The organism is Rathayibacter sp. AY2B3 (assembly GCF_002931755.1).
GTDB lineage: Bacteria > Actinomycetota > Actinomycetes > Actinomycetales > Microbacteriaceae > Rathayibacter.
This window is the reverse complement of record NZ_PSUG01000026.1, coordinates 1-52,379: the sequence shown is the minus strand read 5'-3', so window position 1 is coordinate 52,379 and position 52,379 is coordinate 1. Positions and strand designations below refer to the sequence as shown.

Here is a 52,379-nt window from a genome sequence, read left to right as displayed (position 1 = left end):
CGTGAGCTTGTCACCCGCCTTCGACAGGTCCTGAGTTGTCTGGTTCTCGGTGAAGATCGATGAGTCGTAGCGACCATCGAGCGGATCATAGGCGAGGTGCTCGACAATCACGGTCGCCTTTTGCTCGTTGATGTGCCTGGCCACCTCGCCTATGAACTGCTCGGGGTTCTGCTTGAACTTTGCAAAGGTGCTGGGGTTGATTCCGGTGAGGATCTCCGTGCAAGTGCGGCGAGTTAGTTGGGTCTTTTCCGCAATTTCGCCAAGGAGATCGTATTTCACCGTGGAGCTTGCAGAAACGGCTGAGTGCTCGACCTTAGTTTCGGAAACCTTGAAGCCCGTGCCCGACTCTAGCTGATCAACCTCGAGGCCCACGACCTGTCGGCCGCTTTCAACAAGGTACTGCATCGCTGTGACATTGAGGGACCTATCGAGCACTCGAATGCAGTTAGTAATGAGCTCGCCAGAGTCAAACTCGACCTGATAGACAGCCTTGTGATTGATGCGGCGCCACAACTCCTGAAACTCGCGCTTTCTAAAGTTCACCTCGTTCAACGGGATCCTCTTCGGCTTGCGGCCGTCTATTGGACTGGGCACGTCGAGGTAGAGCGCATCTAGTAACGGCCAGACGAAGTCGATGACCGGTTTCAACACATCCGCGGCCGGTGGGGCCAGCGTGCCCCCCGCGCGGGCTTCCTTGTAAGTCTGCGTGACGAGACCGTCGTCGTCGATATAATCATGTCGGATGAGGTGGTTGTAGAATGCTTGCGCGACCGTCTTCTCCAGCGCTCTCGTTGAGCCGTCCGCAAGCTTGATGTGTTTCCCAGCAAAGTAATCGACACTTGCCTTGCGTGGCCGAGTCGACAGCGATTGGAGGATCTCTTTCTGAAGCGCGCCGACGAAGTCGGTGTAAGACTCGTCCGTGACGACCGTGAGCTCATTGATATCGTGCACAGTACTTGGATTGTCCATTCTTTCACCGTGCTGGTCGACGCACAGGCGCAAACCACGACCAATCTCCTGCCGTCTCGTCGTGGTGTTGTCACTCTTTTTCAACATGCCCATTACGAATACGTTTGGGTTATCCCAGCCCTCGCGCAGCGCCGAGTGCGACCAGATAAACCGCACCGGCTCTTGGAACGACAGCAGTCGTTCCTTGTCTCTCAGGATCAGGTTGTACGCGTCCACGTCATCTGACTGGCCCGCGTTGTCGCCGCTCTTTTTCACTCGCCCGTCAACCTGGTGGCCGGACTTTTTGTCGATTGAGAAGTAGCCCGCGTGGGTTTTACGAACGTCGATCGCCCCGACATACGCACGGTACCGCTCGGCAGCCTCGTCGAGATCTAGATGAGCGAGGTAGTCGGCCAATAGCGTCTCGTACTCCTCCTCGAAAACGCGCGCATACTCCCCAAGGGTGTTCTCTTGGTTGTAGACACGGTACTTGGCAACTTCGTCGATAAAGAACAGCGACAACACCTTGATGCCCTGCGCGAATAGCTCGCGTTCCTTGTCGAGGTGGGCTCGAATGACTTCCCTGATTTGGATACGTCGTTTCGCATCGTCGGTCACGTCTTGGGTAACCTCACCAGCGGCAACAAACGAGCCGTTGCTCAGCTCGATAATGTCGCGATTGGCGTCGATGTCACGAACGAATAAGCCATTATACGCTTCGATTCCCCCGGATATGGCGTGTAAATTCATGCCCTGGCTCAGCCGCTTCACCTGCCGCTTGATGCCCAGAGCGGTCTGCACTTCGAGCTCGACCCTCGCCTTTGGAAAGTCCGGCCCCTTACCCACCTCCAGCCCGTCCACGTATAGGTAAGCCATGCTGCCGGCGAGGTGCTTCACGGTGATGCCGCGCACTGCAATTTTCTTCACGAGCTTCTGGTTGTAGGCGTCGACTGCGTCGAGGCGATGCACCTTGGTACGCTCGATCTTGTGAGTCGCTGAGTAACGCACCGCGAACAACGCGTTGAATCGTGCGAGCGCTTCCAACGACTTCGACGGCTTACTTGCGTCACCCTCTATTTTCTGCGGCTCGTCGATGATGAGGATCGGCCTGTTCGCCGCTATCACGTCAATCGGTCTGCGAGACTGGAAGTCATCGAGCATCTCGTAAATACGCCGAGCGTCTTTACCGGCAGCGTTGAACGCCTGGACGTTGATAATCATCACCTGAACGCCAGCGTCGGACGAGAACCGCTCCAGCTCGTGCAACCGCGATGAGTTATAGACGAACGTGCGCGGCTTAGTCCCGTAGGACTGCTGGAAGTGCTTGGCGGTGATGTCAAACGATTTTTTCACGCCCTCGCGTATCGCGACCGATGGCACGATCACGATGTACTTCGACCATCCATAGCGCTTGTGCAACTCCATGATCGTCTTCGTGTAGACGTAGGTCTTGCCTGTGCCGGTCTCCATCTCGACGTCGAGATTCAACGCCGCCGCCGATACCCGAGCCGGGTCCTTCAGGTCCTTCGATAAGGACAATCCGCTTCCCCGCTGGACCCCTTGCACGTTCGTCAACAGCTGCGAAGGGGTCAGCGCCAGCTCCGTGTTACGCAGACCGGCGTCCTCAAGCAGCGTCAGCGCTGCATCCTTGCCGGGGTCGACGCGATACCTCACGCCATCGACGAACGGCTGCCCAGCAAATACTTCGACGACTGCATTCACGGCATCGGTCTGGTACTGCTGGACCTTGAACTGGAGCTTCATGAGGTTAAATCGCCCTTACCTCTGTCTCGGGGGAACTCTGGCGGAAAATCTGCTCTGCGTTGATTCGCGCCGAATCGGTGGCGAATCCCGTATCGCGGAAAACTGCCCGCAATGGACGCCTTTCCGCAAGTGAGCGGACAACTTCCACTGGAACCTCTTCTGCAAAGCAGGCGACTAGGGCATCGTCATCGACTGAGTGCACCTGTATTCCGTCGATGGTTTGCTGAACGATTTTAGAAGACATATCTAGGCCCCAGCTCAATAATACCTCGAACAGGAGGTCCTCCGGAGTCCTTTCAGCCTTGATGCTCGTGCTCAAATCGACGAGTGACGACTGTTCGAGTTGATCCGGGGCGCGCGACGTATCCGTGAAGCCGGTGCTGTCAATGCGGAGCATACGGAATCCGGCATCAACGTCGCTAAGCTCCTGCCTGAGTGCCACACCTACCCGGCGGATGCGATCGCGGGTCACTTCAGAGATTGTTTTATAACCGGCAATTGCTGCATCCGATCTAGGTTTGCACTGTTCATCAAGCTGCACCAGAATAAACTTCCGGTTGCCGCCGTCGTCCGCATTCGCTCGGAGAACCGCGTCTCCCATGGACCCTGAACCTGCGAAAAAGTCTAGGACAACGTCGCCATCCGAGCGTGATGTTCCAATTTCGAGCAGGCGCCGCATCAGCCTTACTGGCTTCGGTGTGTCGAAAGCCCGGACGCCCTCAAACAAGGCGGCCAGTTCATCTGTGGCCTCTTCGTTACTGCCGACTTCCGAGAAATCCCAGTACGAGGGGATTGTCTGTCCCTCCGTCTCCTTCAGAAACCGCTTGATGCGGGGGACGTTGTCACCGTCTTTGCCAAACCAAATGCGGCCATCAGCACGGAGCTCGACGAAAGTGCGTTCAACCAACCCCCACGAGCGCCCTGCTGGAGGCTGAATGATTCGACCACTCGGCAACGTCACCGAAAAATATTGGTCCTTGGTGGCCCTTCCTGTCATGCCGGTCATGTCGACCGACGCCCACGGGCCTCGTGGATCCCTATCTGGGTTCTTGAATGATGCTAGACGCTTCTCGCTCAGCGCGATCTTCCCAATGGCGTTCTTTGGCTTCTCAGGATTTCTGACGTAGCAGAGGAGGTAGTCGTGAACTGCTCCGATGGTCGACCGGGCATCCGGCGAGGCTTTTTTCCGCCAAATTATGGAGGCCACGAAGCTCTGTTCCCCAAAAATCTCATCCATGATTCGCTTAAGATTGTCACGCTCATGGTCGTCAATGGAAACGAAAATCGCACCATTCTCTGAGAGCAAGGCCCTAGCCAATCTAAGGCGCGGGTAAAGCATGCTCAGCCAATCGGAATGAAAGCGCCCGTTCGATTCCAGGTTCGCGACGAGTCGCTCACCATTACTGTCGATTTGCGCTGAGCGACGAAGGTATGTCTGAGTGTCCTCGGATCGGTCATCTTCATATATAAATTCCGATCCAGTGTTGTAGGGTGGGTCAATGTATATCAGCTTAACTTTACCAAGATACGACTCTTGCAGCAATTTTAGCGCCTCAAGGTTGTCACCCTCGATGAAAACGTTCTTCGTGGTATCGAAGTCGACAGACTCCTCTCGCACAGGACGTAGCGTCTTAGCGACTGGCGCGTTGGCGGCGAATGCGGCCGCACGCTTACCTGGCCAGTCGAGTTGGTACCGCTCTTGAGGTCCTTCAATGACGTGGCCGGAGAGCTCCTGGCGGAGTGCATCGAAATCGACGGCACGCACTAAGTTACCGTTCACGTCAAATGCTTCAGTGATGACCGTCGGGAAGAGTTTGGCAACCTTGTCGATGTTCCGTTCGGTCAGGTCCGGTGAGTTCATCCTTAGTTTTTCCACGGTTATCCCTTTTTGCTCGGCGCAGGGTCGGACAGCTCCGCAAACACAGCTTCGCATTCCTTGAGTTGCCTGCGCAGGTCTATCTTTCGATTGAGTTGTGGTTCGGTGCGAAGCTTCTTCTCCAGCGAGGTGATTTCACGCTGAACCTTTCGGATGCGTTCTAGCCTGCCCGTTGCGTCTGACACTGTCTCGCTGACGCGGGTGGGCAGAGGAAGCAGCGACGCGAGAATTGCCTCGTACAGGCTCGGCAGGTCGAGCGCCGTCGGGAGTGGCCGGCGGGGGGCGTCGACGGACTGCCAATCGGTCGAAAAGTAGGTTGCTATGTGAGGTGCGTTGCCGTCGAGCGATTTCTGCGCGGCAACCATGCGAATTCCCTCGGTGCTCGCAACTTCGAAGATGATTGGGAAGTGGATCGTTTTGTCGATGGCGGTGAGGACTTCGTTGGCGACGTCCGCGCCCTTGGTCTGGACCGCGAACACTTGGATCTCGGGAACCGCTGTCGTACCGCGCAACTTGATAGTGCCGTCGGCGAGCTTGTAGGCCCACGTGATGCGCTGGATGTCGTTGACAAACTTCTCACGCAACGCGGTGTGGATATTGCCGTGCTCGTAAAATTTGGTCTTGGGTATCGAACGGCCGAAGGCAGAGCCTGCGGGCCAACGCAGGAGTACGGCTTCAGTCATCGGCGGCTTCTGTGACGACAGCGAGGAAGGCAATCAGCTCGAAGTCGTCGAGTCCAGCGATGGATTGCACCAGGGCGGTGGTGTGGCCGGGGCTGAAGAGACTGTCGACGTCGCGGTCCTCGGTGACGTTGATCATGGAACGGATCGCGTCGGTGAGCAACGCCGAGTAGCGTCCCATCTCAGCCCCGTCGCGGGTCTCAGCGTTGAACGCCGCGACGACGCGCGCGACGGGCTCGTTGAGGCCGCGGCAGCCAGCGCGCAGAAGATCAAGCAGCCGTTTGGCTTCGGTGTGATCGGCGACCACGCGCCCGTCCTCGCTGAGATAGATGAGGTAGTACGGGTGCAGGCGGTTTCCTCGATTCGCGTCGTCCGGTGCGTTGACATTGCGGAGGGCGAAGATCACTCCCGGCGGCAGTCCCTGTGCCTCGTCAGCTGGGATTACGGCGTGTAATCCCATTTGGTGCCGGCGCAAATTGCCGTGCTGCTTGATGAATCCGAGCAAATCCATGCGGAAGTCGTTGAGCCCCAGGTCAGTGATCGAGACCCCTGCGCGGACGTCCTCAAGATCAACGACGTCATCCTGCAGACGCCGCAGCTGCTCCCGCCGATACGCGGCTTCGGCGCCGCCCGGGTCGAGTACGTTGTCCTCTCCGGTGCCAGCGATATCCGCGATAACCATGCGGCCCTCGACTCGCTCCTTGAGGTTGATGTAAGCGTCGAGAGAGATGTCGGGCCAGAAGTTTACGAGCTGAATGACGTCGTTCGTCGATCCGATGCGGTCCACGCGTCCGAAGCGCTGGATGATGCGCACGGGGTTCCAGTGGATGTCGTAGTTTATGAGGTAGTCGCAGTCCTGCAGGTTCTGCCCCTCGCTGATGACGTCGGTGCCGATGAGTACGTCGATCTCGCGTGTTTCTTGTGGCATCGTCATGTCGCGTTGCTTCGAGCGTGGCGAGAACATGGTCATCACTTGCTGCGCATCGAACCCCTTACCGAGCGTCGTGCGTGCGCCGCTCGTTCCTCCGGTGATCAGCGCCGTTTCGAGACCGTGACCTGCGAGCACTGGGGCCAGCTCACGGTACAGATACTCGGCGGTGTCAGCGAACGCCGAGAAAATTAGCACTTTGCGGTTTCCCGGATTGAGAGGCCGCTCGACTTTACTCTCGATAACGTTCAGCAAACGGCTGAGTTTGAGGTCGCGGTCCGCCACCACGCGTGTCATGTCCGCGAGAAGGACGCGCAGGATCTCTAGATCCGAGTTCAGGTCGTACCGCCAGGACTCGACATCGATATCCGCCAGAGCGATGCGCACGTCACCGCCCACGAGGAGGGAGGCGAGCTGGGCGTCGTCTGGTTCATCCGTGTCCAGGTCCAGTCCGTTCGTGCCTGCGCCTGCAATTTCATTGCCCGCATCCAACTGGCCGAGCATGCGACCGGTGATCTGCTCGAGTCGACCGAGCGTCAGACGAAATGCCTCGACCGAGCTCTCAAGCCGCTTGAGCAGGTTGACCGTCATGAGCTTCTGGATGCCCTTTTCACGGCCCTGTTGACCAAGGTTCCCTCGGGCCGTCCCCCCCGTCACGCGGGAGGCATCCACGTACTTGGCGCGACGTGACGGCAACACATAATTCAGCGGCGTGTAGACGCCAAGATTGAGGGCTTGCAGCCGGTCGAAGATCTCGTCGAACGCGGGAATCGCGGCCAGATCTGTGAGCGGTTCGCGGATCGACACGGGGGGGAGCCGCTTCGGGAAGGCGACGACGTCACTCGTGCTGTAGAACGCCTGGATGTGCTTGCGTGATCGCGCGATTGTCACCGCGTCGAGGAGTTCGAAAAAATCGAAGTCGAGCATCTGCAGGATGCGAGCGGCGGTGCGGTCTGCGGGGTCAAGTTTGGACCAGTCGTTGAACGCCCTCTGCGCATCACGGAACACGTTTTCCACCGACGTCGAGAGCGTCAGTTGCTGGGCGAGGGCGTCGCTCTCGCCTTCGTAGGCGAGTTGCAGCTGATTCTTGAGGTCGTTGAAGCGGTTGTTGACCGGCGTCGCCGACAGCATCAATACCTTGGTTTTGACGCCCTCGCGGATCACCTGCCGCATCAGCCGCTGGTACCGCGACTCTTTCTCCTCGGAGTAGTCGGCGTTGCGGAAGTTGTGCGACTCGTCGATCACGACCAGGTCGTAGTTGCCCCAATTGATTCGATCCAGGCGGAGGCCGAGCGACTCACCGCGGGTCCGAGACAGGTCGGTATGGGCGAGCACGTCGTAGTTGAATCGATCGCTCGCGAAGAGGTTGGTCGTGAGGTTCGCGTTGTAGTTCGTCCAGTTCTCGGCAAGCTTTTTCGGCGCCAGGACCAGCACGCTCTTGTTGCGCAGCTCGTAGTACTTGATCACCGCTAGCGCGGTGAACGTCTTACCGAGACCGACGCTATCGGCAAGGATGCAGCCGTTGTACGTCTCGAGCTTGTTGATGATGCCGGTCGCCGCGTCACGCTGAAAGTTGTAGAGGCTCTGCCAGATCTTCGTGTCCTGGTAGCCTGTGCGGTCGTTCGGCAGGACGTCTTCGCTGATGTCGTCGAGGAACTCGGAGAACAGGTTGTAGAGGATCAGGAAGTAGATCCGCTCGGGGCTGTTCTCTGCGTACACGCTTGCGATGTGCTCTGCGACCGCCTCGGTCACGTCGTCGACCTGGTTCGCGTTGTTCCAGATCTGGTCGAACAGTTGCACATACTGGTTGGCCATCGGCGTCTCGTCGACCCGGTGAACCATGTTCGATACCGCTGCTCCTGACTCGTACCCGAGATCGGCCGTGGTGAATCCCTGCACCGGCATGTACGCCGCCCGGTCGTCGACGACGACGAACTGCTGCATCGGTTTGCCGGTGGAGTTTGAACGGAAGGTCACCTTGCGCCGCACCCAGTCAGCACACTCTCTCGCGATCGCGCGCTGAGTGAGCCTGTTGCGAAGGCGCACCTCGAACTCGCTACCGGCGATGGAATATTCCGCGGGGCCGCCGGGGATGAAGAACTCGCGGCGCTCCTTGCGGAGCTTGTCGGTCGCCTTCTCGGTGATGAACGACGGCGACGTGAAGATGAACTCGAGCTCGGAGACCTTCTCGAGCTCGTCGCGCAACGCTTCGAACGCGAACATCGAAAATGTCGACGCTGCAATCCGCACCTTCGATCCGGGCGTGATCTCACTTCTAAGGTCATCCCCGAGCAAATCTGAGACGTTGTCGATGATGCGCAAGGTCAGGCCCCTACCTCAGCGGCACCGTTGCGGTGCATCCGCTGATCGACCTCGCTCATCTGGAACGTTCGAAGACGGCACTCCTTGTGTGCGGGTATGCCCTGTTCGGCTCGCCGGGCGTCAACGGTGTCCTTCGTCCTGTCGGCGGACGACCAGGGTTCTACCACGGGACCTCCGAGCGGATGAAGCCGGATTTTCCGGATGTCACCGATCGTACCCGTGGTTAGAAGAGGTCGGTGCGGGCTGTGCCACTCGCTCCCGTTGCTCACCGGAAGTAGGACGTGACCTGGCATTCGTATGCCGCGCGGACACACCGGTAGCGGTAGCGGCAGCTTTGTTGCTTGGCTTAAGACGCGTGCCAGAGGAGTTGCAGAACCTCTCCGTAGACGGGTCACGCGAGAACCGGTTCGAGCTGGAGCGACCAGCCGGCGGGCTTGTCGACGGCGTGGCTGTCTTGGTCGGTGAAGACGTAGAAGTAGAAGGTGGAGAGCCGTTTGTCGTTGCTGCCCGACAGCGCGCCGGCTGCGTAGAGGCGGGTCGCCCACTGCTCCCCCACGACGGCTTGCGCCCAGGCGGTGTACTCGTCGGGTTCGAGGATCTCCGAGTTGCCGACGAGGAGGTTGAGGCCCTTCACGGACACGCTCACCAGAGAGAGCGTCGGGTCGGCGCCGGATTCGGGTTCGAGTTCCGCGGCGGCCCCGCGGTCCATGAGGACGGACACCTCGGCGCGCCGTTTGGTCAAAGATCGTCCCCGCAGGCGTAGGAGTTGCCGTGCCCGAGCGTGAGCGAGCTCGTGCAGCTGGGCCCCGGTCAGGCCTGGCTGTGAAGTGATCCGCTCCCCTGCGTCCGTTAAGAGAGCGCGTTGCATCAGGCGAATGTCGCGCTCGTGCTTGTTGACGATCTTGCGGACGCGTGGCGAGACCATGCCCGGAGTTTAGAGGGAGGGAAGACAGCCCTCCGCCGGTCGTGGGACGCTGACGGTGTGACCGCTCCCCGCACTCCTCTGGCGCGAACCGCGTTGTTCGCGAACGGCATGGTGTGGTTCGGGGCGTCGGTGATGTTCTTCGCGATCGCCGGCGAGCAGACGTACGCGGCGTTCACCGGTGAGTGGTTCAACGTCCTCGGCTGGGCACTGATCCTGGCCGTTGCTGTCGGCCTAGCGGTCGTGGGTGTGGTCGAGAACCGGAACATTCGCGCGGGAAAGACGTACAAACGACGTCCCCGCCGCTGACCACCGCTCGAGCGCAGGTGACCGTTCCACGCGCGTGACCGGGGGGGTCGAGGGGGCTCTCCCCCTCGTGCGGGCCGGCCCGTTTCGGGTCGGCCCGAACGCACGTTCAGAGCGCGAGCGTGTGCAGCATGAGCACGGTGGAGCCGATGGGCTGTCCGAAGTCGGTGTAGTCCTGGGTCGCTCGTTGGTTGCTGATGAGGTCGAGGGCGACCAGCTCCTCCTCGGACTCGTCCGTCATCGGGTCGGGGTCGTCGTCCCACGCTCGGAGCACGGTCCCGGCCGCGTCGAGGACTCGCCAGAGTCCCCAGACTCCAGCGACGGGGCCGGTCGTCTCGTACTTGAACACGAGGGCGGTCGCGGTGGGTCAGCCGTGCGCGGCCGCGGCGACGATCAGCGCACGCGCGGCCGCGGCGATCGCGTCGGGGTCGCGGGAGGCGGTGGCGTCGTCGACGGCGGCTTGCGCGTCGCGCAGCGCCGGGGTGTGTCCCCACACGTCGACGTCGACGGCGGAAGTCGTGGTGGTGGTCATGGTGGGCCTTTCCGCAGAGTCGAAGCGGAGGGGGCGGGGACCGGCGGCTGCCGGTCCCCGCGGAGCGGGCTAGCTAAGGCCCGCGGCGTCCGCGGCGGTGGTGTCACCGGTGACGACCTGCTCGACCGGGGAGAGCGCGTAGCCCCAGGCCGCGAGCTGGCGGAAGTGAGCGGCGGCGCGCTCATCTCCGCGGCGCCACGACTCCTTGCTCGTGCTCGCCTCCTCGCCTCCGAGAACGACGGCCAGCGCGACGAGGCGGGCCCTCGCGGGGTTCGCCTCGACCAGCGCGCCGAGAGCGTCGGCGTGGTAACCGGAGGGCTGCGCGATCCCGAGGAGGGTGTGCGCGAGAGCGTTGCCGCCCGTCATCCCGGAGGATACCGAGAAGCGGTGCACACTGAGGCCCAGGGCGATCACCCGGTCCGCGTCCTTCGGGAGGGTCTTGCGGGAGAGGAACGACCCGATCCACTCGCGGCGCACCGTCTCGGCCGCACCCCACCCCTCGTTGTTGGCGACGAGGATGCGACGCTCGGCCTTCTGCTCGTCGGTCATCGGGCCTGCGGTGGTGCCGCCCTCCTTGCGGAAGCCCGCAGCTCGCGGGTCGGAGAGGTAGTAGCTGAGATCGGCGCTCTTGCCGGTGAACACGACCCGCACATATGAGGCGCGTCCCTCGACGTTCTCGATATCGGCGGCGTCCACGCGGGAGCCGTCCTCCATGCGGAGGTCGCGGATGCTGGTGTGGCTGGTGTAGCCGTAGTAGACCTCGCTGTCGAGGATCGCGAATCCACGGGCGGTCAGCTCGGCCTCCGCAGGGGCCTTGGCCTGTGCGCAAGCTCGCTCGTCGAGGGCGCGCTGCGCGGAGCAGTGTGGTTCGCGGACGCTAGATCGGGGAACTGATCGTTCTCGCTGGTCCGCTGGACGATCCGGACCGCAGTCGTCTCGTCGCCCTCCGCGATCTGGACAGGGATGGTGGCGGGTCCGGCCTCGCGGGTCGCTAGCGAACGGCGCTGGCGGGCGGTACTTTCGACGCCACGAGCGTTGACCGTATCCAGCCGAACCGCCTCCGCATAGGCGGCAGGAATGATTCCGCGACTAGGCGAAGAGACGCAGGGCGACTCGATCCGATGACTCTGCTGATCCCGCTGACCGAGGTCGGCGTCGCGGTCGGAGACTGGTTGACCTCAGGGCCGAGCTTCGCTCCGATCGTCCTGGCGGTGGGAGCCGTCGCCTCGGTCGTCACTCTGCGCCGGCACGACGCGACGTCGTACCTCTCCGCTGCGGTGGCGAAGAACCTGATCGAGGCGCCGGAGAGCCGCGCGGTGACGGTCGGCCTGCGGGACTGACCGACGACGCGACGCGCTCGACCGCAGCGCAGAGGCGCGAGACGGAAACTCGGTTGAACTGCGCCGAGGGTCGGGCTCGCGGAACCGCGACTCTCTCGACGGCGTCCGAGGCCGTCGCCGCTGAACGCTCCGACGTGGTCGCCGCTCGCAGCACGCCCGCGGTGCCACGCGCAGCGGGGAGGGTCGGCGAGTGCCGCAGCCGAACTCATGAATCGCGCAGCCCTGCACCGGTCCGATCGTCGAGGGGAAGGGCGCCGGCGGCGGCCGGCCTGCGGAGGGCAGGGGCGACGAAGATCGCGATGGCGACGAGGAACATGGGCATGATCAGTGCTGCGCGGAGGGTGAAGTGCTCTCCGAGGAAACCGAGGGCGGGCGGCCCGACGAGGAACGCGACGTAGCCGAGGGTCGCGACGAAGGAGACGCGTGCGGCCGGGCGAGGCCCGGAGTCGCCGGCGGCGGAGAGGGCGACAGGAAAGCCGAGCGAGGCGCCCAGCCCCCACAGAAGGACTCCGGCGCCGGCGAGGATCCGGCTGTCGGGGAAGCTGACGAGGGCGAGCCCTGCGGTGGCGGCGGCAGCGCTGACGGTGAGGACGGCGGCGCGGCCGTAGCGGTGCACGAAGTAGCCGCCGGCGAAGCGTCCGATGGTCATCGCGGCTGCGAAGACGGCGTAGACCGCGGAGCCGAAGGCGGCGGTGAAGCCGTGTCCGTCGACCATGACGAGGGGCAGCCAGTCGTTCGCGGTGCCCTCGGCGAGCGCCATCGCGAGCACGATCACGCCGATGAGAAGCAGCGTGCGGTCGGCCCAGACGGGGGCGGTCTTCACCGTCGTCTCGGCGTCCGTTCGCGGGTCGGCTCGCGTGCTCTGCCCGACACCGCCGGGGATGTGGCGGATCGCGAGGGGGACGACGGCGCCGACGGCGACTCCGACGAGGACGAGATGCCAGACGACGGAGAAGGAGGTGGCGGTGAAGGCGATGCCGGCGACGGCACCGATGACAGTGCCGAGGCTGAAGCAGCCGTGCAAGGCGGGGAGGACGGGCTTGGCGATGGCTCGTTCGAGGTCGGCGCCGTCGATGTTCAGCGCGACTTCCGTGCTGCCCATGCCGAGGCCGAACAGGGCGAGACCCACGGTCGTGAGAGCGGCGCTCGACACGGCGGCCCCGAGGCCCACGGTGGGCATGCTCACGACGACGAGCGCTACTCCGAACAGGATCACGGGGCGGGTGCTGAAACGGGCGACGAGGGGGCCGGAGCCGAGGATGCCGATCATGGCGCCGACGGACAGGCCGAAGAGGACGAGTCCCATCTGAGCAGTGGAGGCGCCGAGGAGGTCCCTGATCGCGGGAGTCCGGGTGACCCACGAGGCGATGGAGAAACCGGGGACGAAGAACAGCGCGAACAGAGCCAGGCGGCGCCGGAACAGTGCGGGAGACATGGATTCCCTTCAGGGGGTCGGACGGCCCGGGGACGTCTCGGACAGAGGGGCGCGGAGTGGACGCCCGGGCGGGAACGACGTTCCACGACCCCGATCCGCTCCCCTCACAGCGAGCGACGGCCTCAGCGCGAGCGGAACGTGAACACGGCCGTCCTACTGCGCTCGAAGCACGGCCGCGAGGTTCTCGAGCGCGCGAAGGCTGTCGGATCCGATGGGTGTGAGCACGACGCATGTCGCTCCGGCCGCGTGCCGGGCGGCGATGCCGGCGCGGACACGTTCTGCCGTGCCGGCAAGGGCGAGAGTGTCGATCCACTCGTCCGGGAGCGCGGCGGCGAAGGCTTCAGCGGTGCCCGCACGTTCGCGCAGCGCTGCGAACTCGGACGCGAACGGCAAGGGCGCGATGTGCGGGAACCAGTCGCTCTCGCCGATGACTCCGAGCGGTGATCGCACCACGTCACGCGCGTCGGCGTCCGTGGCCTCGACGGCGGCGATGTCATAGGTGACGAGACGGGGAGCACGACCCGCGCGAGCGGCGTCCACTCCGGCGGTCTCGGACGACGCACGGATGTACTCCGGGGTTGCAGGCTCTGCGAGCACGATGCCGTCGGCGACGTCGCCGGCCGCGGCCAGTGACTTGGGACCTCTCACGCCCCAGACGATCGGAGGCGGCGTGTCGGGAACCGTCGCGAGGCGCACGTCCGATACGTCGACATAGCGGCCGGCGGCCGGCCCCGGTTCTCCTCGCAGCAGCGTCGTCAGAGCGATGGTGTACTCGCGGAGCAGAGTGAGAGGGCTGCCGGGCCAGGCACCGACGGAGCGCATCCAGTCGGGCATGCCGTGGCCGATGCCGATCACTACTCGACCGGGGAAGAGCTCCTCCAGAGTCGCGATCTCCATGGCCGCGAAGGCCACGTTGCGCGAGCCGGCAGGCAGGATGCCGACACCGACAGTGATACGCGTCGTGCTCGCGAGGACAGCGGCGGCCTGAGCGATTCCGCCGCGGAAGCCGAGGTCCTCGACGACCCAGAGTTCGTCGAAGCCGAGGTCCTCGGCACGCTGGGCGAAGACGATGACGTCGTTCGCCGGAAGATCGCGAGGGAGCATCACTCCGACATCGCCTGAGCTGTTCATCATCGGCCTTTCGAGTAGGTGTCTTCGCGCTGTTGCATTCGAGGGAGCGGTCGGCTTTGTCGTGGCAGCCAGCGAGAGGGATTCAAGGTCGCGAGCGCGCCGGGCAGGAGTACCACTCGCTGGGCTGCCGGAAATCGTCAGGTGCTCACGCCTGCGGGTCGCGCCTGCTCTGCGGCGGCGGTCCCGAGCTGCCCCGGAGCACCGTCGGCGGGATCGTCATCGACAGGGTCGGCGTCCTGTCGCCCGCGATCCGTCGCTCGAGCAGTGAGAAGGCGCGCTGTCCGAGATCGTCGAAGTCCTGCGACACCGTCGTGATCGACGGGCGCCAGATCGACGACAGCGGGTGGTCGTCGAACCCCGCCACGCTGACATCGTCCGGCACAGTGCGGCCGGCGTCCGTGAGGCCGGCGATGACCCCCATCGCGAGCTCGTCGTTGCCGCAGAAGATCGCCGTGATGTCGGGGTCCTGCGCGAGCTCGGCGCCGATCGCGACGCCGGACGCGGCTTCCCAGGTGCCGGCGACGACGGCCGGCACGACGGCGCCCGACTCCCGCAGCGCGTCGCGCCACCCGGTCGTCCTGCCGTCCTCGGTCCCCGATCGGGAGGGCGGCACCGTCACGTGGTGCACGGTGCGATGGCCGAGCTGCAGGAGGTGCTCCGTGATCGCCCGCCCTCCCGCGACCTCGTCCAGCGCGGCTTGCGGATGGAGGCCGTCGAGCTCCCCCGAGGCGACGACCACGGGAAGGTGCTCCGGGAGGTGCGGGAGGGCGGCGACTCCTGCGGGATCGAATTTGAGCACGATGACGCCCGCGAGCGGCAGCCTCAGAGCCGCATCGATGGCGGCGCGGGCCGAGCTCGACCCCTCGTCGTCGATGACGGCGATGGTCACCGAGTACCCCGCCGTCCTCGCGGCCTGCTCGATGCCGCGGATCGTGGACGAGTACCCGTAGATGGTGGTGTCGGAGCTGAGGACGGCGATCGTGGTGGCGCCGCCGCGCACCAGTGCGCGGGCGGTCGCGCTCGGCCGGTAGTCGAGAGCCTGGATCGCGTCGGTCACCCGCCGGGTCAGCTCCGGGCTGACGCGAGCCGCTCCGGTGAGCACCCGCGACACGGTGGGCACGGACACCCGGGCGTACTCGGCGACGTCCGAGATCGTCGCCGGGCGGTCGCTCGCGGCCGGGACGTCATCGCCGACGGACAGCTGCTTCACGAGACCGGACCTCCCTCCTCGACCCTATCGAGGGCGGCCCCGGCCAGGAGCGGGCCCGCCCCCGTGGTCGAGGTCAGGTGGAGGACGTCGGCGCCCCGGGGGACGTCGATCGCGACGGACACCGTCGCGAAGTTCGCCCAGTCGTGCGTGAAGGGGAACGTCACCGGGACCGCCGGGCCGTCCCCGGCTCGGACCTGGAGGCGACGGTCGATGACGTCGGTGTTGTAGAGATGTCCCGTCCTCCGGTCGGCGTTGCTGTACCGCAAGGTGAGCAGGTAGCGCCCGGCGGGAGGCGCGACGAGCTCCGCCGCTCCGTCGGGCCGCCCGTCCGACGATCCGAGACCGTCGACGATCGGGACGGCCGCATCGCTGCTCAGCCGCGCCCCGCCCGTCAGCCGCCACCTCTCGTCGGACACCGGGATCTCGGACGTCCCCCGGGTCGACGGCTCGACGGTCAGCGCCCTGATCGCGGTCACCCGGTCGGCGGTGATCCGGACCTCGCTGATGCCGGCGGGCAGCACCACGCTGTCCAGCCGGGTCAGCACGGTGCCGTCGAGCTCGACCGTCGCTCCGTCGTCGCTGTCCAGGCTCAGGCGGTACCGGGCACGGTCGGGCACTCCGATGTGGAAGGAGAGGCTGTCGCCGGGTCCGACGATCACCGCGGTCCTGGCGCCGTCGGCTCCGTGCCGCACCTCGCCTCCCACGCGCAGCGCCCTGCTCGCCGGATAGTGCCGCACCGGCACGAGCGTATGGAGCTCGATGCGGTCGATCGCCAGATCGGCACCGTCGAGAGGCCGGACGGCGACGACGTGCGGCCCCGCGTCGAGCGCGACGGGCGTCTCGACCCGTCCGGTGAATCCGCGGGCGAGAGTCGCCGGCAGCTCGATCCGGACGGCGTCGCGTCCGTCGATCCGGACCTCGGCCGTCGCCGGGACGGAGTCCGTTCCGTAGTGCAGCGCGAGGACGTGCTCGCCCTCCTGCTCCACCACGACCGGGAACTCGGCCCGGCTGCCGGCGTCCGGAGTCCCCGAGATGCCGGATCGCCCCGTTCCCGCGTACTGCTGCATGTCGTCGTCGTGCCGAGTCCACGTCAGGCCTTCGCCCGTGGCGGCGTCCGCGGGCACCACGACGGGGGCCGGGACAGCAGTCGACGGAGCGCCGTCGTCCGGCGCGATCGTCACGCGGTACGCCGCCAGGGGGTCGTCGTTCGCGATCCCGAAGCGGAGGACGCCGTCGCTCGTGCCGACGGGCTCGTCGACGACGGTCGTGGTGCTGCTGAGCGGACCTTCGTACCCGCTCCACTCGACACGCTCCACGGCGACCCGCCAGTGCCCGTCGGCCGCGAGCCCGCGGACCTCCACCTCCACGGGGTGACGGCCTCCGCCGATCAGCGCGGTCACGATGTCCCCGTCCCGCGCCGCGAGGGAGTGGAGGGAGTCGCGGACGCTCGAGGCGGCCGTCTCGGAGCGCACGGTCTCGCCGCGCAGGGCGGCGTACCAGTGGAGGAGCCACCAGCCGCCGTTCGCCTGATGCCGACCGACCGCGTGGTCGTCGAGGTTCCCCGCCATCGTCCAGTAGGCGAGGTCGCCGTCGATCTTCCCGGTCTCGAGGATGTCGATCCACTGGAGGAGCCGTCCGGGCACCGAGGTGTCCCGCCGGTTCGCGTACTCGTCGATGTTCACGGGAAGCGGCGGGATCGAGAGCTGCTCCTCCAGAGCGCGGTAGTGCTCCAGATGACGGGGCAGCAGCTCGAGCGAGGAGGGCTGCAGTTCGTGCCACGCCATGATGTCGGGGAGGACGCCGTTGGCCGTGCCGTACTCGAGGAGGTCCCGGACGCGGTTCGGGTAGTAGTGGGACTCGTTCGGCCCGACGATCCTCGCGTCGGGGTCGACGGCGCGGATGGCGCGGTGCAGCGTCGTCCAGTCGGCGAGGAACCTGTCCCGGCCGGCCGCGTCCCACGCGGCGTACCAGATCCAGTCCCCCTCGTTGAAGGGCACGTACACGAACCGTCCCCGGTCCTCACGCCGGGAGATCGTGTGGACAGCGTCCTGCACCAGCTCCGCGTAGCGGTCGACCCCGATCTCCTCGTACGGCCACTGCTCGAGGAGGTCCTGCAGGTAGACGACCATCTCCTCGCCTCCGGCGGCGAAGAAGTCGTCCGCGACCTCGAGGGCGTCGCCTCCCGGATGCTGGAGCCCCCCGGGGGCCTTCTGCGCCAGGGTGCGCGGACGGATGCCGGAGAGCAGCGCGGACGAGGGCGCGTCGGGACTCCCGAGCCCGTACAGCATCCCCGTCGCACCGCCGTGCACCTCACCGGTGGTGGCCGACGCGTCGATGACCACGTGCTCGACGAACGGCGAGCGCCCGATCCGGAAGGTCCGCGCGGAGGGCTCGTCGTCCCCCTCGGGGAGCGAGACGGTGAGCACCCCTCGCTCCTGGTCCCACTCGGTGACCCACGGCGTGAGGCGGCGCGGGAAGACGGTCTCGACGACGAGCGGCCCGCCGCGGAAGGCGGGCAGCGGCACGTCGATCGATCGATCCCCCTCGCGGCGCCAGAGGGTGAGGTGCGTCTCGTCCTCGTCTCCGAGAGCGAGCGCGACCCAGGGCGCGGTCCACAGATCGATGCCGAGCGGCCAGGCCGCGTGCGCACGGGCGAGCCCCGGCCGGAGCCGCTTGTGCGCGGCGACCCCTTCGGCCACGAGCATCCGCTGGGCGGGACTCATGCCGTCGAGGCGCCCCGACAGGTAGAACCGTCCCAGCATCGCCGTGCAGAGGGTGAACGCGATCGCCTCGTCGCTCATGTCGGGCTGAGGGTAGGCCCAGTTGGCCGCCTGCTCGGGGACCATGGCGAGCGGAGCCGCGGCGGCGATCGGGGGGTAGGCGATCGGGTCCTGCTGGTCGCTGGTCGACTGCAGCTGGAGACGCGAGAGCATCGCCCCGTCCATCCGCATGGCGCCGGAGGCGCAGTTCTCTAGGACGAGGTCGGGGTGCCGGTCGAGGACCGCCTCCAGCCAGGCCAGATGCGCCCTGTTGTGCTCGAGGAGCCCGGCGCCGACGGAGGGCGCGCCCACGTCCGTGCCGGCCCCCGCGTCGATGTTGTAGTCGAGCTTGAAGTAGCCGACACCCAGCTCGCCGACCAGACGGTCGATGACGCCGTCGAGGTGGGCGATCGCGGCGGGATGGCGGAGGTCGAGCGTGTAGCGGCCGTGCTCCACCAGGCGCTCACCGAGCCTTTGGAGGAAGGCGTCGTCGGGAAGGCGCTCGGCGGCGGGGCTGCTGACGCCGATTACCTCCGGCTCGAGCCACAGCCCCGGCACCATGTCCCGCTCCCGGATGCGGTTCAGGACGGCGGTCAGCCCTCCGTCCGGGAACCGGACGGTGGAGGGCTGCCAGTCGCCGACGCTGTACCACCAGTCGCCGGAGTCGTCGTACCAGCCCGCGTCGATGCAGAAGATCTCGGCGCCCGCCTCGGCGGCCTGGTCGATGAGGGGCAGCAGCCGCTCCGTCGTCGGATCGCCCATCAGGGTGTTCATGTAGTCGTTGAAGACGACGGGACGGGTGGCGGAATCGGGATGCGGACGCCGCAGCGCCCGGCGACCGTCGGTCAGGGCGGCGAGAGCTCTGTCGAAGCCTCGTCCCGCGGAGAGCAGGACCGGGACGGTCGTGAAGGATCCGCCGGGCTCGAGCGGCTGCAGCCACTGGTGGTCCTGATCGGTGGGGCCGGACAGCGCGACGTAGGTCCCGTCCGGGTCCTCCCCCACTTCCCAGCGCCAGCCTCCGTTGTGCTCGACCTGCCAGGCGAGGGCGGCCTCCTCGGCCGGGTCCGACAGCGCGAGCACGCCGACGGGCAGCGAGCCGGCCGTCGACCAGGTCCCGGTGGAGGTGACGGCGTAGCCGTTCCGAGCACCTCCGCCGTGCGCGTCCTTCCGCAGGTCCACCAGGAACGTGTCCAGCGGAGCGGTGGACCATCGCGATTCGCCGACCCAGTCGCTGCGGCCCGAGGTGAGGGAGAGACGGGTCGGCCTGGTCTCGGCCTGGGATCCGACACCGACCCGGAGCGCCATCGACGTCACCGACCGCAGGACGCGGCGCTGGGTTCCGGTGTTGCGCACGACCGTCGTGCAGCGGACCGCTGCGGCTCCCTGCACGACCTCGAGGCGCAGCTCCGCTTCGAGACCGGCCTCGTCGTCCCCGAGCAGGACGACCGTCGAGACGACTCCGATCGATGCGACCGACCGGTGACTGCGGTAGCGGAGGCCGAGGCCGGCCTGCCCTCCGATGAGTCGGGGTGTCGACGGAGCCCGCCCGGAGTCGCTGGTGACCACCTCCAGGACCGGCCGGCCGGTCGCCAGGTCGCCGGTCGCCCCTCGGGGCCCGAACCGCAGCACGCGGAGCGGCTCGTCCCCGTCCTGAGCGAGGACGAGGTCGAGTGCGTCGTCACCGGCGTCGATGCGGACGGTGCCGGCGTCGGTGCCGGGGAGCGTGGGGGTCAGTGCGGACATGGATCCTCCTGGGAGCGGCGGGTGGCCGCAGACGGGGCGAGTGGGGGATGCGGCTTACTTCACGGCGCCGGAGGTGACTCCGGCGATGATGCGGCGCTGGCCGATGACGAAGGCGACGACCATCGGGATGCTCATGATCACGACGTAGGCGAAGATCAGGTTCCAGTTCTTGACGTACTCCGACTGCGAGGCGACGTTGAACAGGCCGAGCGGCATGGTGCCGATCGCTCCTCCGCTGAGGATGAAGAAGGCGTAGAACACCTCGTTCCAGACGCTGATCGTCACGAGGATCGCGGCAGTGGCGAGGACGGGCTGCAGGAGCGGCAGGATCACGCGGAAGAACACTCCCACCGGGCCGGCGCCGTCGATGCGCGCCGCTTCCTCGAGCTCGAGAGGGATGGACCTCACGAAGCCGGTGATGAAGAAGATCGCCGTGGCCATGAAGCTGCCGCCGTAGACGCCGATCGCGCCGACGAGAGTGCCGTCCAGCCCGATGCTCTTCAGGGTGAGGACGATCATGATGACGGCGGGAGGGAGGATGATCCCGCTGATGCCGATGGAGTAGAGGACGGACGTGAGGCGGGACGACCGGCGGGCGAGGACCCATGCGGCGGCGGAGCCGAGACCGAGGACCAGCAGCACGCTGGGGATCGTCACGAGGAGGCTGCCTCCCATGGCGGCGAGGACTCCACCCTGGGTGATGGCCTGCGCGTAGTTCTCGACGAAGTGCCAGGTGGTGGGCAGTGAGAGATCCGGTGACGCCGAGTCCGCAGTGCTCTTGCCGGAGGTGATCACCAGCAGCCACAGCGGGATGCCGATGACGACCGCCGTCCCGATGACGGCGATGACGTTGTGGATGACCGATCCGGCGCGGCGGGAGACGGCGTACCCGGTCCTCGGCGGGCGGGTTGCGGTCATGCTTCTCGTGCTCACAGCTGCTGCTCCCGACGTCGAAGGAGACCGATGACGGGGAAGGCCAGTACCACCACGAGGAGGAACAGGACCAGGCTCATCGTCGTGGACTGGGCGTAGAGCCCCTGCCCGAAGGTCCGGTAGATGAAGATGTTCAGCACTTCGGTCGTCTGCGCCGGCCCGCCGCGGGTGGTCGCCTGGACGGTGTCGAAGCCGTTCATCGAACCCAGCAGAGCGGTGGCGACGTTGAAGGTGATGGCCGGGGCGAGGAGCGGGAAGCGGACGCTGCGGAGAGTCCTCCACCACGACGCACCGTCGATGCGGGCCGCCTCGAGCACGTCCTCCGGGAGCGTCTTCAAGCCGGCGAGGAAGATCAGCATGGAGAGGCCCATCCACTTCCAGGACTGCACGAGGGAGACCACGACGATCGACCAGGTCGTGCTCCCCAGCCAGGCCGTGGTCACCTCCTGGCCCACGATCGCGCTGAGGATCCCGTTGAGAGCTCCCGAGGGCTGCAGGAACGCCTGGAAGATGTAGCCGACCGCGAGAGGCGAGATCAGGACGGGGATGAAGAAGAAGGCTCGGCCGATGCGGTTGATCCGCGTGTCCCGTTCGAAGAAGAGGGCGAGTGCCAGGCCGAAGAAGTTCTGGAAGACCGCCACGAGGAGCGCCCAGACGAGAGTGACGCGGACGGCGCGCAGCACCTCGTCATCGCCGAAGAGGGAGGTGAAGTTGTCGAAGCCGACGAAGTCCACGCTGTCGTTGTAGGCGGACCAGTTCGTGAAGGCGTAGAAGAAGTTGAGAACCGTCGGGAGTAGGAAGAAGACGGCGAGGATCGCGAAAGCGGGGATCAGGAACCAGAGCGGGTGGTTCCTCGCTGCGGCCCTGTCGGCGGACCGTCGCGTTCCGCTGCGTGCGGGCGGTCGTGGTTCGCCGCGCGTGGGCGGCCGTACGAGCGTGGTGGGCAGTGCCATGGGAGTCTCCGATCAAGGGGGTGGGGTCGGGCGCGGCAGGCGTGCCCGACCCCGGTACCGGGCTAGAAGCCTTCGGCTCCCTGCGCCTTGGCGAACTGCTCGAACTGCTTCTGAGTGGTGCTCGCGACGTCCTCCGGCGTGACCGTCCCCTGGAGCATGTTGGCCAGGTTGATGTACAGGTCGGGGTTCGCGATGGCGAGCGACTGCATGGAGCCGACGGAGGATCCGAGGGAGGCGGCGATCGTCGAGGCGACCTCCGGGACTCCGTCAGGAGTCGGCACGTCCGTCTGGATCGAGACGCCCTTGACCGCGGCCAGGTAGTCCGGGTAGTCGGTCGTGAGCCAGAAGTTCAGGAACTGCTTGGCCGCGGCCTCCCGCTCGGCGTCTCCCGTGCGGAACGCGACGACACCGTTCTTGTTGTCGGGGATCGACGTGGCGAGCGAGCCGTCCTTCGAGATGGGGAACCAGCCGATGTTCGCGTCGATGTCCTCCGTGGTGGAGGTCTGCTGCATCTGCAGGAGCAGCGCGTTCACCTGGACCGACATGGCGGCGTCACCGCTGAGGAGCGCCGCGGCCTGGTCCTCGAACGTGCCGGTCTTGTAGTCGGAGTTGAACAGTCCCTGCGCGAAGAGATCGTTGTAGTTCGTGATCGCGTCGGTGATCGTCGGTCCGGTGAACTGCTCCTTGTTGGTGTTGATGTCCTCCCAGAGCCCGTTCTCCGCCGCCTCGGCCAGCTGCACCTGCACCCACCACTGCGTCGGCCACTGGGCTCCGCCCGCCTCGTAGAAGGCAGTGCCGCCGCTCGCCTTGATCTTCTCGGCCGTGGCGATCAGCTCGTCCCAGTTCTTGGGCTCGCTGGTGATGCCGGCGCTCTCGAACGCCGGCTTGTTGTAGTAGACGCCCATGACGGACGGAGAGCTGACGAGCGCCGCGTAGCGCGTGTCGTCGAGGATTCCGCTGACGTCCCGGACCGACGGGTCGAGACGGTCCAGCCACGGAGCGTCGTCGAGCGGAAGGAGGTTCCGCTCGGCCTGCAGAGCGCTCAGGGAGCTGGCCGTGGGCTGCCAGGCGGCGAGATCGGGCATGTCGCCGGCGGCGACCTTGGTGAGAAGGCTCTGCTCGTAGGGAGCCGGGTACGCGACCTGCTTCCACGTCACGCCCGTCGCCTCGGCGAAGGCGTCCTGCACCTGCTTGAGGCCCGCGTCCGCGACCGCTCCGCCGCCGTACGTCAGCGTCACGCCCTCCAGGGATGCGGTGGGATCGTTCCACGGCACCTCCTCCCCCGACGAGGAGGAGAGGTCGCCGCCGGCAGCGCAACCGGAGAGCAGAAGGGCGGTCGAGGCCGCGAGCGCGGCGACGACGAACCGGGTTCGAAAAGTCATGATCTCGTCTTCCTTGAAGTGATCGCGGGCGACCTCAGCAGCGGCGGTGCGCTGCTGGTCACCAGGTGGAGGGGATGGCCGGGCTCTCAGACTCCCGGGAGAGCGGCCGAGCGACGCGGTGGCGAGCGATCCACTCCTTCGTGTACTCGGCCCGGTCTGAAAGCGATATCAGGATGCGTCTGAAAACGCTATCTGTCAAGAACGATCTTCGAGACCGGCTCCGGCACAGCGGATTCCTCGACCGCGCGCTCCGAGCGCGGAGGCCCCGCGCCGCGCCGCTCGAGGGCCGACCCTCAGGCGCAGCGCCGCTTCGCCACGAGCACGGGCCGCGCTTCCCTGGCGGAGTGACGTCCGGCAAGTGACTCTCGCGGAGCCGGCCGTCGCGGGCGCGGTCGAGCAGTGACGCCCCGTCAGAAGCCGCGAACGACGACGGCGACGTTCCAGAGAAGCGCTTCCACGGCTGTCTGCAGGCGCTCACCCTCGGCTTCGAAGATCGCCTCCTGACTCGGACTGGACCACCGAGCCTCCGGCCAGAAGCCACGACTCCAGAACTCCTGCCACTCCCTCAGATCCTGCGCGACTGCAGGCGGGATACCGATGGCGTCGGGCTCATGAACGGCATCGTTGCCCATCCACAGGGCGTACGGGGTCGTGTGATCCGGCCCGATGACGACGCGGACGAGCTCACCCTCGCGGGCCTGTGCAGCTCTACGGAGAGTGCTCTCGACCGTCGCGAACGGGGGAACCACCCATTCGACCTGCGTGACCGGATCCACCACGACGAGCACTGCGCATCACTGCCTTTCTTCTCGTCCGACTGCACGAGTCATTCTCGCTTCGCCGAATTCGAAGGGGAACCGACTGTCGTCATCGGGACCGCCGCGGGCACGCGCGCGGTGCATCACCGCCACTCGTACCTCCTCCGCTACCGCAGCGGTCATGTCCTGCGCCCCGACGGCGACCATCACGCGACCGCCTCGGGCCGACCCCTGGTTCCCTTTCAGGAGTCCGCTCCGACGGGTTCGGTACCGTCTCCCCCATGCCCGACCCCACTCCCGACGTCCCCGAGGTCGCCGCTGAGCACCTGCGTGCCGAGCTGCAGCTGCGGCGCTTCGGGCGGCTCCGACTCACCATCGACATGGCGCTGGGCAGCGGGATCCTCGCGCCCTACGACCTCGTCGTCCTCCGCCTCGATACCGGCGCGGAGATCATCCGCATGAAAGCCGATCTCACCGACGCCCACTACCTCCTCGGCCAGGTCGAGCTCGACCTGGAGACGAAGACCGTCGCCGAGTTCCTCGAGGAGTGGCGCCCCTCCTGACGAGCCCCGCCGCCACGCCCTACTGCTTCGTGTAGTCCGCCGAGAAGGTCGACGGGCTCCCGCTCGCCGGGGTGATCGTCTGGGCGACCTTCAGCGGCACCCAGGTCACGGTGAGCCGGTCGCCGTTGACACCTCCGCCACTGATCGTGCCGGAGCGCTGAGCCGTCAGGTCGACGGTGCTCGTCGTCCCCGTCGAGGAGTCGGTGGTCGTCAGGACGACGCGCCGGGTGGTGCCCTCCGCGACGCTCAGGAGGTCGCCTCGAGGATCGGCGATCGTCGTCTTCAGAGGCTGGAGGATCGTGCTGCCCGCTGGGGTGAAGTCGAAGCACTCGGCTCCTCCGAGGACGGCGGTGGACAGGATCGGCTTCGTCGAGCCGACCGAGGACACGGTCAGGGTCCGGACGATCCCCTCGGACGGACGGCACGACACCCCCAGGCTGCCGCGGGACGTCGAGCGCTCGTTGCCGACCGCGTCGACGACGGGATCGAGCCGGGAGCCCTCCTTCGAGACGGTCATCTTCTTCCAGATGAGGGGGAACGTCGCGGATCCGTCTCCCGTCGTGCTGATGCTGAGCGCGTCGATGGTCACGGAGTCGAAGGCGTACGTCATCCCGCCGGGCCGCTTGCAGGGCGCCGCGGAGGAGTCGCACGTGCCGACGGCGCCGAGCTGCACGGTCACGTGCGGGATCACCGATCGGGCGTTCAGCGCCTTCTCGAGCTCGGTGGCGATCGTCGCGGTGTCGATGTCGACGACGGTCGTCGTGTCGGCGCGACCGGCCAGGTACTCCGTCAGGGAGCAGAAGCCCTTCCCGTCGACGGCGATCGTCGTGGCGTCGAAGGCGAAGGTGATGAGCGGGGAACCGGCGGGAGTGCAGCCCTCGGGGAAGCCGAGGGAGGTGTCCTCCGGCTCGGCGCCGGCGGGACCTGCGGGGCCCTGGGGTCCGGTCGCGCCGGTGTCGCCCTTCACGCCCTGGGCGCCCGACGGACCGGCGGCACCGGTGTCGCCCTTGACCCCCTGCGGACCGGCGGCGCCCGTGTCGCCCTTCACTCCCTGAGCGCCCGTCGCGCCGGCAGCGCCGACCGTGCCGTCAGCGCCCCGCGCGCCCTGGAGACCCTGGAGCCCCTGCAGACCCTGGGGGCCGACGATGCCCTCCGGACCTCGGGCTCCGGGGGCCGCGATCTGCACCCACGCCCCGGTGCCGGCGGCCGGAGAGACCGCGCGGTTGTCGGCCACGGCGACGTAGGCGCCGCCTCCGAACGCGACGACGCTCGACGGCGGGCCGACGCGGTACGCGGTCCGGTCGCTCCACTGCGTCACCGTCGACCAGGCCGCGGTGCCGTCAGCGCCGGCTGCGCCCTGCGCGCCGGTCGCGCCGGTCGCGCCTGTTGCGCCGGTCGCACCTGTTGCGCCGGTCGCGCCCTGGGCACCGGTCTCGCCTGTTGCTCCGATGGCACCCTGCGCTCCGGTCGCTCCCGTCGCTCCGGTCGCGCCTGTTGCGCCTGTTGCGCCTGTTGCGCCTGTTGCGCCTGTCGCACCGTCGGCACCGGCCGGTCCCGCCTCACCGTCCGCGCCGGTCGCGCCGGTCGCGCCGTCGGCACCCGCGGCTCCAGTCGCCCCGTCAGCGCCAGTCGCTCCGGTCGCTCCGTCCGCGCCGGTCGCGCCAGTCGCTCCGGTCGCTCCGGTCGCTCCGGTCGCGCCATCAGCACCCGTCGCACCGGTCGCGCCGTCAGCACCCGTCGCTCCGGTCGCACCATCAGCACCCGTCGCACCCGGAGCCCCCTTCGCTCCCGCGACTCCCGCCGGACCCTCCGCGCCCGCAGGCCCGGTAGCTCCTTCCACACCTGCCGCACCCGTGGCGCCCGTCGCGCCCCGCGGCCCCGTCGCTCCCGTCGATCCCTTCGCTCCCGTCGCCCCCTTCGCGCCGGTCGCGCCGGTCGCGCCGGTCGCGCCGGTCGCACCCTTCGCACCCGGAGCCCCCTTCGCGCCCTGCGGCCCCGTCGCCCCTCGCGGACCGGTCGCGCCTCGCGGACCCGTCGCTCCCCGCGGACCGGTCCCCCCTCGCGGACCCGTACCGACCGATGACGACGCAGCGGCCGTGCGGGTATCGGCCGACGTCGGGTCCGTCGTCCAGGCGACCGCGATCTGCCCGTCCGAACCGCAGTGCACCGACGACGCGACCGGACGCAGGGCGCCCGAGGCGGGGTCGAAGCATCCGGTCTGCGCCGCCGCGGCGGCCGGACTGACGGAGGCGAGGGCGCCGGCGCCCACCAGGAGCAGGGCCGAGACGGCGGTCACTGCTCGAGCGGCTCGGGGGTGCTTCCAGGAAGCGAAGGGCAGCGTCACGTCGGGTCCTCGTCGTCGGGGGCCTCGCGGCCTCGTCTAGTGCTGGCGCCTGTGCCGGAGCATCGACTCCACGAGCGGAGCGGCGGCCGTTCGCACCCTGTGTGCGAGCAGCGTCACTATTTCAGTGGAATGCCGTTCAATCAAGACCCCCGAACGGCCGATCCGCTCGGCAGGACAGCCGCATGATCTCGCCCGCTGTGCAACGCTCGAGCCCCACCCGGCCATGTACTCGGTAGACGCTCGACCGACGAAGGATGGACCCGATGACGCGACGCACACTCGACGACCTGCTCTCCCGCAGCGACCCCGCGACCGACGACCGGGCGCCCGGCGTCCACTCCGCCCTGCACGCCGTGATCGCCGAGACCCGCGAGCACGCACCCCGCCGCCGCTCGCGGTCGAAGGCGTGGTGGCTGGCCGCTCCCGTCCTCCTCGTCCCGGGTCTCGTGCTGGCGACCAGCGCCGGCACCGACGTCCGCTCCGTCCCCGACTTCACGATCCCCATCAGCTACACCACCGACTCCGGCGCGGCCGTCACCTGCTCGATCGACTACTTCAACGGCGAGATCGACTACCGCGAGGTCACCACCTCCGCTACCGACTACCTGCGCTCACAGGACTGGAGCGGCGTCGGCCAGCGGATCCACGACGACGCGGTCGCCTACACGACCGATCCCGCCTGGCTGGCCTCGGACATGAACAGCGACGGCCCCGGCCTCTCGGACGAGACGATCCGCTGGCGGGCCTGGATCACCGCGGCGGACGACCACATCCTCGACACGATCCCCGAGGGCGCGATCGTCGAGGGCGACGGCGGCCTGGGCGGCAGCACCGACTGCACGGGAGAGCTGTGATGAGCACCGGCGAGGCGGCTGCATCGATGCCCCGGAGCGTCGTCCGCTCGCCCGCGCGCGACCGGGAGGCCGAGATCACGGCCCTGGTCGAGCGGGAGGCGCCGGACCTGCTCCGCTACTTCGCGCGGCGGACGGCGAGCCCCGAGGACGCCGCGGACCTCCTCAGCGACACCCTGCTGATCCTCTGGCGGAAGGAGCGGTCGATCCCCGAGGACGAGACGCGCGCGCGGATGTGGGCGTTCGGCGTCGCGCGGCGGGTGCTCTCGGGCCAGCGCCGCACCGCGACTCGGAGGAGCGCGCTGGTCGAGCGGCTGGCGGAGGAGCTGCGCGTCACCCCGCCCGCGCCGGCCGACGACGCCGCGGAGGAGGTCCGCGCGGCGATCGCGCAGCTGAAGCCCGTCGACCAGGAGATCATCACCCTCGTCTACTGGGACGGCTTCTCCCTCGCCGAGGCGGCCGAGATCCTGTCCCTCCGCGCGGCGACGGTGCGGAGCCGCCACGCGCGGGCGCGGGCGACGCTGCGGGAGGCGCTGGGGGCGGCTGACTGAGGCTCCGGGGCGGCGGGCGGGCGCGGGCGGCGCCCTTCGAGCCGTCGAGGCGCTCGCCTCCGCCGGGGTGCGCACAACCTCAGTCGAGAGAGGGCGGCCTCCCCCAGGAGGCGACGCCCCCTCCTGTCAGCTGACGTCGTGCGCGCTCAGGGCCGGGCAGCTGCCGAAACCGGAACTTCGGCGGACCCTCCGGTCGGCGATCGCCTGTGCGCACGACCTCAGCTGAGACAGGGCGGCCTCCCTCAGGGGGCGAGGCCCCCTCGTCTCAGCTGACGTCGTGCGCGCGAGGCGCTGGGGCCGCTGCGGACCTCCGACGCTGCAGGTCGGCGGAGCGCCCGGGCGCACAGCCGGATCCCCAGAACCACGCTCGCCGCGCCGCCCGCCAGCACCCCGGCAGACAGCGCGGTCCAGATCGTCATGCTCGAACTCGGCACGGCGTGCAGCCCGAAGGCGAGCCCCACTCCGCTGCCGACCAGCGCGGCCGCGACCAGCGGGATCGCCAGCGCCGACCTCTTCTCGGCGCCGGTCCACGACGAGCTCCACAGGACCAGAACGGCGCCGATCGGCCAGCCGACTCCGGGGATCAGCAGCCAGCCGAAGGCGAAGACCAGGGAGGCCGTGACCGCGAACCACCGACGGGCGAGGATCCCCCGCACATCGCCGTGCTGAACTCCGGCCTGGACCTGATCAGTCATGCGTCGGAGCCTACGGAGACGGCCGCGACCGCGGCACGAACTGGCGCAGGACCCCCGCGCTCCGGCACGCGGCGGGGCGGGAACCGCGCCCATGGCGCGGCGAATGCGCCACCGTACTCCAACGCCTTGGCCCCCGTGGACGCCATCAGTACCTTGTCACGCAATGTTCCGCTCGGAACAAGAAACGGAGACACTCGTGTCTGGATTCGGATCCAAGCTGATGGCGGGGATCGCTGTCCTCGCACTCGCGCTCATCGGAGCCGCGCCCGCGAGCGCGAGCTCGGACACGGAACGCGCGGAGGTCGTGACCGCCCGAGCGTTCCTCTCGGAGTACGGGGTTCCCTCGGAGACGCAGGACGACCTGGTCGAGGCGTACCTCGCCGGCGAGGCGTGGGACTCGCTGTCGAGCGCGAACCCGACCGTGATTCTCAATCACATTTGTCAAGCCAGCGGGGGTGGTCTGGCTCGATCGTTCTTCCTTCTCTCCCAGCGTTTTTTGCCTGGAAGGCACGTAGTGCCGAGCAGGGTCGGAGGCGGGAGCGCAACCCGAAGGGCGGCGGAGGAGAGGTTGTCGGCGCGATGTGAGGGAGCGCAGCGACCGCGTGCCGAGAACCTCGGAGGAGCCGGCCGCGCAGCGGCTTGCGTGGACGCCGCAGGCCCGTACGCTGCCGAAGGCTTCCAGGCAAAAAATGCGCACAGCGCTCAGCACCGCCGCCGGCCGGAGGTCGGCGTCCGCTCGGGTCCGTGAACCGCGACGGTCATCGCGGCAGAACCCTCCGCAGCGAGTTGACATCGCCGGGAATGAACACGTGCTCGACTCGTCCGCTCCTGATACCCAGCAGCGCTGGGCTTGTGCGACTCCGCTCCGATCAGTTCGATTCAACCTGGGAACGACATGAAGCGGTGTCGGAACACGGCCACAGACTGCCGCGGTCCACAGTTCCGGCCGAAGTCGACCTTGGAGTGGCCGCCGTCGGACTGTCCTATAAAGCTGATGTTTTCTCGGACAATCGGAGGCAGAGCTCTTCCCTCCACGAAGGAGGGGCGTTTTCGAGTTACGCCTTGGGGCGTCGGCTTCGCTGGAGGAGGGCCTTGCGTCGTGCCGGCTCCTTGGTGGGCAGGAAGATGACGAGGAAGTCCTCGATCTTCTTCACCATGAATCGGAGTCCGAAGTAGCTCGTGAGGCACACGAGCGCGACGTTGGGGTCCACCTCCTTCAACAGCATCTCGAGCAGCGAGTTCAGCAATGTGACCTCCGCGGGGTGAACGCGCGAGCGCGTTCCGATGACACCGGGCCGGATGGCTCGGTGAGCTGGCGCTGCAGACGTCGCGCGGACGTCGGCAGGAGAGGAGGGGGCCAGGAGAGCGGCGCGTGCTCAGATCCCGGCCGGGCATGAAAAAAGCCGGCGCGAGGCCGGCTTGGGCATGAAAAAAGCCAGCTCGGTGGCTGGCGTGATTTTTGGTACGAAGAACTTGGGTCCAGTGTGCAGCTGTTTCAGCGGGAGCGCAAGTGCCGTCACCGTTCCCTGGCGGTCTGCGTGCTCGTTCGCCTCGGCCTCGCTGAAGCCGCCTGCCGCGCGAATGCTCTCCCAGCGATCTTCTCGCCTCGTTGAACGTCCGCGACTGCTGTGTCGTGTCCTCGGTGGGGCCACCTCGGCCCCCGCACTACAGGAGGCATCATGCTCAAGCGAATCGCGACCACTGTGACCACTGCGGCGTTCGCCGCCGTCCTTCTCGCCGGATGCTCGACGGCCGCCGGCTCGGCCGCCTCGTCGGAAGCGCCGGCCGACAGCCCCTCCGCCACCGCCTCCGCCTCCGCTGAGACGGCGGCTCTCACGACGGCGTCCTCGCCGCTGGGCGAGATCATCACGGACGAGGCCGGCTCCACCGTCTACACGTTCACGAAGGACACGCAGAACTCGGGCAGCAGCAGCTGCTACGACGAGTGCGCCACGACCTGGCCGGCCGTGTCGGCGTCCAGCACGACCGCCGCGGACGGGATCACCGCAGAGGTCGGCTCGATCACGCGCACCGACGGGACGACCCAGCTGACCGTCGACGGATGGCCGGTCTACCGGTTCGCGAAGGACACCGCACCGGGCCAGGTCAACGGGCAGGGTGTGAAGGACGCCTGGTACGTCCTCCTCCCTGACGGCACGATGAACAAGGAAGCTGCGGGCATGAGCACCGCCACCCCGGCGTCCTGATGCGACGGCGACCCGTCCCCGCGCAGCGAAGCGCATCGCCCGGACGGGTCGCCGGTTCTCGACAGGCAAGGACCGGAAGGGATGACCCGCAGTGATCGGAGCAACCGAGATGACGGAGTGCGCCGTGGCGCTTCGAGGCGGTGAGCACTGTGCCCCGCCCCGTCGATGAGCTCCTGGCGGCGCTGTACGAGAGTCACGGCCCGGCGTTGCGGCGATTCGTGCAGAACCTCACTCGGAACGCGGCGCTGACGGAGGACGTCGTGCAGGAGACGATGGTCCGGGCCTGGCAGCGCCCGCAGGTCCTCGAACGCGACGCCGACGCCGCGCGCGCGTGGCTGTTCACCGTCGCCCGCAACCTCGTCATCGACGACGCCCGCTCCGCTCGGAGCCGACGCGAAGTGCCGGCGAAGGACGAGGACGGCGGCGGCGCCGTCCCCGATCACACCGACGCAGTCCTGGACAGCATCCTCGTCGCCGACGCTCTCGCATCGCTGTCGGTGGAGCATCGTCGGATCGTGGTGGACGCGTACTTCCTCGGACACACCGTCCCCGAGATCGCCCGCCGGCACTCCATCCCCGAGGGAACAGCGAAATCTCGATTGCACTACGGACTGCGCGGACTGCGACTGGCTCTGCAGGAAAGGGGCGTCACCCGATGAACGACCACCACGGAAGCTCTGCGACGGAGGACGAGTACCGCGACTGGGACGCGTCCTACGTCCTCGGCGCTCTCCCCGCGGATCAGCGACTCGAGTACGAGCAGCACCTCAGCGGCTGCGCGGCCTGCCGCGCGGCCGTGGCAGAGCTGGCAGGACTGCCCGGCATCGTCGGTCGGCTCTCCGTCGAGGACGCTCTCGCCATCAGCGCATCGGACGACGGCGAGGACGCGCCGCCCTCCCCGGTGACGCTGCCCGCCATCGCTCACCGTGTCCGGACGCGCCGACGTCGGCGCCGGCTGGTGACGTCCCTCGCCGTCGCGGCCGCCGTCACCGCCTCCGTCTTCGGAGGCGTCGCTCTCGGCACGGGCATCGCGGGTGCTCCCGTGGCGAGCGAGGCGACCCTCGAACCGATGGACCCGATCGCGGACGATCCCGCTCTCGCTGCGGACATCCAGGTCGAGGGGAAGCCGTGGGGCACCCGGCTGGAGTGGAGCTGCACCTACAGTGGTGATGCGCCCGCCGACGCGGAGTACGAACTCGTGATCACCCGCACAGACGGCAGCACGATCACCGTCGCCACCTGGACGGCGGCCGGGCAGCGCGCCGTCGACCTGGCGGCGTCCACGGGCATCGCCCGGTCGGAGATCACCGGCGTCGACATCAGGGTCCGCGGCACGAACTCCCCCCTCGTCCGCACCGACACCTGAGACACCGCCCACCCGCAGGAGACACCGGCACTGCCCGCGGTGCCGCGGACACAGGACAGGAGCAGACCATGAGCACCGAGACCACACCGCTGCACATCACCCGCGAGGGCCCGAGAAGCTTCATCGGCCGCAACGCGCGAGGAGCCGAGGTCCGCATCGGCGGGTCGGACGCCGACGGCGTGTTCTCGCCCGGCGAGCTGCTGCACCTCGCCCTCGCCGCCTGCGGCATGCTCTCCTCGGACCACCTCCTCGCCAGCCGACTCGGAGCCGACTTCGAAGCGACCACCGACATCACCGCGACCAAGCCCGAGGGTGAGGACCGCTACGACTCCATCACCGCCGTGATCCGCGCCGACCTGTCGGCGCTCGATCCCGAGCGGATCGCCTCACTGTCCGAACGCACCCACCGGGCCGTGGATCGCCAGTGCACCGTCGGCCACACGCTCGAGCACGGCGCGGCGTACACCGTCGACGTCGTGGACGACCCGGCCGCTCCCGTCAGCGGTCCGAGGACGGGGACCGTCTGAGATCAGCGCCTCATCGGTCACGACGACCGGTGCCGACCGAGCCGCGGACGTCTGCCTTCAGTGCCGTCAGTCTGCGATTCGCCGACCGGATCCGAGACGATTCGCGAGGCGGAGCGCGTTCACGGAGCGGAGGTGCTGGTCGGCGCGGTGACGTCCGTTGGCCGGTGAGGGGTGCGGTGCCGCGAGTACGGGGACGACACGGGGATCATCGTGCAGGGTCAGATAGCGCATGACCCCGTCGAGCGCCACGGTCCCGTAGGTGACGACGGCGTCGAGCGCGGGCAGCAGCTCCAGCAGCTCACCGAGCGCGAGCCGACCCTGCTCGATGTCCGCGGGGCGGACGCGGCCAGGGATCTCCCACGGGATGAGGTTCCATCGGAGGTAGTGGTCGCGGGAGAGTCCGGACTCGATTCGGGCCGCCCGGAACGCGGCGGCGGTGGGCCCGAGGTTGTCCTCGCTGCAGACGGCAGCGGATCCCGCGGCGATCGTCCGAGGGCCGGGTGACTGCATCAGCACCAGGACGCGACTGGCGGTGCCGCCGGAGCGGGGATCGAAGCCCGGAACGAAGCGTCCGGTCGCGTCCGCGGTACTCCGCCAGGTCTCGGCGAGGGCGTTCAGGGTCCGGATGTCCACGATGGTCCTCGATCCCGGTCAGGCCGGTCGCGGTGGTGCGAGCAGGGTTCCGCGGATCACGGAACCGTGGAACGTGCGGGCGGCGACGATGATCCACGCGGCGACCAGGCCGACGTAGTAGAGCACCGCGAGGCCGGCGACGACCGTGAGACCGGAGTGCAGGGCGAGGCCGTTCAGTCCGGTGACGCAGGTGCCGACGGGGAACGTGAACGACCACCACGTCAGGCTGAACGGCAGGTGCTCCTTCGCGGTGCGGAGGGTGATCGCGAGGGCGATGACGGTCCAGAGCAGTGCGAAGCCGAGCATCGCGAAGCCGTACACCAGAGCCACGACCAGCAGCGCACGCGCCGTGCCGGCGTCCACGACGGTGGGCGCGTTCGAGGCGAGCAGATTCACGGCGGTGATCGACTGTCCGACCGGACCGAGGACGATCCACAGCGTCGGCACCATCCCCGCTGCTCCGACCTTGTGCTGCGCGAGCCGGTTCCAGATCAGGGTGATCACCACCAGCGACGCGACCAGGCTGAGGCCGAAGAAGCCGTAGCAGGACCACAGGAGCGTCTCCCGCGCTTGCCCGGCGGGCGCGTACGGCAGCAGCAGTGCGCCGGTGGAAGCGGACACCATCGGCGGAACGATCGGCATCAGCCAGCCGCCGAACGCCGAATCGGGCTTGTTCTCGTGCCGGGTGAACGCGAGGTAGGGCACCAGGACCGCCGTCACCAGCCCGCCGAGAGTCCCCGCACCCCAGAGCACCCAGTCGATGGTGACAGCGGCCGGCAGGCCGATCCAGTCCTTGCCGAGGAGGAGGGTTCCCGCGCCGACGGTGAGGAACGCCATGGGCGGCGCGCCGTAGAAGTGCGAGAGCACGGGATTCAGGTGGTGCCTCACCGCTGTACCGCGGTAGCGGACCCAGTGCAGCCCGGTCGCGACCGTCAGCGCGACGAGCAGCAGTGCGGCGATCGCCCAGACGACGGTGGCCCCGGTGCGGAGTCCGGGGAACTGGAGGGGCAGGGACGCGGCGGCGACCGCGACGATGCCGGTGCCCATGATCGACGCGAACCAGTTCGGCGTCAGGTTCGACACGATCAGTCCCGGATGCTCCAGCTCCCGGAACAAGCGCCTCGACCGCGGAGGATGCCCGATCGAGGAAGATGCGCGGGCGGGGGAGAGAGTTGTCATGACTCCAGCCTGAGCATCGCCGTCACCAGCCGATACAGCGATCGGGTTGGCGGGGCACAATGAGTGCTTGTGGCGACGCGGCGATTGACGGACCGGATCCTGGATCTCGACACGCTGGAGGTGCTCGAGCGCATCGCCGAGGCGGGCTCGCTCTCCCGCGCTGCCGAAGCCCTCGGCGTCACCCAGCAGGCCGTCTCGGCGCGTCTGCGGGTCGCGGAGCGCGCCATCGGGCAGCCGCTCGTGCGCCGCTCTCCGACCGGGTCCCTGATGACCGACGCGGGCCGGCTCGTGCTCGAGTTGGCCGGCCCGGTCCTCGAGGCGTCCCGCCGCCTCGAGGCGGGCGCGGCGGCACTGCGACAGCCGACCGGCTCACTGGTCCTCGCGGCGTCGCAGACGATCGCCGAACTGCTGCTCCCACGCTGGCTCCTCGAATTCCGACAGCGCGCACCCGAGGTGAGTGTGCAGCTGATCGCCGGCAATTCAGCCACGGTCACCGAGCTCGTGAGATCCGGTGCGGCGCAGCTCGGATTCGTCGAGACACCGGCGTCCACGGCCACGCTCTCCTCTCACGTGGTCACGGAGGACGAACTCGCTGTCGTCGTAGCACCGGACCACCCCTGGGCACGCGCGGCGAGTATCAGCGCCGAGGACTTGGCCGGCACCGCACTGCTGACGCGAGAGGAAGGCTCCGGCACCCGGACGACCCTCGAAGCATGGCTCCACGACGCCGGGCTCGCACCCGCGATTCCCGCCGCGATCCTTGAGACGACGGCGATCATCCGAGCGAACGCCCGCGCCGGCATCGCGCCCGCAGTCATGAGCATCCTCACCGTCGAAGCAGATCTCGCCGCGCGCTCACTGATACGAGTGCCCCTCCGCGGACCAGCACTCGTGCGACCCCTCCGCGCCATCTGGTCCGATCGCATCGGGTCGTCCGCGGCGGCGTTCCTGGAGATCGCGCACGAGATGCGCTGACCGGTGCACGGCTCGTCGCAACGCCGATCACGCCAGCGGCCGTGTCAGCTCGAGCTGCAGCGATCCGGTCGATCTGCACACGGCGGCACGGACGTCATGTCGCGGTGATGGCGAAGAGCCCGCCGATGCCGACGGTGTAGAGCGCGAGCACGATCAACGAGTCGACCCCCATGCCGGCGATGCGGCGGGTGGGTCGGAAGATCAGTCCGACGACGTAGACGAGGGTGAGCAGGGCGGCGAGAGCGGTGAGGTAGATGTCGGACGAGTTCGCCTGCGGGAGGACCGCGGTGCCGGAGAGGACGGTGGCGACGAGGAACAGGACGGGGAGAAAGGCGTTGCCGCCGAAGATGTCGCTGATGGCGAGGTTGTCGTCGCCCTGCTTGATGGCTTGCAGCCCGGTCGAGATCTCGGGGAGGGAGGTGGCGAGAGCGAGCACGGTGGCTCCGAACAGCACCCCTGAGAGACCGAACTGCGAGGATGCCGCGTCACCGGCGCGCTCGAGCACGACACCGGCGAGGAGGGTCGCCGCGGCGGAGATCGTGAACACGATGGTCGCCTTGCGTGTGCTCATCGGGTGCGTCTTCTTCTTCGCCGGGGATGCTGTCGCGTCGGGGGCCCGCCCGTCCTCGTGCCAGGGGAGGTGCTTGCCGGAGCGCTGCACGAGCAGCAGCCCCACGACCCAGAGGCCGGCGATGAGGACGACGTCCGGGGTCAGGCGCAACACTTCCAGTCCGGAGGGCAGCTGGCTGCCGGCGATGACGACGGCGAGCACCGCGACGACCACGAGCCCCTCGAGCACGAGTGTGAGGGACGCGGCACGGTAGGTGAGCGGCTTCGCACCCTTTCCGCGCTTGCCGAACAGGTCGAGGACGACGAGGACCACGGTCTGCAGTGCGATGCCGCCGAGGATGTTGCCGACCGCGACGTCCAGGTTCCCGGAGAGCGCGGCGGACACGGTGATCGCGATCTCCGGCAGGTTCGTCGCGACGGCGAGGACGATCAGACCGCCCAGCGCACTCCCCAGGTGCAGACGCGCGTCCAGAACGTCCGTCGCCTTCGACAACTGGATGCCGGCGATCCACACCACTGCGGCGGCGGCGAGAAAGATGACGACGAGAACAACGAAGGGCAGACCATCCATGCAGTGAGTGAACCGCGCCGACGACGATTCGAGACCCCCTTTCGCCTGGGCTGCTTCTCACCGTCTCGCGCGCGGTGGTCTCCGTGGTGATCGGTTCGACCGCGTGCCATCCTCGACGACACCCCGATCGTCGGGTCGAGCGTGATCCCGCCGTTCGTTCCCGAGGCGCGCTTGGTCAGTAGCAGCCGATCCGGGTACGCCGCAGCGTCCGCGCGTGTACGCGCGGGCCGCTGGCGGGGACCAGACCCGGGAGGAAGGCACCGGTGTCGCCCGCAGTGCATCTGCGACACTCCACTGGCTCCAGCGGACGGCGACCTGACTGCAGGTGCGGGCGGGGCGGCGCGGGTGCACACTGATATCAACGCAGTGCGTTCCGGCGGTGGGGCTCGCCGGACCCAACCTCGACGACGTCGACAACAGTCCCTATCTCTGTCAGTGGTGTGCGCGGAGATAGGAGCAGCTGTGATCCGTACGGCGTCACTGTTCTCCGTCCGAGCGCACGAGGATCGGAAAGGTGCGCGTGATGGCTGAGGACGCGATCGTGGTCGGGGTGCAGGCGGATCAGCCGGAAGCGGTGATTCAGGAAGCGCTGCGCTTCGCCGTGCGTTTCGGGGGGCGGTTGGAGTTCGTGCAGGTGGACACGGGCCGGTACGTCATCGACGGGCAGTTCGGAGAGGATCCGCTGGTCGAGCGGTCGATGCCGTTGGATTCGGATGCCGCCGACAGCAGCGAGGATCCGTTCGATCCTGCGATCCTCGAGCGGCTTGACCGGATCGTCGGTGACCGTGTCCCGTGGCAGACGCATCAGATGGCCGGTGACGTTGCACACGCTCTGGCGACGCTCGCGGACCGTGTCGATGCGGTCATGATCATTGTCGGCACGAAGGAGCCGTCTCTGCGTCGAACCGTGCAGGAGGTCTTCTCCGGCGCCGTCGGCGCCCGTCTCGCTCACCGTCAGCACCGGCCGGTCCTCATGATCCCCCTCTCCCCGGACGATGATTCGGAGCCGCTGCCCTGGTCCTGACCGAGGTGCGGGCGTAGGCTGACGGCAGTGGTGATGGATCCCGCCCGAGCGTGAGCTCGAACTGCCGCCGAGGCTGATGGTTCCTACCTTCTCGATCAGAGACCAGGTAGGTGACCCATGCCCGCGCATCCCCCGCTCGTTCTCGTGCGCCACGGTGAGAGCACCGGCAACGCCGACGGTCTCTTCTGCGGCGTCCTCGACGTTCCCCTCACCGACCTCGGACGTGACGAAGCGCGACAGGCGGCGACGCTGCTGAGGGACGCATCGATCGACCCCGATCTGATCCTCACGTCGACCCTGCAACGCTCCACCGAATCGGCCCGGATCATCGCCGGCGCCCTTCCAGGGCGGCCGCGGATCGTCGCGGCCCAGTGGCGGCTGAACGAGCGCAACTACGGAGCGCTCACCGGCCTGTCCAAAAGCGCCGTCAGAGCCCAGTACGGGGCCGACGCCTTCCTGGAGTGGCGCCGGTCGATGGACGTCCGCCCGCCTGCTCTGTCCGCCGCCGCCTTCGCGCAGCTGCACAGGTCCGCGGCGTTCCGTGGGCAGCCGGCCGAGGCGATGACGGAGACGGAGTCGTTGCGCGACGTCGTCCACCGACTGCAGCCGCTCCTCGCGGAGCGCATCCTGCCCGCCCTCGAGGAGGGCGAGACGGTGCTCATCGTCGGGCACGGCAACTCCCTGCGCGCGCTGCGCGCCCTTCTCGAGGACCTCGGCGATGCCGCGGTCCGCGATCTGAACATCCCGACCGGTCAGCCGTACCTGTACGACACCGGGCCGTCCGGGACACCGATCTCGAGGAGCGGACGCTACCTCGACCCCGCAAGAGCCGACCGGGCGGCGATCACGCTCGCCCACGAAGGAGGAACCTGATGAACGCCTACATCAGCCACACCCGCACCAGCATCCACGGATCGGGCGAGTACGTCACCCACCCCGCCGGACACCCGCTGGTCATCACCGACGTCGCCGCACGGCAGATCCTCGACTCCCGCGGCTTCCCGACCGTCGCTGTAACCCTGCGTCTAGACGACGACACCGTCCTGGACGCCTCCGCCCCCGCGGGCGCCTCGACCGGCGCGTTCGAAGCGGTCGAGCTGCGCGACGGCGGCCCCGCGTTCGGCGGACGCGGAGTCCGCTCCGCTGTCGCGGCCGTCGACGGCGAGATCCGCGCCCTCCTGCTCGAGCACTCCTGGACCTCGCTTCGCGAGATCGACGAAGCGCTGCGAGCACTGGATGGAACCGCGAACCTCGCCCGCCTCGGAGCGAACTCCGTCGTCGCCGTCTCCATCGCGGCCGCCCGCGCCTTCGCAGCGCGCACCGGCCTGCCCCTGCACCGGTGGATCGCCGATCACACCGGGGCGACCGCCTCCCTGCCCGTCCCGCACTTCAACGTCATCAACGGCGGCGCGCACGCCGCGAACGGCCTCGACTTTCAAGAGTTCATGATTGCCCCCGTCTCCGCCGGCACCGAGGAGGAGGCAGTGCAGATCGGCGCCGAGATCTATCACGCCCTCGCCGCCCGCGTCCGCACCGCCTACGGCACCTCCGGGCTCGGCGACGAGGGCGGCTTCGCGCCCCCCATCGACCGGCCCGAAGACGCCCTGGACCTCCTCGTCGCAGCGATCACCGACGCCGGATACCAGCCCGGCACCAGTGACATCGCGATCGCGATGGATCCCGCCGCGAACGGCTTCTTCCACGGCGACGGCCACTACACCGTCGCCGGCACCGACCTCGATCGCGACGCACTCGCCCGCTACTACGAGAAGCTGATCGCCGACTACCCGATCCGCAGCATCGAGGACGGCTTCGCCGAGGACGACCACGAGGGCTGGGCCCTCCTCGCCCACACCATCAGCGACCGGGTGCAGCTCGTGGGAGACGACCTCTACGTCACCGACGCCGACCGCATCCGCGACGGAGCCCGCAACGGCTACTCCAACGCCGCACTCATCAAGCCCAATCAGATCGGCACCGTCACCGGCACCCTCGACGCGATCGCGGCCGCGCACGACGCCGGCATGCGCTGCATGGTCTCCCACCGCTCCGGCGAGACCCTCGACACCTTCATCGCCGACCTCTCGGTGGGAACCGGAGTCGGGCAGATCAAATCCGGCGCCCCCGCGCGCGGTGAGAGGGTCGCGAAGTACAACCGCCTCGTCGACCTCGAGCACCTCGACCCCACGCTGCACTACGGCCTCACCCACTGACCCGCCCCCTCCCGAAAGGTCCCACTCCCCGTGACTGACGACCGCCACCGTCACCGCCCCCCGGACCCCGACCCCGAGCTGCCGGTCGACAGCGACCTCGACGTCGAGGACGCCCCCGACGGGACGCCACGTCCCGTGCACCTGCGCCTGCGATACCTCCTCCTCGTCGCCGCCGGCGGCACAGTCGGGACCGGGGCGCGGGAGGGCCTGACCCTCGCGTTCCCCGCCGATCCCGCCTTCGACACCGTCATCTTCGCCATCAACATCGTCGGCGCGCTCCTACTCGGCGTACTCCTGGAGAGCCTCGCCAGAGCCGGCAGCGACGAAGGCCGACGCCGCACCGCACGGCTGCTGCTCGGTACCGGAGCGCTCGGAGGCTTCACCACCTACAGCACCCTCGCCACCGACACCGCCCACCTGCTCACCACAGGACACCCCGCACCCGCCGCGCTCTACGCGCTCGGCACCGTCCTCCTCGGCGCCCTCGCGTCCTGGACCGGAATCGCCCTCGCCGCCGCACTCCACCGGCGACGCACGCAGAGGAAGGTGCCGGCATGACACCCGCACTGTTCCTCGCGCTCTCCCTCGCCGGCGGAATCGGAGCCGCAACACGGCTCCTCCTCGACGGGCTCATCAAAGCCCGCACCGGCGGCGCCTACCCCTGGGGCACCACCGTCATCAACGTCACCGGATCACTCCTCCTCGGCCTGATCACCGGCCTCGCCCTCGCAGGCATCGCCCCCGAGCCGTGGCGACTCGTCCTCGGCACCGGCTTCCTCGGCGGCTACACCACCTTCTCCACCGCCAGCCTCGAAACCGTCCGCCTCCTCGCCGAAAGACGCCGCCTCGCCTCCGCCACCAACGCCCTCGGCACGCTCCTCCTCAGCGTCATCGCCGCAGCAACAGGACTCTGGCTCGGAGGCGCGCGATGAGCATCATCGATGCACCCTCACCGGCCTCCTGCAGAACACCATCACCCGATCCCTCCTCGTCGCCACTGACGGGTCCACCCGCCGAACGAGCGCGACCTCCGCGAAGACCGATGGGAGCTCCAAGGGGTGCCCGCAGCCCGGATCCAGGCCGAGCTCGCCCGGACGCTTCAAACGGCCGCGAGAGCGGGAGCGGTTCTCTTCCTCAATAGCGAATCTGGACCGTGCTGCGGAAGTGGGGTGACGGGGTCGTTCGGCCGGGTCGGGGTGGGGTTGTAGGTGGTCTGGTCACGGAAGATCGCCCAGATGACGTTGATGCGGCGCCGCGCGAGAGCGATCAGCGCCTGCTTGTGCGACTTCCCCTCGTGGCGTTTCCGTTCGTAGAACGAGCGCGAGACCGGGCAGTTTCTCGACGCGATGAACGCTGCCTGGAAGCAGGCGTTCAACAGCCGCCGGTCGTAACGCCGTGGCCGGTGGTGATTGCCGGAGATCTTCCCGGAATCGCGCGGCACCGGGGCGAGACCGGCGAAGCTGGCCAGCCTGTCAGGCGTCTCAAACGCGGCGAGGTCGGTACCGGTCGCGGCGAGGAAATCCGCGGCGAGCCTGCGCCCGAACCCCGGGATGGACACCAGCAGATCCGCGGCCCTGCTGTCCTGCAAAGCGGCGTCGATCTCCGCGTCGAGCTCGGCGACCTCGTCGCGGATGCGGAGCAGATCACGCGCGGACCGGCTGACCAGCCGCGCTGCTGCCCCCTCCCCCACGACGACTGACGTCTGCTCGCGAGCAGCGTCGACCGCTGCCTTCGCCACGGCCGCGGACTTCCAGCAGCCCTGCCCCTTCAACCACGACGCCAGCCGCGCCTCCCCCATCCGCCGGATCGCTCCGGGGGTCGCGTACCGGGTGAGCAGCACCAACGGTCCCCTGGTCGTCGCGTAGTTGAACGCCCCCTCAAGCGACGGGAAGTAGTGGACCAGGATGGCGCGCAGCCGGTTCACGGCCCGGGTGCGATCGTGCACCAGATCCTCCCGGCGCGCCGAGAGCAGGCGCAGCTCCGCGGTGACCTCGTCGGCCTGACGCATCAGCGTCACATCTCGACGGGTCCGCGCCTGGTCGGCGATGATGACCGCGTCCTTCGCGTCCGTCTTCGCCTCACCCCGGTACGCGCCCGAGGCGTGGTGCACTATCCGGCCCGAGATGTAGAACAGCGGCTGCGCATGCGAGCTGAGCAGCGTCTGCAACAGCCCCGTCCCGCCGTGGTTCAGGTCCGTCGCCCAGGCGACGTCTGTGCCGCCCGGCAAGGACGCGACATCGCCCATCAGGGTCAGGATCGCCGTCTCACGGTTCTTGAACCGTTGCGAGAGCAGCTTGGCTCCGTTGCCGTCGATGACGACGCAGTGGTGTTCGGTCTTGCCGGCGTCGATACCGGCCCAGAGTTGGGGCACGCAGGGTCCTTCCGTTCAGCGGGTGCGGTGCGCCGTGAACGACCATGCCGGCATGTCCTTACGAGGCGATCTGGTCGCGTTTCTCAATGAGCGGTCCTGCCGTTGCGGGGTCCCGGGCGGCTAATCACGGCATGCCATCAGACGGCTGAAGGCGGTCAGCCATACCCGGGACCCCTGGCGCGTTCCGGAGCCTACAACTGCCCCGAATCCACGGAAATAACGGTAAGGAAGGTGGTCGAGGAGAAGCGTCCTGACGGCGATTACACGATCTCCTCGTATGAGGACGGATCCGTCAGCGTCGTCCGCATCGGAGGAGAAGGCGCCGACGCGAAGACGCGCGGCATCAGCGAGTGCTCCGAGAGCGGGTCCGCGCGGAACGGCTGCAAGATCGACACCTGGGTCGGGCTGGTGAGCATGAGCTTCTACACCTCTTACAACCTGTCGAGCAACACGGTGACCGCCGACCCGTGGGGCCCGGCCTGGACGATCGGCGGCGCCTGCGGCTCGTTGCTCAACTACCTCGGCCGGCCGCTCGCCAACCGCGCGCAGATGCTCATCAACGCGCAGATGTGCGGCGTCCCCTACAACACGACCTTCGAGTTGCGCCTGACGGTCTCCGGAGGAGCCGCGACGGTGAGCTGGAGCTGACGAGCAGAGCTCATCCGGCTCATTCCAGCGCGCTGTGCGCCCGCCGCGTCCTCACGAAGCGGGCGCACAGTCGCGTCCCGAGAACAAGGCTGGTTCCACCCCCGACCAGCCACGCACCAGCCAGGACCGTCCACGTCGTCATGCTGGAACTCGGCATCGCCGACAGCCAGTAGTAGAGCCCGATCGCACCGCCGACCATCACGGCAGCGATGACGGGGATCGTCAACGCCCTCCTCTTCTCCGAGACGGTCCAGGACGAGCACAGAAGAACGGCGAAGGCGCCGAGGAGCCAGCCGAATCCGGGAATCACCAGCCAGCCGAAGGCGAGGAGCAGCGAGGCGACGACGGCGAACCACGGGCGGTCGACGATCGACCCGCCGCCCCCGGCGAGCGACCCGCCGGCGGCCTCCGCGATCCGAGAGGGACTTCCCAGTTCAGCGATCCGCTCACGGGCAGCATCGTCGTCGAGGCCGTCCAGCTCTTCCGCGATCCCGCTCCAGATCTCACTCCGGAGGTCGGCGGGCACGCCGGACAATGCGTTCTCCAGCTCCTCGAGGTAGCGCGCCGCCGCCGGCGATGTCGTCGTGCTCATGACGTTCCCCTTCCGATCGTCTCGTTCACCTGCCCGACGAAGGACGGCCATTCCGCCCTGAACCGCGCGAGCTCGACCTTCCCCAGGTCGGTCAGCGAGTAGTACTTCCGAGCCGGACCCTGCGCACTCGGGACGACGACTGCAGTGATCGAGCCACGGTCCCGCAGCCGACCCAGGAGCGGGTACAGGGTGCCGATACTCCCGATCACACCGACCTCCTGCAAACGCGTGGACAGTTCCCACCCGTACATGGGAACGGTGTCGAGCAGCCCCAGGATGCAGAACTCGGCTACGCCCTTCCGAAGCTGTGCCCCGACTCCCTCTATCATGCGTGACAGCATACGGGTGTGACCGGAGTGGCGCCATACGACCGCGAGGTCGGCGCGGTCGAGCCGGGCCGGACACACCACGCCTCAGTCCACGCGCTCCTCCGGCGCGCCGCCGCCCACCGGCCCGATGGACTCCCGGGCGATGAACGTCGCGGCGAGCAGCTCCGCGTCCGACTCCGTCCGGCCGCTGAGCAGGCGCAGGATCGTGCGGCCGGCCGCGACTCCCACGTCATAGATCGGCTGCGAGACCACCGACAGGGGCGGATCGATCAGCTCGGCCCACGGGAAGTCGTCGAACATCACGAAGGAGAGGTCGTCGGGGACCCGCAGCCCTCGGGCCCTCGCGGCGCGGAGCAGGTCGAGGGCGATGAGGCTGTCGGAGGCGAGGATCGCGGTGGGCGGCTCGGGGAGCGCCAGGAGGTCGTCGAGGACGGCGGCCGCCTCGACGAAGCCGATCGCGCCGAAGTGGATCAGCTCCCGGTCGGGCGCGATGCCCGCCGAGCGGAGCGCCGCGGAGATGCCGGACAGGCGCTCGGTCACGGAGGACACGCGAAGGGGCTCTCCCGGCGTCCAGTCGCCGGGGTCGGCGAGCGCCGTCACGAACGCCACGCGGCGGTGCCCGGCCTCGAGCAGGGCGGCGGTCGCCTGCTCGGCGGCCACGGCGATCTCGACACCGACGGAGGGGACCGGGAGCCCGTCGATCCGCCGGTCCAGCAGGACCAGGGGACGCCCCGTGGCGTGGACGTCGTGGAGGTGCTGCGTGTGGAAGGACGACGCGGGCGAGACGATCATGCCGTCGACGCGCTTGTCGAGGAGCACCCTCACGGCGTCGACCTCGGTGTCGACGTCCTCCGAGGTGTTGATGAGGACGACGTCGTAGCCCGCTCCGGCGACGGCGTCGGTGATGCCCCGCATCGCGAGGCCGAAGTAGCCGTTCTCGATGTCGCCGACGATGACGCCGATGGTCTTCGACTTCCCCGTGTTCATGCTCCGGGCGAGCTCGTTCGGCCGGTAGTCGAGGCGTTCGGCGGCGGCCAGCACCCGGTCACGGACGCTCTCACTGACGGCGCCGTAGTTGCCCAGCGCGCGCGCCGCGGTGGCCTTGCCCACGCCGGCCTCCCGGGCCACATCGGCCACGGTCACCTCGCGCCTGCGCTTCGTGATCTCGGCCACGACGCTCCTTCCGATCCGATGCTCCACTGCCCTTGACACTCGTTCCCAGCGCGGGGTAGCTTCCTCGATACCGCGGTGAGTCCGGTCTCAACGTAGCCGATTGGGACCGGACTCACCTACAGAATCCCTGGAGGAGGCGTCGGCCGTGCTCGCGGGCAACCCGAGGCTCGAGCTCGACTCGTTCGGAGCCGGCCCGAAGCCGATCCCGGGCGACGGCGAGCCCGTGCTCGGGGCGGTCGAGGAGATCCCCGGTCTGCACGCGCTCTTCACCCACAGCGGCGCGACCCTGGGCCTGATCGCCGGCGAGCTCATCGCCCTCGAGATCCTCTCCGGCGAGCCGAGCCCGCTGCTGCGGCCGTTCCGCTCGTCGCGGTTCAGCGCGGTGACGGCCTGATGCGCCCGCTCCCGCTCGCCGACCCCCGGATCGTGGCCGTCGGCGACAACGTCGTCGACTGCTACACCGCGGACGGCGTGATGTACCCCGGCGGCAACTGCGTCAACGTGTCGGTCTACGCCGCTCGCGAGGGCGTCCCGACCGCCTACATCGGCGCCGTCTCCGACGACGCCGCCGGCCGGCTCCTCCGCTCCTCCCTCGCCGCCGAGGGCGTCGACGTGTCGCGCCTGCGGCAGGAGGAGGGCTGGACCGCCTACTGCCGGATCGGCCTGATCGACGGCGACCGCGTCTTCCTCGACTCGGGCAAGGGCGTCTCGCTCTTCACCCCCTCGGCCGGCGACCTCGACACGATCGCGGGCTTCGACGCCCTGCACGTCGGCGCCTCGAGCTTCCTCGACGAGCACCTCGGCGCGTTCGCCGAGCGGACGCGCGTGTCGTACGACTTCTCCTCCGAGTTCGACCGGGCGTCCGTCGCCGGCGTCGCACAGCACTGCTTCCTCGCCTCGTTCTCGGGAGGAGGCCGGAGCGACGACGAGATCGAGGACCTGCTCGCCGGCGCCCTCGACGCCGGCGCCTCCTGGGCCCTCGTCACCCGCGGCGAGCGCGGAGCCGTGCTCTCCGACGGAGTCCACCGGGCTGTCAGCACCCCGGTCGCCACGCGCGTCGTGGACACGCTCGGCGCCGGCGACTCGTTCATCGCCCGCACGCTCATCGGGCTGCTGCGCGGCGAGGAGCTGGACGACCTCATGGCCGCGGCCTCGATCTCGGCCGCGTTCACCTGCACCGAGCACGGCGCCTTCGGCTACGGAGCGCCGATCGAGATCACCGAGGAGGCCGGCCCGCCCGCGGCCGCCGCCCTCGACCACCAGACCCACCCCCTCGCAGAAGGAGAACTCCGATGACCGACGGCACCTACCTCGGACCGGGCCCCGTCGCCCCCGTCCCCGACGACATCGCCCCCTCGATGGAGCACGCTCTGTCGCTGTGGGGCCGGATCGACGACCACGTCGCCTCCCTCCCCGCGGTCGACCGCGTCTTCCTGGTCGGCGCGGGCGGATCGCTGATGGGCGTCCAGGCCGCTCAGTACCTGCTCGACACGGTCGCGATCACGCCCGCCGCCTCCTACAACTCGGACGAGTTCTTCTTCCGGGCGCCCGCCTCGGTCGGCCCCGGAGCCCTCGTCGTCGTGCTCTCGGGCACCGGCGAGACCCCCGAGACCGTGCGGGCCGGCGAGTGGGCGCAGGAGCGCGGCGCGGCCGTGGTCGGCGTGACCCTCAAGCAGGAGGGACCGCTCGCGCTCGCCCTCGACACCGCCTTCGTCGCGCAGACCGGTCAGGGCACGCAGCTCGTGCTGCAGCTGCTCGCGCTCGCGGTCCTGCGCCGCGACGGGGTGGACGTGACGGATCGGCTCGAGGCGCTCCGCGCCCTGCCGTCCGCGATGGTCGCCACGGTCGCCGCCTTCGAGCCGAGGGCGGAGGAGCTGGCCGCCGCGATGAAGGACGTCCCGGTGACCTACCTGATCACCTCCGGGTCGCTCATGGGCCCCGGCCAGACGTTCACCACCTGCTACTTGCAGGAGATGCAGTGGATGCACGCCGCGACGATCAACGCGGACGAGTTCTTCCAGGGCCCCTTCGAGGTGTTCGACGGCGAGACGCAGTCCCTCGTCTTCCTGGCGGAGGACGCGACGCGGCCGATGGGCGAGCGCGCCCGGAGCTTCCTCGACCAGTACAGCGGGACGACCCACTACGTCGACTCCCGCGACCTCGAGCTGCCCGGCATCGCGGCGCCCCAGCGCGCCTTCGTCGCACCGCTCGTGTACTCGACGCTGGTCTCCCGGCTCGCCGCCCACTGGGCCGCGGCCCGGGGCTACGCGCTGGAGGGACGCCGCTACATGTGGCAGTTCGCCTACTGAGGCGCGGCGGCGGGGGGAGCGGTCGGCTCTCCCCGCGCGCTCACCAGCTCTCGGGCCCCGCGCTCCCCGCCTCGTACTCGTCCAGCGGAGCGTCGCCCGCGGCCCACGCGGAGAGCACCGGAGTGATGATGCGCCAGCACTGCTCGGCCACGTCGCCCGGGACCGAGAGCAGGGTGTCGCCCTGCAGGATCCCGGCGAGGACCTGCGCGTAGGGGTCGAGCGTGGCCGCGCCGGGCTGCGCCGTCAGAGTGGTGCGCTCGAGGTCGGTGAGCTCGTCGGCGCTGTTCACGACCAGGTCGAGGCTGACGTCGCCGCCCTTGAGGCCGATCCGGAGGACCGTCCCGGCGTCGCCCTCGGCCGCCTGCAGGCCGCGCGGGGGCGTGGCGGCGCGGAAGTGGATCGCCACCTCGCGGCGCGGGTCGCCGATCGCCTTGCCGGAGCGGAGGACGAAGGGGACGCCGGCCCAGCGCGGGGTGTCGACCTGGAGCAGCAGTTGGGCGAGGGTCTCGGTGCCGGTCTCGGGGTCGACGTCGGGCTCGTCGACGTAGGACGGGAAGAAGCGGCCGTCGACGCGGCCCTCGGTGTAGCGGGCGCGGCGGGCGGAGGAGGGGTCGTCGCGCCAGAGCCGCACGGCGCCGAGCACCTCGGCCATGCGCGCGTGGACCTCGTCGGGCGTGACCTCGTCGGGGCGCTCCATCGTGGTCAGCGCGAGCACCATCAGGAGGTGGCTCTGGAGCATGTCGCGCAGCGCGCCGGTCTTCTCGTAGAAGGCCGCGCGACCCTCGATGCCGAGCGTCTCGTCGTAGACGATCTCGACCTTCTCGATCGACTCGGCGCTCCAGCTCGCCTCGAAGAGGCTGTTGCCGAAGCGCAGGCCCAGCATCCCGAGCACGGTCGCGTTGCCGAGGAAGTGGTCGATGCGCCAGAGGCGGCTCTCGGGGAGGACCTTCGCGAACGCCGCGTTGAGGGCGATCGCGTCGTCGAGGTCCTCGCCGAACGGCTTCTCGATGGCGACGACCAGCTCCTCGGGCAGGTCGAGCTCGGCGAGCGAGGCGGCGACCTTGTGCCCCATGGCCGGCGGCAGTGCGACGTAGAGCACCGGGGTCGACGGGCAGGCGTCGAGGAGGGCCTTCAGCTGCTCCGGGTCGGAGGCGTCGGTGGCGACGAAGCGCGCGCGCGACGCGAGCGCCTCGACCGTGTGCGCGGCGACTCCGGCCGCCTCGAGGCTGCGGCGGACGAGGCCCTGCCACTCCTCGTCGGTCTGCGGCGTGCGAGCCGCCCCGATCAGCGTGAGCTCGAGGTCGCGCGCGAGCTCGGCCACCCGGCCCAGGCCCGGCAGCAGCAGCCGCTCGGTGAGGTCGCCGCCCGCACCGAGGATCGCGATGCTCCGCTGCTCGCTCCCCAGTGCCGCGGCCTCGGGGATTCCGATCTGCTCCGTCATGGTGTCTCCCTCGTAGCCGTCGTGAGTCAGCGGCCACAGTACGCGCCGGGCCCTGGCGCGCGGCCGGGAGCCGGGAGGGGTTGAGGAAGCGGGCGCGGAGTGGCAAGGCGGCGCGCGGCGGGCTGCACGACCTCGGCTGAGAGGGGACGGCCTGCCTTGTCGGGGCAGGGACCCTGCTCTCGGCCGACGTTGTGCGGCGATCACGATCCGCAGCGCCCGTGCGGGCCGTCCGGCGGTAGCCTGCCCGCATGCGCCTGCGCCAGGTCGTCCTCGACACGGAGGACGCCCGCGCCCCCTCCGCCTTCTACCTCGCCCTGCTCGGCGGCGAGTACCGTCCCGGCGACGAGCCGCCCGCGGACGGCTCCGACGACGAGGCGGAGTGGGTCGCGATCGTCACCGCCGACGGCGCGAAGCTCACGTTCCAGCGGGTGGCCGCCCTGCCGCGCGCGACCTGGCCGGAGGGACCCGTCCCGCAGCAGCTGCACCTCGACTTCATGGTCGCGGACGCCGACGAGCTCGACCGGCAGAAGACCCGCGCCCTCGCTCTCGGTGCCGCGCTGATCGAGGACAGGAGCGACGACCCGGAGGAGGCGCTCCACGTCCTCGCGGATCCGGCGGGCCACCCGTTCTGCGTCTTCGTCGCGCCCGACTACCCGACGGAGTAGGCGCGGTCGGACCGGGCGCGCCCGTTGGATCACATCCCGGCGCTCCTGCACGCCGGATGTCGTTGTGCTCGCCGAATCCGCGAATCCAGCGCGCAGGAGAGCACGTCACGTGCAGGAGAGCGTCAGACCACCCCCGCCGCCGTCCCCGACACGATCAGGTCGGCGCGGTCGCGCGTGGCCTCGATCAGCACCGCGTTCCGCCCGTCGACCTCGGAGGCCCAGGCGGAGGCCGCCTCGGGGGCGCGGCCGAAGGAGACGTGGCGGTCGACCAGGCGCTCGAAGCGCTCGGTCTCGGGAGTCGCGCAGAACCAGGCCTCGTCGAACTCGGCGCGCAGCAGCGCCCACGGGCCCTCGTCCACGAGGAGGTAGTTGCCCTCCAGCACGACGAGCGACGCGGAGGGGTGCACGGCCAGCGCTCCGGCCACTCCCTCGTCGACGGTGCGCTCGAAGGTGGGCGCGTAGACGACGTGGTCGGTCTCGGCGCGCAGCCTCCGCACCAGGGCGAGGAATCCCCAGCCGTCGAACGTGTCGAGGGCGCCCTTGCGGTCGTGGCGGCCGAGCTCGTCGAGCGTGGCGTTGGCGAGGTGGAAGCCGTCCATCGGCACGAAGGCGGCGGTCCCCTCCCCCGCGAGCTCGTTCGCGCGGGCGACCACGGCCCGGGCGAGCGTGGTCTTGCCGGCGCCGGGGCTTCCGGCGATCGCGACGATCGCGCGGCGGCCCGGCGAGGTCAGCGCGAGGGCGCGCCCGGCCAGCTCATCGAGCCCGGGCCACTCCACCTCGGGGGCGACCTCGGTCTCAGGCCTCGCCACGGCTGCTCTCCAGCGCGTTCACCAGGAAGCCGTGGGCGTGACGGGCGAGCGCGGGGCCGTCGTTCCAGAGGTTCCGCCACACGGCCAGGTCGTTCGAGAGGGTCGGCGAGACGACGGCCGACGAGAACGACTCGAAGGTGATGGGCCCGCGGTAGTCGATCGCGGCGAGGGCGTGGAAGAACGTCGTGAAGTCGAGGTGGCCGCTGCCGAGGTAGCCGCGGTGGTTCTCGCCGATGTGGACATACCCGAGACGATCCCCGACCAGCAGCACCGGGCGGAAGAAGTCGTCCTCCTCGATGTTCATGTGGTACGTGTCCAGGTGGATCAGGACGTTGTCGGCGCCGATGTCGTCGGCGAGGCGCAGGGCGTCCGCGGCGGTGTTGATGACGTTGGTCTCGTAGCGGTTGCAGATCTCGAGGCCGAGGGTCATCCCCTTCGTGGAGGCCTCCGCGGCCAGGTCGGTCAGCACCGAGACGACGTTCGCGCGGCCCGCGGCCGAGAGGGGCGCGCTGTACTTGCCGAGCGCGCTGTAGAGGGCGCCGGTGAAGTGGGTGCCGCCGAGCGCGTGCGTGGTCTCGAGGGAGTCGGCGAGCAGCTTCGCGCCGCGGGCCACGACCTCGGGGTCGTCGCTGGAGACGTCGGCCGAGAAGGCGAGGCCGCGCGAGCAGACGATGCCGAGGTCGTTCGCCTCGAGGGCGGCGCGGGCGGAGGCGGTGTCGAGGTTCTGCACGTCGTGCAGCGAGAGCTCCAGCAGGTCGAATCCGGCCGCCTTGGTCTGCTCGATCGTCGCGGTCACTTCGTCGGGGGTGGTGCCGCCGGCGAAGACGAGGGCGTGCACTCCGAGAGGGTTCGTGGTCATGGTGGTGCTCCTTGGTTCGAGAGGTTCAGGGGCGGCGTCGGGCCGCGAGGTTCAGGGGCGGCGTCGGGCCGCGGGGTCGGTGTCGAGCAGGCCCGCGAGGAACGCGTGACCGGACGTCGCGAGCGCGACGGGATCGTTCCACAGCTCGCGCCAGAGGCCCATGCCCTCGGCCGAGGCCGGGGGCTGGACGGCGGGCGAGAAGCTCTCGAGGGTGAGCGGGCCGCGGTAGCCGGAGTCGGCGAGCGCCGCCGCGAGCCCGGTCCAGTCGGTGCTCCCGGTGCCCAGCTCTCCGCGGTGGTTCTCGGAGGCGTGGAGGTAGCCGAGCAGGTCGCCGGCGTCGCGGACGGCGCTCGCGAGGTCGACCTCCTCGAGGTGGGCGTGGAACGTGTCGAGGTGCAGGAGCACGTTCGGCGCGTCGAGCTCGCGGAGGAATGCGGCGGTCTGGGCGGCCGTGTTCAGCAGGTTGCTCTCGTAGCGGTTCACGTACTCCGCTCCGACGACGACGCCGGCGGGAGCGGCGGCCGCGGCGACCCTCCGCAGCACGTCGAGCGAGCGCGAGCGGGCCGCGGCGTCGGCCGCGTGCTCGTACTTGCGCATGGCCGAGTAGGTGACTCCGCCGACGTAGCGGGCGCCGATCGCCTCGGCGAACCGCACGGCCGCCAGGAGCCGCTCCTCGCCGCGGTCGGCCGTGGCCTGGTCGGTGATGTCGGAGTCGGCGTCCAGCGCGAGCGAGACGACCGCGTCGATCCCGTGCTCGTCGAGCAGGCCGGAGGTCCACGCGGAGGCGTCGGGGTCGGCGGGCGCCGGGATCTCGATCAGGTCGAAGCCGATCGAGGCGGCGGTGCCGATGGCACGGCGCCCCGACTCCGGCGTCCAGTCGCCCACGAGCAGGCCCGCGTGGACCCCGATCGGCGACGAGCGCTCCGTGCTCCCGCGGTGCAGGAACTCGGGGTGCATCAGGCGGCCTTCGCGCCCGTGATCAGCGAGACGAG

The 52,379-nt window shown here is 68.7% G+C and carries 50 protein-coding genes and 1 riboswitch; of the genes, 20 read left to right on the top strand and 30 right to left on the bottom strand.

Annotated elements, in window-relative coordinates:
• From C5C24_RS10330 to C5C24_RS17660, 5 genes are all read right to left on the bottom strand, one after another.
• Positions 1-2,712: DEAD/DEAH box helicase family protein (locus tag C5C24_RS10330; RefSeq protein WP_104304903.1), on the bottom strand; the 2,712-nt coding region annotated here is incomplete at its 3' end.
• 4 nt (positions 2,713-2,716) lie between these two features.
• The gene (locus C5C24_RS10325; RefSeq protein WP_219812862.1) at positions 2,717-4,573 is read right to left on the bottom strand and encodes a site-specific DNA-methyltransferase; all 1,857 of its coding nucleotides are present in this window, start codon (positions 4,571-4,573) and stop codon (positions 2,717-2,719) included.
• A 17-nt stretch (positions 4,574-4,590) separates the two neighbouring features.
• Entirely contained in the window at positions 4,591-5,271 is a 681-nt protein-coding gene (locus tag C5C24_RS10320) for a DUF4391 domain-containing protein (protein ID WP_104304901.1), read from the bottom strand.
• Positions 5,264-8,518, bottom strand: coding sequence for a helicase-related protein (locus C5C24_RS10315; RefSeq protein ID WP_104304900.1), 3,255 nt, complete (start codon positions 8,516-8,518; stop codon positions 5,264-5,266). Before C5C24_RS10315 ends, C5C24_RS10320 begins: the two co-directional genes overlap by 8 nt.
• Before the next feature lie 391 nt (positions 8,519-8,909).
• Entirely contained in the window at positions 8,910-9,443 is a 534-nt protein-coding gene (locus C5C24_RS17660) for a hypothetical protein (RefSeq protein ID WP_146082582.1), read from the bottom strand.
• A 57-nt stretch (positions 9,444-9,500) separates the two neighbouring features.
• Between C5C24_RS17660 and C5C24_RS10300 the strand changes: the two genes are divergently transcribed.
• Positions 9,501-9,749, top strand: coding sequence for a hypothetical protein (locus C5C24_RS10300; protein WP_146082581.1), 249 nt, complete (start codon positions 9,501-9,503; stop codon positions 9,747-9,749).
• A gap of 106 nt (positions 9,750-9,855) precedes the next feature.
• Here C5C24_RS10300 and C5C24_RS10295 read toward each other — a convergent pair whose 3' ends face one another.
• The 3 genes from C5C24_RS10295 to C5C24_RS10290 form a co-directional block, all read right to left on the bottom strand.
• Positions 9,856-10,095: a hypothetical protein gene (locus C5C24_RS10295; RefSeq protein ID WP_104304896.1), complete on the bottom strand. Its 240-nt coding sequence runs from the start codon at positions 10,093-10,095 to the stop codon at positions 9,856-9,858.
• An 18-nt stretch (positions 10,096-10,113) separates the two neighbouring features.
• Positions 10,114-10,278: a hypothetical protein gene (locus tag C5C24_RS17955; RefSeq protein WP_181135515.1), complete on the bottom strand. Its 165-nt coding sequence runs from the start codon at positions 10,276-10,278 to the stop codon at positions 10,114-10,116.
• Between the two features lie 69 nt (positions 10,279-10,347).
• Entirely contained in the window at positions 10,348-10,974 is a 627-nt protein-coding gene (locus tag C5C24_RS10290; protein WP_146082580.1) for a hypothetical protein, read from the bottom strand.
• A 425-nt stretch (positions 10,975-11,399) separates the two neighbouring features.
• Between C5C24_RS10290 and C5C24_RS10285 the strand changes: the two genes are divergently transcribed.
• Positions 11,400-11,618 carry a hypothetical protein gene (locus C5C24_RS10285; RefSeq protein ID WP_104304894.1) on the top strand — a complete coding sequence of 73 codons (219 nt, stop codon included), beginning with the start codon at positions 11,400-11,402 and terminating at the stop codon, positions 11,616-11,618.
• Between the two features lie 205 nt (positions 11,619-11,823).
• Here C5C24_RS10285 and C5C24_RS10280 read toward each other — a convergent pair whose 3' ends face one another.
• The 8 genes from C5C24_RS10280 to C5C24_RS10245 form a co-directional block, all read right to left on the bottom strand.
• Positions 11,824-13,053 (bottom strand): MFS transporter, encoded by a 1,230-nt coding sequence (locus C5C24_RS10280; RefSeq protein WP_104304893.1) that lies wholly within the window; start codon positions 13,051-13,053, stop codon positions 11,824-11,826.
• Between the two features lie 153 nt (positions 13,054-13,206).
• Positions 13,207-14,187 (bottom strand): LLM class flavin-dependent oxidoreductase, encoded by a 981-nt coding sequence (locus tag C5C24_RS10275; protein WP_258065156.1) that lies wholly within the window; start codon positions 14,185-14,187, stop codon positions 13,207-13,209.
• A gap of 142 nt (positions 14,188-14,329) precedes the next feature.
• Entirely contained in the window at positions 14,330-15,394 is a 1,065-nt protein-coding gene (locus C5C24_RS10270; RefSeq protein WP_104304892.1) for a LacI family DNA-binding transcriptional regulator, read from the bottom strand.
• Positions 15,391-19,896 carry an alpha-galactosidase gene (locus C5C24_RS18240; protein WP_219812861.1) on the bottom strand — a complete coding sequence of 1,502 codons (4,506 nt, stop codon included), beginning with the start codon at positions 19,894-19,896 and terminating at the stop codon, positions 15,391-15,393. Before C5C24_RS18240 ends, C5C24_RS10270 begins: the two co-directional genes overlap by 4 nt.
• Before the next feature lie 54 nt (positions 19,897-19,950).
• Entirely contained in the window at positions 19,951-20,814 is an 864-nt protein-coding gene (locus tag C5C24_RS10260; protein WP_104304891.1) for a carbohydrate ABC transporter permease, read from the bottom strand.
• A gap of 11 nt (positions 20,815-20,825) precedes the next feature.
• The gene (locus C5C24_RS10255; RefSeq protein ID WP_181135514.1) at positions 20,826-21,782 is read right to left on the bottom strand and encodes a carbohydrate ABC transporter permease; all 957 of its coding nucleotides are present in this window, start codon (positions 21,780-21,782) and stop codon (positions 20,826-20,828) included.
• Positions 21,783-21,844: 62 nt separating this feature from the next.
• The gene (locus C5C24_RS10250) at positions 21,845-23,164 is read right to left on the bottom strand and encodes an ABC transporter substrate-binding protein (RefSeq protein WP_104304890.1); all 1,320 of its coding nucleotides are present in this window, start codon (positions 23,162-23,164) and stop codon (positions 21,845-21,847) included.
• A gap of 410 nt (positions 23,165-23,574) precedes the next feature.
• The gene (locus tag C5C24_RS10245; RefSeq protein ID WP_104304889.1) at positions 23,575-23,952 is read right to left on the bottom strand and encodes a hypothetical protein; all 378 of its coding nucleotides are present in this window, start codon (positions 23,950-23,952) and stop codon (positions 23,575-23,577) included.
• 251 nt (positions 23,953-24,203) lie between these two features.
• On the opposite strand from C5C24_RS10245, the gene C5C24_RS10240 reads away from it, so the two are divergent.
• The gene (locus tag C5C24_RS10240; RefSeq protein ID WP_104304888.1) at positions 24,204-24,485 is read left to right on the top strand and encodes a hypothetical protein; all 282 of its coding nucleotides are present in this window, start codon (positions 24,204-24,206) and stop codon (positions 24,483-24,485) included.
• A 19-nt stretch (positions 24,486-24,504) separates the two neighbouring features.
• On the opposite strand, the gene C5C24_RS18235 is transcribed toward C5C24_RS10240, so the two are convergent.
• Positions 24,505-25,803: a collagen-like protein gene (locus C5C24_RS18235; protein ID WP_219812860.1), complete on the bottom strand. Its 1,299-nt coding sequence runs from the start codon at positions 25,801-25,803 to the stop codon at positions 24,505-24,507.
• 1,289 nt (positions 25,804-27,092) lie between these two features.
• Between C5C24_RS18235 and C5C24_RS10230 the strand changes: the two genes are divergently transcribed.
• Both C5C24_RS10230 and C5C24_RS10225 read left to right on the top strand, forming a co-directional pair.
• Positions 27,093-27,683, top strand: a complete 591-nt coding sequence (locus C5C24_RS10230) for a hypothetical protein (protein WP_104304886.1) — start codon at positions 27,093-27,095, stop codon at positions 27,681-27,683.
• A complete protein-coding gene (locus tag C5C24_RS10225; protein WP_219812859.1) occupies positions 27,683-28,231 on the top strand; it encodes an RNA polymerase sigma factor in 549 nt (182 codons plus the stop codon). The genes C5C24_RS10230 and C5C24_RS10225 overlap by 1 nt, the downstream gene beginning before the upstream one ends.
• Positions 28,232-28,473: 242 nt before the next feature.
• Here the strand turns inward: C5C24_RS10225 and C5C24_RS10220 are convergent, their stop codons facing one another.
• Together C5C24_RS10220 and C5C24_RS10210 are read right to left on the bottom strand one after the other, a co-directional pair.
• Positions 28,474-28,926 carry a hypothetical protein gene (locus C5C24_RS10220; RefSeq protein WP_146082579.1) on the bottom strand — a complete coding sequence of 151 codons (453 nt, stop codon included), beginning with the start codon at positions 28,924-28,926 and terminating at the stop codon, positions 28,474-28,476.
• A gap of 1,055 nt (positions 28,927-29,981) precedes the next feature.
• Complete coding sequence (locus C5C24_RS10210; protein ID WP_104304883.1) at positions 29,982-30,173, bottom strand: hypothetical protein; 192 nt, start codon at positions 30,171-30,173, stop codon at positions 29,982-29,984.
• A gap of 432 nt (positions 30,174-30,605) precedes the next feature.
• On the opposite strand from C5C24_RS10210, the gene C5C24_RS10205 reads away from it, so the two are divergent.
• From C5C24_RS10205 to C5C24_RS10190, 4 genes are all read left to right on the top strand, one after another.
• Positions 30,606-31,133 (top strand): hypothetical protein, encoded by a 528-nt coding sequence (locus C5C24_RS10205; RefSeq protein WP_104304882.1) that lies wholly within the window; start codon positions 30,606-30,608, stop codon positions 31,131-31,133.
• Positions 31,134-31,282: 149 nt separating this feature from the next.
• Positions 31,283-31,792, top strand: a complete 510-nt coding sequence (locus tag C5C24_RS10200) for a sigma-70 family RNA polymerase sigma factor (protein ID WP_055794427.1) — start codon at positions 31,283-31,285, stop codon at positions 31,790-31,792.
• The gene (locus tag C5C24_RS10195; protein ID WP_055794430.1) at positions 31,789-32,499 is read left to right on the top strand and encodes an anti-sigma factor; all 711 of its coding nucleotides are present in this window, start codon (positions 31,789-31,791) and stop codon (positions 32,497-32,499) included. The genes C5C24_RS10200 and C5C24_RS10195 overlap by 4 nt, the downstream gene beginning before the upstream one ends.
• A gap of 68 nt (positions 32,500-32,567) precedes the next feature.
• Positions 32,568-33,026: an OsmC family protein gene (locus tag C5C24_RS10190; protein ID WP_055794432.1), complete on the top strand. Its 459-nt coding sequence runs from the start codon at positions 32,568-32,570 to the stop codon at positions 33,024-33,026.
• A gap of 66 nt (positions 33,027-33,092) precedes the next feature.
• Here the strand turns inward: C5C24_RS10190 and C5C24_RS10185 are convergent, their stop codons facing one another.
• A complete protein-coding gene (locus C5C24_RS10185) occupies positions 33,093-33,659 on the bottom strand; it encodes a uracil-DNA glycosylase family protein (RefSeq protein WP_230674225.1) in 567 nt (188 codons plus the stop codon).
• 18 nt (positions 33,660-33,677) lie between these two features.
• Complete coding sequence (locus C5C24_RS10180) at positions 33,678-34,775, bottom strand: TDT family transporter (RefSeq protein ID WP_258065154.1); 1,098 nt, start codon at positions 34,773-34,775, stop codon at positions 33,678-33,680.
• 147 nt (positions 34,776-34,922) lie between these two features.
• On the opposite strand from C5C24_RS10180, the gene C5C24_RS10175 reads away from it, so the two are divergent.
• Positions 34,923-35,813 (top strand): LysR family transcriptional regulator, encoded by an 891-nt coding sequence (locus tag C5C24_RS10175; protein ID WP_258065152.1) that lies wholly within the window; start codon positions 34,923-34,925, stop codon positions 35,811-35,813.
• 94 nt (positions 35,814-35,907) lie between these two features.
• Here the strand turns inward: C5C24_RS10175 and C5C24_RS10170 are convergent, their stop codons facing one another.
• The gene (locus tag C5C24_RS10170; protein ID WP_104304879.1) at positions 35,908-36,954 is read right to left on the bottom strand and encodes a sodium:calcium antiporter; all 1,047 of its coding nucleotides are present in this window, start codon (positions 36,952-36,954) and stop codon (positions 35,908-35,910) included.
• Between the two features lie 523 nt (positions 36,955-37,477).
• On the opposite strand from C5C24_RS10170, the gene C5C24_RS10165 reads away from it, so the two are divergent.
• The 5 genes from C5C24_RS10165 (at position 37,478) to crcB (ending at position 41,123) form a co-directional block, all read left to right on the top strand.
• Positions 37,478-37,978 carry a universal stress protein gene (locus tag C5C24_RS10165; protein WP_146079716.1) on the top strand — a complete coding sequence of 167 codons (501 nt, stop codon included), beginning with the start codon at positions 37,478-37,480 and terminating at the stop codon, positions 37,976-37,978.
• 20 nt (positions 37,979-37,998) lie between these two features.
• Positions 37,999-38,071, top strand: a riboswitch (Fluoride riboswitch).
• Between the two features lie 24 nt (positions 38,072-38,095).
• Complete coding sequence (locus tag C5C24_RS10160) at positions 38,096-38,851, top strand: 2,3-diphosphoglycerate-dependent phosphoglycerate mutase (RefSeq protein WP_104277736.1); 756 nt, start codon at positions 38,096-38,098, stop codon at positions 38,849-38,851.
• Positions 38,851-40,191 (top strand): phosphopyruvate hydratase, encoded by a 1,341-nt coding sequence (gene eno / locus C5C24_RS10155; protein ID WP_104277737.1) that lies wholly within the window; start codon positions 38,851-38,853, stop codon positions 40,189-40,191. The genes C5C24_RS10160 and eno overlap by 1 nt, the downstream gene beginning before the upstream one ends.
• A 30-nt stretch (positions 40,192-40,221) precedes the next feature.
• Positions 40,222-40,749, top strand: a complete 528-nt coding sequence (locus C5C24_RS10150) for a CrcB family protein (RefSeq protein WP_258065151.1) — start codon at positions 40,222-40,224, stop codon at positions 40,747-40,749.
• Positions 40,746-41,123, top strand: coding sequence for a fluoride efflux transporter CrcB (gene crcB / locus C5C24_RS10145; RefSeq protein WP_104277738.1), 378 nt, complete (start codon positions 40,746-40,748; stop codon positions 41,121-41,123). The genes C5C24_RS10150 and crcB overlap by 4 nt, the downstream gene beginning before the upstream one ends.
• Positions 41,124-41,290: 167 nt before the next feature.
• On the opposite strand, the gene C5C24_RS10140 is transcribed toward crcB, so the two are convergent.
• A complete protein-coding gene (locus C5C24_RS10140; RefSeq protein WP_244255929.1) occupies positions 41,291-42,562 on the bottom strand; it encodes an IS110 family transposase in 1,272 nt (423 codons plus the stop codon).
• 231 nt (positions 42,563-42,793) lie between these two features.
• Between C5C24_RS10140 and C5C24_RS10135 the strand changes: the two genes are divergently transcribed.
• Complete coding sequence (locus C5C24_RS10135; RefSeq protein ID WP_104304878.1) at positions 42,794-43,210, top strand: hypothetical protein; 417 nt, start codon at positions 42,794-42,796, stop codon at positions 43,208-43,210.
• Between the two features lie 19 nt (positions 43,211-43,229).
• On the opposite strand, the gene C5C24_RS10130 is transcribed toward C5C24_RS10135, so the two are convergent.
• The 3 genes from C5C24_RS10130 to C5C24_RS10120 form a co-directional block, all read right to left on the bottom strand.
• Positions 43,230-43,853 carry a hypothetical protein gene (locus C5C24_RS10130; RefSeq protein ID WP_146082578.1) on the bottom strand — a complete coding sequence of 208 codons (624 nt, stop codon included), beginning with the start codon at positions 43,851-43,853 and terminating at the stop codon, positions 43,230-43,232.
• A complete protein-coding gene (locus C5C24_RS10125) occupies positions 43,799-44,131 on the bottom strand; it encodes a PadR family transcriptional regulator (protein WP_104281914.1) in 333 nt (110 codons plus the stop codon). Before C5C24_RS10125 ends, C5C24_RS10130 begins: the two co-directional genes overlap by 55 nt.
• Positions 44,132-44,215: 84 nt before the next feature.
• Complete coding sequence (locus C5C24_RS10120) at positions 44,216-45,304, bottom strand: LacI family DNA-binding transcriptional regulator (protein WP_104304876.1); 1,089 nt, start codon at positions 45,302-45,304, stop codon at positions 44,216-44,218.
• A 145-nt stretch (positions 45,305-45,449) separates the two neighbouring features.
• Here C5C24_RS10120 and C5C24_RS10115 point away from each other — a divergent pair, with 145 nt between their 5' ends.
• From C5C24_RS10115 to C5C24_RS10105, 3 genes are read left to right on the top strand one after another with little or no spacing between them, the layout of a single operon-like run.
• Positions 45,450-45,698 (top strand): hypothetical protein, encoded by a 249-nt coding sequence (locus C5C24_RS10115; RefSeq protein WP_258065150.1) that lies wholly within the window; start codon positions 45,450-45,452, stop codon positions 45,696-45,698.
• On the top strand, positions 45,698-46,600 hold the full coding sequence (locus C5C24_RS10110; protein ID WP_104304875.1) for a PfkB family carbohydrate kinase: 903 nt from the start codon (positions 45,698-45,700) through the stop codon (positions 46,598-46,600). The genes C5C24_RS10115 and C5C24_RS10110 overlap by 1 nt, the downstream gene beginning before the upstream one ends.
• On the top strand, positions 46,597-47,613 hold the full coding sequence (locus C5C24_RS10105) for an SIS domain-containing protein (RefSeq protein WP_104304874.1): 1,017 nt from the start codon (positions 46,597-46,599) through the stop codon (positions 47,611-47,613). Before C5C24_RS10110 ends, C5C24_RS10105 begins: the two co-directional genes overlap by 4 nt.
• A gap of 40 nt (positions 47,614-47,653) precedes the next feature.
• Here C5C24_RS10105 and C5C24_RS10100 read toward each other — a convergent pair whose 3' ends face one another.
• Positions 47,654-49,054: a glucose-6-phosphate dehydrogenase gene (locus C5C24_RS10100; protein ID WP_104304873.1), complete on the bottom strand. Its 1,401-nt coding sequence runs from the start codon at positions 49,052-49,054 to the stop codon at positions 47,654-47,656.
• A gap of 248 nt (positions 49,055-49,302) precedes the next feature.
• Between C5C24_RS10100 and C5C24_RS10095 the strand changes: the two genes are divergently transcribed.
• Positions 49,303-49,719: a VOC family protein gene (locus C5C24_RS10095; protein ID WP_104304872.1), complete on the top strand. Its 417-nt coding sequence runs from the start codon at positions 49,303-49,305 to the stop codon at positions 49,717-49,719.
• A 122-nt stretch (positions 49,720-49,841) separates the two neighbouring features.
• On the opposite strand, the gene C5C24_RS10090 is transcribed toward C5C24_RS10095, so the two are convergent.
• The 3 genes from C5C24_RS10090 to C5C24_RS10080 all read right to left on the bottom strand — a co-directional run.
• Positions 49,842-50,528 carry a nucleoside/nucleotide kinase family protein gene (locus C5C24_RS10090; protein WP_258065149.1) on the bottom strand — a complete coding sequence of 229 codons (687 nt, stop codon included), beginning with the start codon at positions 50,526-50,528 and terminating at the stop codon, positions 49,842-49,844.
• Positions 50,515-51,387 carry a sugar phosphate isomerase/epimerase gene (locus C5C24_RS10085; RefSeq protein WP_104225811.1) on the bottom strand — a complete coding sequence of 291 codons (873 nt, stop codon included), beginning with the start codon at positions 51,385-51,387 and terminating at the stop codon, positions 50,515-50,517. Before C5C24_RS10085 ends, C5C24_RS10090 begins: the two co-directional genes overlap by 14 nt.
• Positions 51,388-51,438: 51 nt before the next feature.
• Positions 51,439-52,379 (bottom strand): sugar phosphate isomerase/epimerase (locus C5C24_RS10080; protein WP_219812858.1); only part of this gene is annotated, 941 nt, incomplete at its 5' end.

Excerpts from the sequence above, each read along its gene's own strand:
- C5C24_RS10225 (WP_219812859.1), top strand. The coding sequence starts at position 27,683 with ATGAGCACCGGCGAGGCGGCTGCATCGATGCCCCGGAGCGTCGTCCGC.
- C5C24_RS10105 (WP_104304874.1), top strand. The coding sequence starts at position 46,597 with ATGACCGACGGCACCTACCTCGGACCGGGCCCCGTCGCCCCCGTCCCC.
- C5C24_RS18240 (WP_219812861.1), bottom strand. The coding sequence starts at position 19,896 with ATGTCCGCACTGACCCCCACGCTCCCCGGCACCGACGCCGGCACCGTC.
- C5C24_RS10220 (WP_146082579.1), bottom strand. The coding sequence starts at position 28,926 with ATGACTGATCAGGTCCAGGCCGGAGTTCAGCACGGCGATGTGCGGGGG.
- C5C24_RS10285 (WP_104304894.1), top strand. The coding sequence starts at position 11,400 with ATGACTCTGCTGATCCCGCTGACCGAGGTCGGCGTCGCGGTCGGAGAC.
- C5C24_RS10190 (WP_055794432.1), top strand. The coding sequence starts at position 32,568 with ATGAGCACCGAGACCACACCGCTGCACATCACCCGCGAGGGCCCGAGA.
- C5C24_RS10165 (WP_146079716.1), top strand. The coding sequence starts at position 37,478 with ATGGCTGAGGACGCGATCGTGGTCGGGGTGCAGGCGGATCAGCCGGAA.
- C5C24_RS10240 (WP_104304888.1), top strand. The coding sequence starts at position 24,204 with ATGCCCGACCCCACTCCCGACGTCCCCGAGGTCGCCGCTGAGCACCTG.
- C5C24_RS10100 (WP_104304873.1), bottom strand. The coding sequence starts at position 49,054 with ATGACGGAGCAGATCGGAATCCCCGAGGCCGCGGCACTGGGGAGCGAG.
- C5C24_RS17955 (WP_181135515.1), bottom strand. The coding sequence starts at position 10,278 with ATGACCACCACCACGACTTCCGCCGTCGACGTCGACGTGTGGGGACAC.
- C5C24_RS10110 (WP_104304875.1), top strand. The coding sequence starts at position 45,698 with ATGCGCCCGCTCCCGCTCGCCGACCCCCGGATCGTGGCCGTCGGCGAC.
- C5C24_RS10230 (WP_104304886.1), top strand. The coding sequence starts at position 27,093 with ATGACGCGACGCACACTCGACGACCTGCTCTCCCGCAGCGACCCCGCG.
- C5C24_RS10325 (WP_219812862.1), bottom strand. The coding sequence starts at position 4,573 with ATGAACTCACCGGACCTGACCGAACGGAACATCGACAAGGTTGCCAAA.
- C5C24_RS10125 (WP_104281914.1), bottom strand. The coding sequence starts at position 44,131 with ATGATAGAGGGAGTCGGGGCACAGCTTCGGAAGGGCGTAGCCGAGTTC.
- C5C24_RS10085 (WP_104225811.1), bottom strand. The coding sequence starts at position 51,387 with ATGACCACGAACCCTCTCGGAGTGCACGCCCTCGTCTTCGCCGGCGGC.
- C5C24_RS10255 (WP_181135514.1), bottom strand. The coding sequence starts at position 21,782 with ATGGCACTGCCCACCACGCTCGTACGGCCGCCCACGCGCGGCGAACCA.
- C5C24_RS10320 (WP_104304901.1), bottom strand. The coding sequence starts at position 5,271 with ATGACTGAAGCCGTACTCCTGCGTTGGCCCGCAGGCTCTGCCTTCGGC.
- C5C24_RS10260 (WP_104304891.1), bottom strand. The coding sequence starts at position 20,814 with ATGACCGCAACCCGCCCGCCGAGGACCGGGTACGCCGTCTCCCGCCGC.
- C5C24_RS10250 (WP_104304890.1), bottom strand. The coding sequence starts at position 23,164 with ATGACTTTTCGAACCCGGTTCGTCGTCGCCGCGCTCGCGGCCTCGACC.
- C5C24_RS10195 (WP_055794430.1), top strand. The coding sequence starts at position 31,789 with ATGAACGACCACCACGGAAGCTCTGCGACGGAGGACGAGTACCGCGAC.
- C5C24_RS17660 (WP_146082582.1), bottom strand. The coding sequence starts at position 9,443 with ATGGTCTCGCCACGCGTCCGCAAGATCGTCAACAAGCACGAGCGCGAC.
- C5C24_RS10160 (WP_104277736.1), top strand. The coding sequence starts at position 38,096 with ATGCCCGCGCATCCCCCGCTCGTTCTCGTGCGCCACGGTGAGAGCACC.
- crcB (WP_104277738.1), top strand. The coding sequence starts at position 40,746 with ATGACACCCGCACTGTTCCTCGCGCTCTCCCTCGCCGGCGGAATCGGA.
- C5C24_RS10280 (WP_104304893.1), bottom strand. The coding sequence starts at position 13,053 with ATGTCTCCCGCACTGTTCCGGCGCCGCCTGGCTCTGTTCGCGCTGTTC.
- C5C24_RS10095 (WP_104304872.1), top strand. The coding sequence starts at position 49,303 with ATGCGCCTGCGCCAGGTCGTCCTCGACACGGAGGACGCCCGCGCCCCC.
- C5C24_RS10130 (WP_146082578.1), bottom strand. The coding sequence starts at position 43,853 with ATGGCCGTCCTTCGTCGGGCAGGTGAACGAGACGATCGGAAGGGGAAC.
- eno (WP_104277737.1), top strand. The coding sequence starts at position 38,851 with ATGAACGCCTACATCAGCCACACCCGCACCAGCATCCACGGATCGGGC.
- C5C24_RS10170 (WP_104304879.1), bottom strand. The coding sequence starts at position 36,954 with ATGGATGGTCTGCCCTTCGTTGTTCTCGTCGTCATCTTTCTCGCCGCC.
- C5C24_RS10205 (WP_104304882.1), top strand. The coding sequence starts at position 30,606 with ATGCTCAAGCGAATCGCGACCACTGTGACCACTGCGGCGTTCGCCGCC.
- C5C24_RS10275 (WP_258065156.1), bottom strand. The coding sequence starts at position 14,187 with ATGATGAACAGCTCAGGCGATGTCGGAGTGATGCTCCCTCGCGATCTT.